At 55.0% G+C, this 57,671-nt stretch carries 46 protein-coding genes (1 of these 46 cut by a window edge); 19 read left to right on the top strand and 27 right to left on the bottom strand.

The genetic code is table 11. The features are described 5' to 3' along the window. Positions 1-123: 123 nt before the first annotated feature. The 5 genes from FAP39_RS00500 to FAP39_RS00480 all read right to left on the bottom strand — a co-directional run bounded on the left by FAP39_RS00500 (position 124) and on the right by FAP39_RS00480 (position 7,953). A complete protein-coding gene (locus FAP39_RS00500) occupies positions 124-3,507 on the bottom strand; it encodes an error-prone DNA polymerase (protein WP_138014403.1) in 3,384 nt (1,127 codons plus the stop codon). Continuing rightward, positions 3,504-4,982, bottom strand: a complete 1,479-nt coding sequence (locus tag FAP39_RS00495) for a Y-family DNA polymerase (RefSeq protein WP_138014675.1) — start codon at positions 4,980-4,982, stop codon at positions 3,504-3,506. The genes FAP39_RS00500 and FAP39_RS00495 overlap by 4 nt, the downstream gene beginning before the upstream one ends. Further along, entirely contained in the window at positions 4,924-5,403 is a 480-nt protein-coding gene (locus FAP39_RS00490) for an ImuA family protein (protein WP_246058890.1), read from the bottom strand. Before FAP39_RS00490 ends, FAP39_RS00495 begins: the two co-directional genes overlap by 59 nt. A gap of 349 nt (positions 5,404-5,752) precedes the next feature. After that, on the bottom strand, positions 5,753-6,661 hold the full coding sequence (locus FAP39_RS00485) for a DUF2950 family protein (protein WP_171006751.1): 909 nt from the start codon (positions 6,659-6,661) through the stop codon (positions 5,753-5,755). An 8-nt stretch (positions 6,662-6,669) separates the two neighbouring features. Next, positions 6,670-7,953: a DUF3300 domain-containing protein gene (locus tag FAP39_RS00480; protein WP_138014400.1), complete on the bottom strand. Its 1,284-nt coding sequence runs from the start codon at positions 7,951-7,953 to the stop codon at positions 6,670-6,672. A gap of 220 nt (positions 7,954-8,173) precedes the next feature. Here FAP39_RS00480 and FAP39_RS00475 point away from each other — a divergent pair, with 220 nt between their 5' ends. Beyond that, the gene (locus FAP39_RS00475; protein WP_138014399.1) at positions 8,174-8,839 is read left to right on the top strand and encodes a GntR family transcriptional regulator; all 666 of its coding nucleotides are present in this window, start codon (positions 8,174-8,176) and stop codon (positions 8,837-8,839) included. Between the two features lie 13 nt (positions 8,840-8,852). On the opposite strand, the gene FAP39_RS00470 is transcribed toward FAP39_RS00475, so the two are convergent. The 6 genes from FAP39_RS00470 to FAP39_RS00445 form a co-directional block, all read right to left on the bottom strand. Further along, positions 8,853-9,806 carry an ABC transporter ATP-binding protein gene (locus FAP39_RS00470; RefSeq protein WP_138014398.1) on the bottom strand — a complete coding sequence of 318 codons (954 nt, stop codon included), beginning with the start codon at positions 9,804-9,806 and terminating at the stop codon, positions 8,853-8,855. Beyond that, positions 9,803-10,780, bottom strand: coding sequence for an ABC transporter ATP-binding protein (locus FAP39_RS00465; protein WP_138014397.1), 978 nt, complete (start codon positions 10,778-10,780; stop codon positions 9,803-9,805). Before FAP39_RS00465 ends, FAP39_RS00470 begins: the two co-directional genes overlap by 4 nt. Positions 10,781-10,785: 5 nt before the next feature. After that, positions 10,786-11,679, bottom strand: a complete 894-nt coding sequence (locus FAP39_RS00460) for an ABC transporter permease subunit (RefSeq protein WP_138014396.1) — start codon at positions 11,677-11,679, stop codon at positions 10,786-10,788. After that, positions 11,679-12,686, bottom strand: a complete 1,008-nt coding sequence (locus FAP39_RS00455) for an ABC transporter permease subunit (RefSeq protein WP_138014395.1) — start codon at positions 12,684-12,686, stop codon at positions 11,679-11,681. The genes FAP39_RS00460 and FAP39_RS00455 overlap by 1 nt, the downstream gene beginning before the upstream one ends. Next, a complete protein-coding gene (locus tag FAP39_RS00450) occupies positions 12,686-13,783 on the bottom strand; it encodes a M24 family metallopeptidase (RefSeq protein ID WP_138014394.1) in 1,098 nt (365 codons plus the stop codon). The genes FAP39_RS00455 and FAP39_RS00450 overlap by 1 nt, the downstream gene beginning before the upstream one ends. A gap of 65 nt (positions 13,784-13,848) precedes the next feature. Then, positions 13,849-15,432, bottom strand: coding sequence for an ABC transporter substrate-binding protein (locus FAP39_RS00445; protein ID WP_138014393.1), 1,584 nt, complete (start codon positions 15,430-15,432; stop codon positions 13,849-13,851). A gap of 398 nt (positions 15,433-15,830) precedes the next feature. Between FAP39_RS00445 and FAP39_RS00440 the strand changes: the two genes are divergently transcribed. Genes FAP39_RS00440 through FAP39_RS00430 form a run of 3 tightly spaced genes read left to right on the top strand, consistent with a single transcriptional unit; the run spans position 15,831 to position 20,405 of the window. Further along, positions 15,831-16,328: a MarR family winged helix-turn-helix transcriptional regulator gene (locus FAP39_RS00440; protein WP_246058889.1), complete on the top strand. Its 498-nt coding sequence runs from the start codon at positions 15,831-15,833 to the stop codon at positions 16,326-16,328. Continuing rightward, positions 16,325-17,362: an efflux RND transporter periplasmic adaptor subunit gene (locus FAP39_RS00435; protein ID WP_138014392.1), complete on the top strand. Its 1,038-nt coding sequence runs from the start codon at positions 16,325-16,327 to the stop codon at positions 17,360-17,362. The genes FAP39_RS00440 and FAP39_RS00435 overlap by 4 nt, the downstream gene beginning before the upstream one ends. Before the next feature lie 10 nt (positions 17,363-17,372). Beyond that, positions 17,373-20,405: an efflux RND transporter permease subunit gene (locus tag FAP39_RS00430; protein ID WP_138014391.1), complete on the top strand. Its 3,033-nt coding sequence runs from the start codon at positions 17,373-17,375 to the stop codon at positions 20,403-20,405. Positions 20,406-20,504: 99 nt separating this feature from the next. Here FAP39_RS00430 and FAP39_RS00425 read toward each other — a convergent pair whose 3' ends face one another. After that, the gene (locus FAP39_RS00425) at positions 20,505-21,410 is read right to left on the bottom strand and encodes a LysR family transcriptional regulator (protein WP_171006750.1); all 906 of its coding nucleotides are present in this window, start codon (positions 21,408-21,410) and stop codon (positions 20,505-20,507) included. Between the two features lie 130 nt (positions 21,411-21,540). Between FAP39_RS00425 and FAP39_RS00420 the strand changes: the two genes are divergently transcribed. Further along, positions 21,541-22,782, top strand: coding sequence for an acyl-CoA dehydrogenase family protein (locus FAP39_RS00420; protein WP_138014389.1), 1,242 nt, complete (start codon positions 21,541-21,543; stop codon positions 22,780-22,782). Between the two features lie 113 nt (positions 22,783-22,895). Here FAP39_RS00420 and FAP39_RS00415 read toward each other — a convergent pair whose 3' ends face one another. The 4 genes from FAP39_RS00415 to nadA form a co-directional block, all read right to left on the bottom strand. Further along, positions 22,896-23,297 carry a DUF4345 domain-containing protein gene (locus FAP39_RS00415; protein WP_138014388.1) on the bottom strand — a complete coding sequence of 134 codons (402 nt, stop codon included), beginning with the start codon at positions 23,295-23,297 and terminating at the stop codon, positions 22,896-22,898. A gap of 120 nt (positions 23,298-23,417) precedes the next feature. After that, complete coding sequence (nadC, locus tag FAP39_RS00410) at positions 23,418-24,266, bottom strand: carboxylating nicotinate-nucleotide diphosphorylase (protein WP_138014387.1); 849 nt, start codon at positions 24,264-24,266, stop codon at positions 23,418-23,420. Further along, positions 24,263-25,831, bottom strand: a complete 1,569-nt coding sequence (locus tag FAP39_RS00405; protein WP_138014386.1) for an L-aspartate oxidase — start codon at positions 25,829-25,831, stop codon at positions 24,263-24,265. Before FAP39_RS00405 ends, nadC begins: the two co-directional genes overlap by 4 nt. A 10-nt stretch (positions 25,832-25,841) precedes the next feature. Further along, positions 25,842-26,891, bottom strand: coding sequence for a quinolinate synthase NadA (gene nadA / locus FAP39_RS00400; RefSeq protein ID WP_138014385.1), 1,050 nt, complete (start codon positions 26,889-26,891; stop codon positions 25,842-25,844). Positions 26,892-27,165: 274 nt separating this feature from the next. Between nadA and FAP39_RS00395 the strand changes: the two genes are divergently transcribed. Next, complete coding sequence (locus FAP39_RS00395) at positions 27,166-28,098, top strand: helix-turn-helix domain-containing protein (RefSeq protein WP_138014384.1); 933 nt, start codon at positions 27,166-27,168, stop codon at positions 28,096-28,098. Between the two features lie 10 nt (positions 28,099-28,108). Here the strand turns inward: FAP39_RS00395 and FAP39_RS00390 are convergent, their stop codons facing one another. Next, positions 28,109-29,041, bottom strand: a complete 933-nt coding sequence (locus FAP39_RS00390) for a hydrogen peroxide-inducible genes activator (RefSeq protein WP_138014383.1) — start codon at positions 29,039-29,041, stop codon at positions 28,109-28,111. Positions 29,042-29,133: 92 nt separating this feature from the next. On the opposite strand from FAP39_RS00390, the gene katG reads away from it, so the two are divergent. Next, entirely contained in the window at positions 29,134-31,308 is a 2,175-nt protein-coding gene (katG, locus tag FAP39_RS00385) for a catalase/peroxidase HPI (RefSeq protein WP_138014382.1), read from the top strand. A gap of 53 nt (positions 31,309-31,361) precedes the next feature. Here the strand turns inward: katG and FAP39_RS00380 are convergent, their stop codons facing one another. The 3 genes from FAP39_RS00380 to FAP39_RS00370 form a co-directional block, all read right to left on the bottom strand. Then, positions 31,362-34,583, bottom strand: coding sequence for a reductive dehalogenase (locus tag FAP39_RS00380; RefSeq protein ID WP_138014381.1), 3,222 nt, complete (start codon positions 34,581-34,583; stop codon positions 31,362-31,364). Between the two features lie 196 nt (positions 34,584-34,779). Then, positions 34,780-37,020 carry a xanthine dehydrogenase family protein molybdopterin-binding subunit gene (locus FAP39_RS00375; protein ID WP_138014380.1) on the bottom strand — a complete coding sequence of 747 codons (2,241 nt, stop codon included), beginning with the start codon at positions 37,018-37,020 and terminating at the stop codon, positions 34,780-34,782. 3 nt (positions 37,021-37,023) lie between these two features. Beyond that, positions 37,024-37,488: a (2Fe-2S)-binding protein gene (locus FAP39_RS00370; protein ID WP_171006749.1), complete on the bottom strand. Its 465-nt coding sequence runs from the start codon at positions 37,486-37,488 to the stop codon at positions 37,024-37,026. A 167-nt stretch (positions 37,489-37,655) separates the two neighbouring features. Here FAP39_RS00370 and FAP39_RS00365 point away from each other — a divergent pair, with 167 nt between their 5' ends. Beyond that, on the top strand, positions 37,656-38,660 hold the full coding sequence (locus FAP39_RS00365) for a helix-turn-helix domain-containing protein (RefSeq protein WP_171006748.1): 1,005 nt from the start codon (positions 37,656-37,658) through the stop codon (positions 38,658-38,660). A gap of 102 nt (positions 38,661-38,762) precedes the next feature. Here FAP39_RS00365 and FAP39_RS00360 read toward each other — a convergent pair whose 3' ends face one another. Beyond that, a complete protein-coding gene (locus tag FAP39_RS00360) occupies positions 38,763-40,412 on the bottom strand; it encodes a hypothetical protein (protein WP_138014377.1) in 1,650 nt (549 codons plus the stop codon). A 282-nt stretch (positions 40,413-40,694) separates the two neighbouring features. Between FAP39_RS00360 and FAP39_RS00355 the strand changes: the two genes are divergently transcribed. From FAP39_RS00355 to FAP39_RS17450, 4 genes are all read left to right on the top strand, one after another. Then, positions 40,695-43,154, top strand: coding sequence for a heavy metal translocating P-type ATPase (locus FAP39_RS00355; RefSeq protein WP_138014376.1), 2,460 nt, complete (start codon positions 40,695-40,697; stop codon positions 43,152-43,154). Next, positions 43,154-43,546 carry a Cu(I)-responsive transcriptional regulator gene (gene cueR / locus FAP39_RS00350; RefSeq protein ID WP_138014375.1) on the top strand — a complete coding sequence of 131 codons (393 nt, stop codon included), beginning with the start codon at positions 43,154-43,156 and terminating at the stop codon, positions 43,544-43,546. Before FAP39_RS00355 ends, cueR begins: the two co-directional genes overlap by 1 nt. A gap of 171 nt (positions 43,547-43,717) precedes the next feature. Further along, positions 43,718-44,716 (top strand): type I glyceraldehyde-3-phosphate dehydrogenase, encoded by a 999-nt coding sequence (gap, locus tag FAP39_RS00345; RefSeq protein WP_138014374.1) that lies wholly within the window; start codon positions 43,718-43,720, stop codon positions 44,714-44,716. A gap of 86 nt (positions 44,717-44,802) precedes the next feature. After that, complete coding sequence (locus FAP39_RS17450; protein WP_171006747.1) at positions 44,803-44,946, top strand: hypothetical protein; 144 nt, start codon at positions 44,803-44,805, stop codon at positions 44,944-44,946. Here FAP39_RS17450 and FAP39_RS00340 read toward each other — a convergent pair. Further along, positions 44,943-47,228: a glycosyl hydrolase family 28-related protein gene (locus FAP39_RS00340; protein WP_138014373.1), complete on the bottom strand. Its 2,286-nt coding sequence runs from the start codon at positions 47,226-47,228 to the stop codon at positions 44,943-44,945. The genes FAP39_RS17450 and FAP39_RS00340 overlap by 4 nt on opposite strands. Before the next feature lie 190 nt (positions 47,229-47,418). Further along, entirely contained in the window at positions 47,419-49,062 is a 1,644-nt protein-coding gene (locus FAP39_RS00335; protein WP_138014372.1) for a lysine--tRNA ligase, read from the bottom strand. A gap of 385 nt (positions 49,063-49,447) precedes the next feature. On the opposite strand from FAP39_RS00335, the gene FAP39_RS00330 reads away from it, so the two are divergent. Next, positions 49,448-49,816, top strand: coding sequence for a tellurite resistance TerB family protein (locus FAP39_RS00330; RefSeq protein WP_425471386.1), 369 nt, complete (start codon positions 49,448-49,450; stop codon positions 49,814-49,816). A 63-nt stretch (positions 49,817-49,879) separates the two neighbouring features. Here FAP39_RS00330 and FAP39_RS00325 read toward each other — a convergent pair whose 3' ends face one another. After that, a complete protein-coding gene (locus tag FAP39_RS00325; RefSeq protein ID WP_138014370.1) occupies positions 49,880-50,491 on the bottom strand; it encodes a DNA-3-methyladenine glycosylase I in 612 nt (203 codons plus the stop codon). A 98-nt stretch (positions 50,492-50,589) separates the two neighbouring features. Here FAP39_RS00325 and FAP39_RS00320 point away from each other — a divergent pair, with 98 nt between their 5' ends. The 5 genes from FAP39_RS00320 to yddG all read left to right on the top strand — a co-directional run bounded on the left by FAP39_RS00320 (position 50,590) and on the right by yddG (position 55,819). Further along, the gene (locus tag FAP39_RS00320) at positions 50,590-51,435 is read left to right on the top strand and encodes an EAL domain-containing protein (RefSeq protein WP_138014369.1); all 846 of its coding nucleotides are present in this window, start codon (positions 50,590-50,592) and stop codon (positions 51,433-51,435) included. A 151-nt stretch (positions 51,436-51,586) separates the two neighbouring features. Further along, complete coding sequence (locus FAP39_RS00315; RefSeq protein WP_138014368.1) at positions 51,587-52,762, top strand: acetyl-CoA C-acetyltransferase; 1,176 nt, start codon at positions 51,587-51,589, stop codon at positions 52,760-52,762. A 187-nt stretch (positions 52,763-52,949) separates the two neighbouring features. Further along, positions 52,950-53,672, top strand: a complete 723-nt coding sequence (gene phbB / locus FAP39_RS00310) for an acetoacetyl-CoA reductase (protein WP_138014367.1) — start codon at positions 52,950-52,952, stop codon at positions 53,670-53,672. A gap of 336 nt (positions 53,673-54,008) precedes the next feature. Beyond that, entirely contained in the window at positions 54,009-54,956 is a 948-nt protein-coding gene (locus FAP39_RS00305; protein WP_138014366.1) for a transcriptional regulator GcvA, read from the top strand. After that, entirely contained in the window at positions 54,953-55,819 is an 867-nt protein-coding gene (gene yddG / locus FAP39_RS00300) for an aromatic amino acid exporter YddG (protein WP_138014365.1), read from the top strand. Before FAP39_RS00305 ends, yddG begins: the two co-directional genes overlap by 4 nt. Here the strand turns inward: yddG and FAP39_RS00295 are convergent. The 3 genes from FAP39_RS00295 to FAP39_RS00285 all read right to left on the bottom strand — a co-directional run bounded on the left by FAP39_RS00295 (position 55,816) and on the right by FAP39_RS00285 (position 57,129). Beyond that, positions 55,816-55,986, bottom strand: a complete 171-nt coding sequence (locus tag FAP39_RS00295) for a YdcH family protein (RefSeq protein ID WP_138014364.1) — start codon at positions 55,984-55,986, stop codon at positions 55,816-55,818. The two genes, yddG and FAP39_RS00295, sit on opposite strands and share 4 nt — an antisense overlap. Before the next feature lie 172 nt (positions 55,987-56,158). Beyond that, positions 56,159-56,911, bottom strand: a complete 753-nt coding sequence (locus FAP39_RS00290) for a tRNA1(Val) (adenine(37)-N6)-methyltransferase (RefSeq protein WP_138014363.1) — start codon at positions 56,909-56,911, stop codon at positions 56,159-56,161. A 2-nt stretch (positions 56,912-56,913) separates the two neighbouring features. After that, on the bottom strand, positions 56,914-57,129 hold the full coding sequence (locus FAP39_RS00285; RefSeq protein WP_138014672.1) for a putative signal transducing protein: 216 nt from the start codon (positions 57,127-57,129) through the stop codon (positions 56,914-56,916). A gap of 55 nt (positions 57,130-57,184) precedes the next feature. On the opposite strand from FAP39_RS00285, the gene FAP39_RS00280 reads away from it, so the two are divergent. Further along, positions 57,185-57,671, top strand: partial view of a polyprenyl synthetase family protein gene (locus tag FAP39_RS00280; protein ID WP_138014673.1) — the start only. Its footprint extends 515 nt past the window's final position; only the first 487 of its 1,002 coding nucleotides appear in the window; the start codon lies at positions 57,185-57,187; the stop codon falls past the right edge of the window.

Below are 57,671 nucleotides of genomic sequence, written 5' to 3'. Positions count from 1 at the left end.
GGGCCCCACAATCGCTTAGCCATCGGCTCCCGTGATTTTGGAAAATGGGTATCAGGCGTTTTTTGTCAGATGTCAGTTTTGAGCCCCTTTTACCTAATGCTACGCATTGCGCAAATGACCGCTTCAATGAAAATCCCGACTTGGGAAAAGCCGTTTTGCTTGATCACGCGGATGCATGGCTCGGGTGGGGTGCCGTGCGGTTTTTGGGGTGTCATCGGTGCGCAGGCCTTCAACATTTAGCGCTTCCGGTTGTGGATGGCCGAGTTCGGACAGTTTATGGGATATGTCCTCCACATTTTGCGCAATCAGGTGAACGACAATACCTTCGCGTTGCAGATGGCCCGTAATGCGCAAAAGCCGCCCGCCCATGACGATGCGCCGAAAGCGTTCATAGATCTTCGGCCAGACCACAACATTGCTGACACCGGTTTCATCTTCAAGCGTCAGGAAGATCACCCCCGACGCCGTCCCGGGCCGTTGGCGCGTAATGACAAGGCCGCAAACGTCGTAACGTCCCAGAGGAATCTGGGACAAAGAGGCATGGGTAACCAACCCCAGAAGCGATGGGCGCAGAAGCTCCATCGGATGGGCGCGCAGGGACAGGCGGGTGGCGACATAATCCTCGACCACCTGTTCGCCCAGCTGCATTACCGGTAAATCTATCTGCGGCTCATGGATGTTTTCCCCATCAATTGGATCGTTGAAAAGCGGCAAGGGTTTGTCGCTGCGGATGGCTTTGACCTGCCACAACGCATCGCGCCGGGTCAGCCCCATATCGGAAAACGCGTCAGCCTCGGCCAGACGTGTCAACACATCCGGACCCAGCCCTGCCCGCAGCCATAGGGAATGGGGGTCGGGATAGCCGTTGCCACGGGCCGCCACGATCCAGCCCGCATTCTCTTCCTTGAAGCCTTTAATCTGACGAAACCCCAGACGCAGGGCCAAAGCCCCATCAGGGCGGCGTTCCAGCCTGTTATCCCATTCAGAATGATTGACGCAAATGGGCCGGATCTCGACGCCATGTTCGCGGGTGTCACGCACGATTTGGGCAGGCGCGTAAAACCCCATTGGCTGAGAATTCAGCAGCGCGCAGGCGAAAATGGCCGGGTGGTGGCATTTCAGCCAAGCCGATACATAGGCCAGCATGGCAAAAGCGGCGGCGTGGCTTTCGGGGAAACCGTAATCGGCAAAGCCCTCGATCTGACCAAAACAACGCTCGGCCACATCCGGTTCATATCCGTTTTGCAACATACCGTTGATGAATTTATCCCGATAGGTGCCGATGGTGCCCATGCGTCGAAACGATGCGAGCGATCGGCGCAGGTGATCAGCCTCTTCAGCGGAAAATCCCGCACCGACGACGGCGATTTGCAGGGCTTGTTCCTGAAAAAGCGGCACACCCAGCGTACGTTTTGTCACCTCTTCCAATGCCGGGCCAAAGGGGGCTGCTTTTTCCAAACCGTTTCGTCGCCGAATGTAAGGCTGCACCATATCCCCCTGAATAGGGCCGGGCCGGACGATGGCGACCTCAATCACCAGATCGTAAAATTCACGCGGTTTCATCCGGGGCAGGAAATTCATCTGCGCGCGACTTTCCACCTGAAAAACGCCAATCGCATCGGCGCGGCACAGCATGTCATAGGTCGGGATATCACCTTGGGGAACCGAGGCGATATTATGGGGGATGTTGTCGTGCCGCAGCATCAGTTCAAACGCTTTGCGAATGCAGCTGAGCATGCCCAACCCCAGCACATCCACCTTGAGGATACCCAATGCATCGATGTCATCTTTGTCCCAACAAATAACCGTGCGATCGACCATCGCGGCATTTTCAATGGGGGCAAGTTCGTCCAACCGTCCACGTGTGATGACAAAACCGCCGACATGCTGGGACAGATGGCGAGGAAAGCCAATGATCTCACCGATCAGGCGAATGGTCTGCATTAGCCGCCGATCCTCGGGGTCAAGGCCAAGTTCACGAATGCGGTCCAAGTCCACACCCCCGTTGGTCATCCCCCAAATTTGGCCGGATAATCCCGCAGTTACATCTTGACTAAGCCCCATGACCTTGCCCACTTCGCGAATAGCAGCGCGGGTGCGGAAATGGATGACGGTGGCGCAAAGCCCTGCGCGTTCACGGCCGTACTTTTTGTAAATCCACTGGATCACCTCTTCGCGCCGCTCGTGTTCAAAATCGACGTCAATGTCAGGTGGTTCCCCCCGGTGTCTGGACACAAAGCGTTCAAACACCATGGCGATCATATCGGGGCTGACATCGGTGATCCCCAGCAGATAACACAGGATAGAATTGGCGGCTGATCCGCGTCCTTGGCACAGGATCCCCTGTGATTTGGCGAATTGCACAATGTCATGCACGGTCAGGAAATAGGCGGGAAAGTTCAACTCGCTTACCACAGCCAGCTCTTTGTCCATCAGTTGAAGCGCCCGGTCCGGCGGACCGTTTGGATAGCGGCGTTTAAGGCCCTCTTTTGCCAGCCGTTCCAGACGTTGTTGTGGGGTTTCACCTTCCGTCTCTTCATGCGGATATTCATAGGACAGTTCGCCCAGATCAAAGCTGCATTTGTCCGCAATTTCCAATGTACGGCGCAGGGCCGCCGGGTAATCGCGAAACACCCGAGCCATGTCCGCACCCGCTTTTAGGCGACGTTCACCATTTGGCAGCGCGCGGGTGCCAATCTGATCTATCGTGATATGTTCGCGCATACAGGTCAGCACATCGGCCAGCTGGCGACGGCCCGCGCGGTGCATCAACACATCGCCCACAGCCACCATCGGACTTGATGCCCGCCCCGCCACCTGAGCACAGCTGGCCAGATAGGCCTGATCGCTGCCGTCATAACGGGGGGCGGCCCCCAAGAAGACGTGATTGGGGAAATGCCGCCCCACGGCCCGGATGTCAGGGATGCTTTTAGACAAGGAACCTTGCGGCAAAGCGATCAGGATCATCCCCTTACAGGCCGAGATCATATCCTTGGTGTATAGAATACACTGCCCCTTTTGCGTGCGGCGCTTTCCCAAGGTCAGCAGGCGTGTCAGTCGTTGATACGCGACTTTGTCGCGGGGTAAAGCAAGCCAATCCACCGTGCTATCTTGCAAGACAAGCCGACAGCCCACGATTAGCTTAGGAAGAGATACGACAATGGGCCGTTCAATCAGATCACTGTGGCCGATGCCTTGCCGGGACGATGCATCCATCCGGTGATGAGAGCGAATGTGCAACGCTCCATGTGTCTCGCGTTTCATCTCTTTCAAGGCGCTCCATGCGCGCACCACACCCGCCAGAGAGTTCTGGTCTGTGATGGCAATGGCAGACAGGCCCAATTCAGCCGCACGCACCACCAGTTCCTCTGGGTGCGATGCCCCGGTCAGAAAGGTGAAATTCGTGGTGACGCAAAGCTCGGCATAATCTTGTGCCTGCATGCGGGTGTCCAGCAAATCCCGCTGGAATGCCTCGACCGGACGATGGGTGCGGTTCACCTTGATCATGCGAATTCCCCTTGCACAAACCAGCCTGGGTTTTGGGGGGTATAAAACAGCCAAAGCCGCCGTCCTTGCGTGGTTTCCACCTGCCAGTAATCGCGCAGGCCAGAGCGCCAGTTTTCGTCATCCAGCCACCATTCCGGGGCAATACGTTCCGGGCCAGTGGCGCGACCGGTGGTCAGGGGGATACGCCGCCAGCGAAACCGTTCAGGTGGACGCGCACCTGACCCGGCAATGGGTTCAGGTGGAAACAGGGTGATCGGGCGCAGATTGGCCCGGATCCACGCGTCCGAAGGTTCAGAATATGCCGCCGCAGCAATGATAAAACTGCGTTCCGGGATATGGCTTTCGGCTGGTAAAAAACGCTGAATGTTTTCCAACCCGACCCGTGTGCCAAGTCGGCTGATCAGGTCCTCTAAGCTGTTTTTGTCTCCGTCCGTGACATGACAGATCTGTTGAACTGGAACGCTTTCAACCTGCGTGGCCTCCAGCCTCAACTGGTCAATACCAAACCCGGCATCCACCTCGGCCAGCCTGCGTTCAAAAAGGGATAAAATACGCTGTGGGTCTCGTAAGGCGCGCGCCAGGCGCAGTTCGACCTGCTGATAGCCCTGATCGACACGACGCAAGGTCATGCATAATTTCCGCACCCCCATTTCCTGCATTTTCAATTTCTTGCAAAGCTGAACAAGAAGCCGTTCCGCCCCAGCCATCACATCCGTCACAAGGCCGATGGGGTCGGGCAAGGTCAACCGCACCGCATAATGGGGTGGCTCGGCCTGTGGTGTGATTGCTTCGGGTTGTGCCTCCAACGCCTGATCCAGCCGCAACAAAAGATCGGGGCCAAAACGGCGAGAGAGCGGCGCGCGCGGGGCCTGAGCCAGATCGCCAATGTGGCGCAGCCCCAACCGCTGCAAAGCAACGGACATGCTGTCCTCTATACGCAAAGCGGCAACGGGTAGGGATTTCAACGCGGTCAATGCCGCCCCGTTTGGGGCAATGCCCTCAGCATAATGTGCCAAGGCCCAGGCCGCCCCGCGTGTATCCGCGCACCCAACTTGCACAGACAGCCCGGCGCGCAGAAGGCGGGTGCGCATGTCGTTCAGCATGGCCTCTTCGCCGCCAAACAGATGCGCCGCCCCGGTGATGTCCATCACCAGCCCATCGTTGTCTTCCTGCCCGACCCAAGGGCAATAACGGGTGGCCCAGCGGCGCAGCATAGAAAGAAATCTTTGATCCTGCTCAGGCTTGGCCTTATGGCTTTGCAGGTCCGGACAGAATGCACGGGCATCTGCATAAGGCATGCCCAGCCGCAGGCCTTGCCGGGCGGCGTCAGTATTCAGGCAGTAGATCCGATTGGCATTGCGCTGCTTAAGTGTCAGAACAAACGGCCCGTCTATCGGGCGCTGGCGCAAAACCCGGTCACTTGCCAGCCGGGGAAACCATAAAGAGACGACGCGACGCTGCATCCCATCTAGCATGCCAAACACCTAATGTTCCTGATTTGTTCTTAATAAGCTCCCACATCTGTAGAGTCGAGTCTTTGGGGTCAAACACAGGGGCGCAACGCCACCGGGTTTCGGCGGCATTACTGCCCATCCCTTCTGGAATGATCGCAAGTCCGGTCGTTTGCCCATCCCGCGCCGCAAGTTGTAAGCGCCGCCCTTCGGTCAGCCCGATGGGTTTATTCAATTGCAGCACAACCAGTGAAACCGCCCCCGACCGTAGGGCTTCTTCGGCCACGGCAAGCGTTTCGGTCTGATCTTCAGTGTTACAGATCGTTAACGCTGAGGGCGAAATGAAGTCTAAAAACCCCGTTGGATTGACCTGTCGGGTATCCCAACCTTCACGCACCCAAATCACGGGGTCAGCCAGTTGCGCCGCAAGTGTAAAGGCGAACATATATGCCCCCGCCCCGCATACCTCATGCGTGCGGGCCTTGGTCGGGGGGAAGAAAGCTAAATCCTGCATATCCAAAATCTAGCACGCTACGGCCCCGCTGAAAATATTTGTATATTGTTCATAGCGGACATTGGCGTATATGCAGCAAAAGTCGGTTTTGTCCGCATAGCGGTCATTGATCCGCTTTCAAGAAAATCAGGCTTCTCTCAACGAGATCTTCGGGAGGAGCCATGCGGTAAAGACCGTCAGAAACACGACGGGATCGCGTCACTTCAACAGTGACAACAGGGGGCTAGACTGCACCAACCCCCTTTTTATGTCGTACACAATGATCGCTTGCCTTAGTGTCTTAGGGCACAGGCACCCAATCGTTGGTCGGATCAAAGCTCTCCATCGCGAGACTCGCCTCAAGGCCCTGCTCGCCCAGATCGAATTCCAGGATCGTCCCGTTTTCCGCGACCATAAAGCTCATGATCCCAGTGACACCATATTCCGCGGGTACGGCGATCGCGGCATGACCTGCGATCTGATTTCCATTCACCACGTAATCCAACGCCCCACCCGGTGCGTGTTCACCCTGTTTGTTAAACAGACGATACACATAGCCAGCATAGGGTTCGGGCGCGGCATCTTCACCGTCGACCACATGCCCTTCTGCTGCGGCGCGCGCAAAGAACTCTCCGGCAGGGCTTGCAGAGCCAGACCAATACAGCCCGTCGCGGGTACCTTCACTAGAGATAATGCGCGGGGCAAACTCGAGAACGCCGTCTTCGTCCCAATCTGTCTGGCGATACTCTGCCTGAACATCGACATAGCTTTCTAGAATGCTGATGGTCTCTAACTCGTTGCGCCCGATCCGCCGACGCGCCATTTCTTCACGGCCTTCGGCGACATCAAACACCCAGTATCCGCTCTCGTCGCGATACATGGGCATAGGAAAGGCCCAGTTGTCCTCTCCGACCAAGAGCACGGCATATTTCCCATAGATTTCCTGAACAAAATACTCGTCATCGAACGCCGCGACAAAGCTTGTCCAGATGGCGCGATCCTGCGCGGCATTGCCCGTGGTAAACGTGCCCTCGGCGTCGGTGCCGAACAACCCGACCATGTCTTCGACAGAATGGGTGCGCACAGCTTCGGCCAAAGCATTGGCCAGATCATCCGCCGACGTGAACCCTTTTTCAATCTTCTGGTATCCGGCAGTCGCAGAAGTTGCGACCAATACCGCGCCAGCAATCACGAGACTCTTTGCAAACATAGGACTTCTCATCTTCTTCCTCCTCTGGCGTGCGCGGCACCCCCTCGAGATCCGGATTTACGGGCACCTGCGCCACTTTGATGACGCTGCATTGACGATGGTTTGGCTTTGCGTGCCTGAGGTTTGGCGCGGGGCTTGGCCGCAGGTTTTGCGGCTGGTTTCTTACGTGCCGGTGTCACCGATTTTGACGGTGTCGCGGGACGTTTGGACGCGCCTTTGTTTCCAGGACGTGTGGCATTGGCCTTGGGTCGATCCCCGCCGCCAACTTTTGATGCCGCAGGACGGTTTTCCGGACGCGTAATGTCCTTGGCACCAGTTTTCTTACCCAGATCCTTGCGCATTGCATCGCCACGGCTTGGTTTATCCGTCAAAGACGGCACCCCCCCTGCCTTGGCACCGGGCCGTTTGTTGCCTGCGCCATTGCTTGGGCGGTCCCGCAACTGGTCTTTGGCGCGTGCTTCGCGGCGTGGCTCTGGCTTCCAGCCGCCGCCCACATTGATGTCATTGCCAATGTTGACGTTGCCATTGACGTTGATTCCACCAGGACGGTGATGAATGGGGCGACCATTCCAACCGCCACAATTGCGACAGCCCCAATATCCGCCCCAATAGTTGTTGCTGCGGAAAATTGTGGTCATCAAGATGGCCGCGCCAAAGAAGATCAGCGCATCGTTATTCTGGTGATACACAGTTGTCGTGTCATAGGTCGGGACGTAAACCACCTCTGGGTCAGACGGCAAAATCACCACCGCGTCTGTTTCGTCGCGCGAGACTTCCTGTTCTTCACTGTCCACAAGGCTGCCGGCGTCAATTGCGGCTTCGCGCATGCGTTGAACCGACGCCATGACATCGTCAGATTGGGCCAGCATCGCCGTGCCCATCAGTTCGGTCCAATCGATATTCTGTGCCATCCGGTCCAGGACATCGGGAAAAGCTGTGGCAAGAACGCCCACGCTTGGGTCCCAAGTTTCCTTTTCTACAGCGGCAGTAATTTCATCCTGCGTCAAACCTTCGTTTTCCGAAAGCCATCGATCCGCTTTGACCACTTCTAAGGGGTAGGTTGACGCCACAAGGACCTGAATGAGCAGGGTATCCGGATACAAGGCAACTGGGGCAACAAGCTCATCCAGTTCTTGATCGGTCAAGCCAGCATCGGCTTCAGTTTGGTCGTCGGCGCTGACCGCAGCAGTCGACGCACCCCCACTTGCGGTGGCCTCTTGCAAAAACACAGATGTCGTTGGATATGTCGACATCGCAAATATCAACAATGTCGGCGTCACAAAATCACGCATTACTATACTCCCTCTCTATCCAACCAGACTACTACGAACACGTCCTGTCGCAACTGGCTATATTTGTTTCCCGCCTATCTTGTTGCGGCAGGGGTGTTGATCCGTAATCTCATCAAGATGACATCCTTGTGACACTAACCTTGAACACGATAGAATTTCTTTTCAGAATTGCATTTTGTATATAATGTCCAATCATGTCACTAGGCGCGGGATGTTGAAAGTGAAGCTACAAACTGTGGACATCGGCAAAACGGCTTCTGCCGCAAGTTTGATCTTCGAAGCGGTGCGCAAAGCCATCATCGAAGGAGATCTAAACGAGGGCGAGGCCCTGCGCCAAGATGAATTGGCGCGCATGTTCAACACCAGCCGCATCCCTGTGCGCGAAGCTCTGACGATGTTAGAGCAACAGGGGCTTGTGAAAATCGAACGCTACAAAGGCGCCATCGTTGCGGGGCTTTCGTTGGACGAAACCAATGAAATTTTCGATTTTCGCGCTCTTGTCGAACCTGAAGTTATTCGGTCTGCGGTTCCACAAATGACACAATCCCAACTGCGCAAGGCGCGCGGGTATATTGACAAGTTCGCACGCGCTGATGATCCGATGGCGTACGGTGATCTGAACCGGAAATTCCACGCCACGCTGTATCAGGCCAGCAAGATGACCTATCACATGAACGCCATCAACAATTCCATTGATCGGATTGACCGCTATGTGCGTGCGCAGCTGGTGCAACTTGGCGGGATGGAGCGTGCCAACCAAGAGCATCGCAAAATCCTCGAGGCCTGTGAAAAGGGCGACGCCAACCTGGCCGCCCAGCTCACTGCAGATCACATCATCGGTGCCAAGACCGCGCTAAACGCCCATTTCCAAAACGCAGCTTCCTGAACCCTCCCAACCGTTACAGCGGGAAGAAACATGCAACTCTGTGGTCAGTGCCTGACAATTCGGGGCGCTGTGTTTTGCAACCCTCTTTGGCCAGCCAACACCGCGGTGCAAAGGCACATCCGGGCAGATCATCCAGCGGTGACGGCAATTCGCCCTCAAGCTTAATCCGGTCTTTCTTGGCCGTGGGATCAGCGCGGGGCGTTGTGGACAGCAAGGCCTTTGAATACGGGTGCTTTGGCGCCGCAAACAGGTCTTCCTTGGATGCCCGCTCCACGGCGCGGCCCAGATACATCACAATCACCTCATCAGCAAAATGCCGAACAACCGACAAATCATGCGAGATAAACAAATACGCCAGCCCCAAGCGATCCTGAAGTTCAACCAACAGGTTCAAAATCTGGCTTTGAATGGACACATCAAGCGCCGATACTGGTTCATCCAAAACCAACACTTTCGGATCAAGCATCAATGCACGGGCAATCGAAATGCGCTGGCGCTGACCGCCAGAAAACATATGCGGATAGCGGTCGTAGTGCTCTTCGCGCAATCCAACCAATGCGATCATCTCGCGAGCGCGGGTTTCACGCTCGGCTGCCGATAACTCTGGGCGATTGATCTTGAGCGGCTCTTCCAGAATTTGTCCGATACGCTGGCGCGGATTGAGCGAGCCATAAGGGTCCTGAAACACAATCTGCACCGATTTGCGCAATCCGGCCCAATCTTTGGGCGTGACATTTTCACCGGCAATTTCCAACGTGCCGTCTGTGGGTTCTTCGATCATTGTGATCAACCGCGCCAGAGTGGATTTCCCACACCCAGACTCGCCCACGATGGCCAATGTCTTGCCAGCATCCAGTTCGAAATCGATGCCCGCAAGCGCACGCACTGTTTTTACAGGGCTCAAAAAACCATCTTTGACATCATAAAATCGTGCCAAGTTCTGGGCTTTTACAACAGGTCCGCTCATTGCTGCGCTCCTTGTTCAGCGACCAATGGATAGTGGCAACGCGCCTGCCCCTGCTCTGTGCCACAGGCCACAGGTGGCGTGGATTTGCATTTTTCATCCGCATAGCGGCATCGTGGAGAAAACAGGCAGCCTGCGGGGCGGTCGAATTGCCCCGGTACCACCCCCGGAATGGTCGGCAGCAATTTTGACGTCGCGCGCTCTGGCAACGCATCCAGCAACGCCGACGTATACGGATGGAACGGATGCTCGAACAGATCCCGAACTGGTTGTTCTTCGGCCTTTTGACCCGCGTATTGAACGCTGACCCGCTCTGCTGTTTCCGCGACCACCCCCATGTCATGCGTGATCAGAACCAGCGCCATATCGTTTTCTTCGCGCAGGCCCACCAACAGGTCAAGAATCTGCGCCTGAATGGTCACGTCCAACGCCGTTGTGGGTTCGTCCGCAATCAACAACTTGGGTTTACAGGCGATCGCCATGGCGATCATCACCCGCTGGTTCATCCCCCCCGACATCTGATGCGGAAAGTTGCTTAACCGCGTCTCGGGTGCTGGAATGCCAACTTGATCGAACAGTTCAATCGCACGCTTATGACGTGCCGCCCGATCCAACCCAAGATGGATGCGCAGGGCCTCTTTGATTTGATATCCAACCGTAAAGCAGGGATTAAGCGATGACATCGGCTCTTGAAAGATCATCGCCATATCTTTGCCGATAATCTGACGGCGTTCGCGGGGCGAGATGCTCTTGAGATCACGGCCTTCAAACGTCAGCTCGTCCGCCGTGATGGTTGCTGTCCATGGCAAAAGCCCCATAAGTGCAAGCATCGACACCGACTTGCCGGACCCACTTTCACCGACAACGGCAAGGACCTCACCTTTGTCAACGGACATATCAACACCATCCACAGCGCGAAACTTGCCGGATGCTGTGGCGAAATCCACGGAAAGATTGCGAATACGTAATAGGCTCATATCACTTAACTCCGCTTCAGCTTGGGATCGAGCGCGTCGCGCAGACCGTCGCCCATCAGGTTAATCGCCAAAACAGTGACCAGAATGGCCAGCCCTGGGAAGGTCACAACCCACCAAGCGCGCAAAATGAACTCGCGAGATTCAGCAAGCATCGTGCCCCATTCCGGTGTGGGCGGTTGCGCCCCCATACCAAGGAACCCAAGCGCCGCCGCATCCAAAATCGCCGTCGAGAACGATAGTGCGGCCTGCACGATCAGTGGCCCCAAACAATTCGGCAACACAGTGATAAACATCAGGCGCCACAACCCTGCACCAGCCACACGGGCCGACGTGACATAGTCTTTTTGACGCTCTGACAGAACCGATGCGCGCGTCAGGCGCACGTAATGCGGCTGGAATACAATTGCGATCGCGATCATCGCATTTGTCAGGGACGGCCCAAGAATGGCCACAAGCACCAACGCCAGCAAAAGCGATGGAAACGCCAGAATGATGTCCATCACCCGCATGATCACGGTATCGACGATCTTGGGGGCAAAGCCCGACAGCAGGCCAATCAAAATGCCCCCGGATGCGGCGATAGACACAACAACGATGCCGACAAAGAACGAATACCGAGATCCCGAAATCAGGCGCGATAACATATCACGGCCCAAGGGGTCAGTGCCCAAAGGAAACGCCCAGTCGCCACCTTCCTGCCACGCAGGGGGGAGCAAGATGTGTTCGCGGAACTGTTCGGCCGCATCATACGGCGCGAGCAAGGGGGCAAACGCAGCACAAAGCACAAAGGCGACAAACACCCAAAAGCCAAAGACCGCGCCGCGATTTTCACTAAAGTAATACCAGAATTCCCGAAGCGCACTGGGCCGTTCTGCGGAGGTGGTGGTTTGATCTGTCATCACCGTTTCCTGATCTTGGGGTTGATAACGCCATACAGCACATCAACAGTGAGATTTACGATCATCACGATCACAGCGATCATCAACAGGCCACCCTGCACAACAGGATAGTCACGACGGAAAATGCTATCGACCATCCATTTGCCAATGCCGGGCCAGCTAAAGATGGTTTCGGTCAAAATCGCCCCCGCCAGCAATGTCCCAACTGACAGGCCGATCACAGTCACAACCGGAATAAGCGCGTTGCGCAGCGCATGCACCCCGTTGATCCGCGCAGGCGACATGCCTTTGGCACGTGCCGTCCGGATATAGTCTTCGCCCAGAACCTCGAGCATGGCCGAGCGCGTCTGGCGCGCAATCACCGCAAGCGGGATGGTCCCCAATACGATGGTGGGCAGGATCAGGTGACGTGCTGCGGACTTAAAGGCACCTTCCTGACCAGACAGCACGCTGTCGATCAACATAAAACCGGTGACATCATCGAAATAGTATAGCAGGTCAATGCGTCCGGACACCGGGGTCCAACCCAAATTCCCCGAGAAGACGATGATCAAAAGCAAAGCCCACCAAAAGATCGGCATGGAATATCCGATAAGCGCCGAGGACATGAGCGCACGATCAAAGAATTTGCCCCTGTTGACCGCTGCGATGACCCCTGCGGGTAAGCCCAATGCCATGGCAAAAATCATCGCGCATATCGATAATTCAAGCGTGGCTGGGAAAAGGGCGAAAAATTCATCCCACACAGGTTTCTTGGTCACAAAGCTTGTGCCCAGATCCCCCTGAACGACGCCGCCCAGATAGTCCCAATACTGTGCGAGCACGGGCTTGTCATACCCAAGCTTCACAACCAGTTCCTGATACCGTTCTTCTGAAATACCGCGTTCACCAGCCATCACGATAATCGGATCGCCGGGAAGAACGCGGATAAACATGAACGAGATCAGCGTCACGCCAATAAAGGTCGGAAGGAAAGTGGCCAATCTGGCCAAGAGATAGCGAAACATCAGCGCCCCACAATCATGAGTTCTTTGGGGAAGCTGGTCAAAGACCGGCATCCGGTTTCAGTCACAAGCACATCATCTTCGATCCTGACACCAAAATTGCCAAGATCATAGAGGCCCGGTTCGTTCGTATAGACCATTCCGGCCTGCATCACCTGCGCGTTGCCCCGCATAATATAGGGGGCTTCGTGCACATCACGGCCAAGACCATGACCGGTCTTGGTGCGGATACGATCTGCATAAGGAGATGCCTCGAGCACCCCTGTGACAGCATCGTCAATATCGTGGGCGGTCACGCCTGCGCGCGTTACCTCGAACCCCTTCAGGTTCGCATTCAGCACAGTTTGATACACGTCGCGCCCTTCGTCTGACACATCTGCGACAAACACGGTGCGGGTGATATCGGCCGCAAAACCATGCTTGCGCGCCCCAAAATCAAACAACAACGCATCGCCGCGTTTCACATGGTAATCTGCGCGGGCTTTCGCATGGGGACGGGCGGAATTGTCGCCGGCGGCCACAATTGGCGCAAAGGCTTGATCTTCTGCCCCTTCGGCAAAAAGCGACTGGATCAGCGCCTGTTCAATCTGTTTTTCGGTCTGTCCGACGCGGACACCATCCAAGACCCGCTTCAGCGCGCGTTCCGAGACGTCGATCGCCGCTTGCAGCGCGTCAATATCTTGTGGTGTCTTCACGATACGCAGGCCCGAGATTGCCTTTTCGCCATCCACAATCTTTAGCTCTGGCATCGCCTGCTTTAGAGCGTGGTGCACAAAAACCCGCATCACTTGGCCTTCTACGGCGAGGGATGAAAGCGGCATATGCTGCGCCAAGGCATCAAAAGCGGCGGCATAGCCGTCCTGATCACGCCAGTCGAAAACAGCGCCATCAAAATCAACCAATGCCCAACTGCCCAGTTCAAGATTGGGCACAATTGCAGCGGGGGCGCCTTGCGCGGGGATCACAGCCACAAACGGGCGCTCGTGGCTCATAAATGGTTTCTGGAATGCGCGATTAAAGTTTGGGCCAGGCACCAAGGCAACGGCATCTACTGCCAAGTCGCGGGCCACTTGCCGATATTCGGCCAGAGGGTCGGTCATGCGATGTCTCCGGGAAAAAGAAACCGGAGCCACGCACGCGCAGCTCCGGTTCAAGGATGTGACTATTATTCTACGCTTACGCCATAGAAGATGTGGCTTCCCAATGGGTGAACCTTATAGCCTTTAACTTTTTCGCTCATCGGCATGTAGACAACCGAGTGTGCGATCGTGGCCCAAGGAGCCTGATCCTTGAAGATTGTTTGTGCTTCTTCATAAAGCTTGGCGCGCTCACCTTGATCGGTGATGACTTTGGCTTTCTGAATCGCATCTTCGAAGGGCTGGTGGCACCATTGTGCGCGGTTAGACGCTTCACGACCTTCACAGCCCAACAGAACGGCCAAGAAGTTGTCGGGATCACCGTTGTCACCAGTCCAACCCAAGAGAACAGCACCGTCACGGTTCAGATCTTTTGAGCGCGACAGATACTCGCCCCATTCATAGGACACGATCTCGACATTGACACCCACTTTGGCAAAGTCGGACTGAAGAAGTTCAGCCATACGACGCGCATTCGGGTTGTAAGGACGCTGTACTGGCATCGCCCAGATTTTCATGTCCAGACCGGAAACGCCTTCGGCTTCCAAAGCGGCCTTGGCAGCTGCAGGATCATATTTGTCATCTACGATGGCATCGTTATAGCCCCACATTGTCGGCGGGATCGGGTTTTTGGCAATTTCGCCAGACCCTTGGAAAACCACGTCGATGATCGCTTGTTTGTCGATCGCCATGTTCAGCGCTTTACGCACTTTGGGGTTATCGAACGGAGCAACGGTCGTGTTGTACGCAAGATAGCCAACGTTCAGGCCTTCTTGCTCCATCATGACGATGCCGTCTTCGACTTTGATGGCATCAATATCCGCAGGGTTCGGATATGGCATCACGTGACATTCACCCGCCTTCAGCTTTTGATACCGTACAGACGCGTCTGGCGTGATCGCAAAGATCAGGTTGTCGATGTCTGCAGGTGCTTTCCAATACTCAGCATTCGCCTTGTAGCGAATGACCGCATCTTTTTGATAAGCCACAAACGAGAACGGACCTGTGCCGACAGGCGCAGTGTTCATCATTTCAGGTGTCCCAGCCGCGATCATGGCGTCGCCATATTCCGCGCTAAGGATCGATGCAAAGTCCATCGCCATGTTTGCAACGAACGGGGCTTCGGGCTTGGACAGCACGAATTTCACCGTGTGGTCGTCAATTTTTTCGATCGACTTGACCAAGTCACCCATGCCCATACCTTGGAAATATTCCCAAGTACCGCCGGAGACCTTGTTATAGGGGTGATCTTCTTTTTGCTGACGCTCAAAGCTAAAGATGACGTCATCCGCATTGAAGTCACGGCTTGGCGTAAAGTTGTCGCTGGAATGGAACTTCACACCTTTGCGCAGGTGGAACGTGTATTCCATCCCATCGTCGCTGGCTTCATAGCTTTCGGCCAAACCAGGAATAACATTGGTGGTGCCTGTCTCGAATTCGACCAAACGGTTGTAAACCGGATGCGAAGACGCGTCAAAAGTCGTACCGGCTGTGAACAGCGCAGGATCGAAACCTTCTGGCGAACCTTCAGAACAATACACTAGCGTGCTGGCAAAAGCAGTCGACGCAGTAAGCGCAAATGCAGTTGTTGCCACGAATAGCTTTGATTTCATTATAACCTCCCAAGGTTGTTTGAGCCAACGCTACCCATGGCGGGGTTTTTTCCCGTCGAATCAAAGCAACAGATGAGGGCAGCACGGCTTTTGGTTTCATATTGTATCCAATTGAGGACACCATAAGTCAACGCACAAATTCCCGACCATGCCCTGAGCCTATGCGGCCAGCGGCCCATCAGACGTCATCACAGTCGTGCATTGCCGCGACTTTGGATGCAAACTTGGTGCCCCCGCCCCCTTGCGCCGGTGCGTCTGAATACCGGTCATGCATGCGCTTTCAGGTCGCTACGCACAAGATTTCAGCAAGAAACGAATATAATTCGATTTGCCAATGGTCTAAAAATTGAATAGTTCATAATTCAAACTAAAATCACCTTCCGAACTGTGAGTCTCACTTGGACACAAACTGCGATCTAAACAAAACTGTCGCCAGCCAGATTTGCGACCATGGCTTGCCCGCCGAAATTTTGGCAATGAAGGGTATATTCATTCTATTCTGGAAGCTGGAAGAGTGCTTGGACGCCACGGATTTCACACCGCTGATGACCAAACAGGAACAGCATCTCTTGGTTCATCTCGACACGCCAAAACGTATGGGTGTCCTTGCCAAGGAAATGGCCAGCCTGCCGTCCACAATTACCGGGGCTGCGGACAACCTTGAGAAAAAGAACTTTCTTGAGCGCCAGCGCGACCCCGACGACAGGCGGGCGTGGCTTTTGTCACTCACACAGTCTGGCATGGAAACACGCAGCAAAATGCTGACTCAGGGCGCAGAAATGTTTCGGGAAATATCCGGCCTTTCTGCAGACGAAACAGAGCGCTTTGCCGAACTGGCAACCAAAGCGCGCACTACAATTCTCCAACACGGTATTCCCGAAGGAATGATGAAATGACGTGGCTCAAACCTTTCTCTATTGCTCTTGCTCTATCTGCGTCTCCTATTTGGGCGCAAGATGCACCAAAGCCTGTCAAACTCAGCACGGTCAACGCGCAACCGATTGTAATGGAACGCCAATTTTTCGGTCAGGTCGCGGCCAGACAATCTGTCGACCTCGCCTTTCAGGTCAGCGGCCAGATTGTCGACTTTCCGGTCATCGAGGGATTTTCCATCGCCCAAGATGGCGTGATTGCCCAGTTGGACCAAGAACAGTTTCAGCTCAAATTAGATCAGGCGCGGCTCCAGAAAGATCAAGCAGATCGCACCGTCGCGCGACTTGGAAAACTTAAGGGAAACACCGTCAGCCAAGTCTCGCTGGACGATGCTGAAACACAGGCCGCATTGTCGGCGATCGCGTTGCGCAACGCTGAATGGGCGCTGGAGCATACGACGCTCTTGGCCCCGTTCGAAGGCTTGATCTCCAGCAGAAACCTTGCGCTCTATTCCACGGTGTCTGCCGGAACGCCCGTCGTGCGCATCCATGACATGTCCGAGCTTCGGATCGAAGTTGACGTGCCGGAAATCTTGTTCCAGCGCGCGGGGCACGAGACCAACGTCAAAATCAGCGCCAAATTCCCCAGCCACCCCGAAACCTTCCCGTTGGAAATTCGCGAATTTGACGCCGAAACCTCGCGGGTGGGTCAGACGTTTCGGATCACCTTTGGTATGGCTCCACCCGAAGGGCTTAGTATCCTGCCTGGTTCTTCGGTCACTGTCACCATTCAGGCCCAAGGCGAAGACGTTGGTCTGATCGTGCCTGCAACGGCGCTGGTGGTAAAAGAACAAGGCGAAATTGGCGTCATGGTCTTTTCACCGAGTGAACCCGACATTGGGACGGTCACATGGGTTGCCGTCGACGTGACACCTACACAGTCAGGCGATGTGCGCATCTTGTCGGGCCTGAAAGATGGCGACGAATTTGTCACCACTGGCGGCACCGTACTAGCGGACGGTCAACCCGTTCGCCGGTTCACCGGCTTTGCGAACTGAGGCGGGCCAGATGGACATTGCACGCACCTCAATCGACAAGCCGCTGTATACGTGGCTGATCATACTCATCTTCCTGTTTGGCGGCATTTGGGGGTTTATGTCCCTTGGCCGTCTGGAAGATCCGGCCTTTACCATCAAACAGGCCGTGATCGTGACCCAGTATCCGGGGGCAACCGCCGAGCAGGTGGCACTGGAGGTTTCGGAACCTCTGGAATCTGCCATTCAAAAAATGCCCGAACTGGACAAGATCACCTCAATCAATCGCCCGGGCGAATCCCTGATCGAGGTCGAGATCAAATCTACCTTTGATGGCACAGAGCTGCCTGCGATCTGGACCAAACTGCGTGCACGCATCCGTGACACGGCGCGCGGGCTGCCAACGGGCGTAAGCCAGCCTTATGTCAACGACTCCTTCGGCGATGTGTTCGGGATTTATTTCGCCGTCACCGCCGAGGGCTTTAGTGACGCGGAAAAACACGAACTGGCCACGTTCTTGCGGCGTGAAATCCTGACGGTGGACGGGGTCGCCGATGTGAATGTAACGGGTTTGCCCTCCGAAGCCATATTTGTCGAACCCGACCTGTCTCTGTCGGTCAACCAAAACGTGCCGATCAATGCGATTGTCGGGGCCATCGCGACCGCCGACTCGGTGTCGCCTGCCGGCTCGGTTTCGGCCGGCCCATCAAAGACCACCATTCTGGCCCCCGAAGGGTCCGACAGCGTGTCGGCCATTTCTGGCCTATCGGTGGGGCTATCCGGCAACGTCATCAACCTCGTGGATATGTCTCACGTCCATCGAGGACGCCAAACAGACCCAAGTTTGATTGTCCGGTTTAACGGCATTGATGCGTTTACGCTTGGCGTTGCAGGTCTTGCGACCGAGAACATTGTCGAGGTCGGCAAACGTGTGGACGCCAAGCTTGCGGAACTGGCGCCGGATATTCCCGTGGGCATAGACCTGCACCCGATTTACGAGCAGCACATTGTCGTCGAAGAGGCCTCGAACGCGTTCTTGATAAATCTGGCGATGTCCGTGGCGATTGTTGTGGCTGTCTTGGCGATATTCATGGGGGTTCGTGCGTCGGTTGTCGTCGGTGTCACCCTGTTGTTGACGGTTGTCGGCACGTTGTTGTTCATGAACCTGCTGTCGATCGAGATGGAGCGTATTTCACTTGGTGCGTTGATCATTGCCATGGGCATGTTGGTCGACAATGCCATTGTGGTCGCAGAAGGCATGCAGATATCCATGCTCAAGGGCAAGACCTCTCGCGATGCCGCAGAAGAAGCCGCCAGCAAGACGCAAATTCCGCTTTTGGGGGCGACGGTGATCGGGATCATGGCCTTTGCGGGCATTGGGCTTAGTCCGGACGCGACCGGAGAGTTTCTGTTTTCCCTGTTTGCGGTGATTGCCATTTCGCTGCTGCTGTCTTGGATACTGGCGCTCACGGCGACGCCGTTGCTGGGGCACTATCTGTTCCAGCAAGGCAGCGGTGACGAGGCCGACGCCTATGGCGGCTGGCTGTTTCGGACCTATGGGGCGACGTTGCGACTGGCGCTCAAGCTGAGATGGCTGGTTATCATCGGGCTCGTGGCTGTGACTGCGGTGTGTTTTGCCGGCTTTGGCGTCATGAAACAACAGTTCTTCCCGAATTCAAACACACCCTTGTTCTTTGCGCATTACAAACTGCCACAAGGGACATCCATCGCGACGACATCTGAGCACCTGAAAGAGGTCGAAGCATGGCTGTCAAACCGTGACGACGTCGTATCTGTCGCAACGTTTGTTGGCCAAGGTGCGACCCGCTTTATGCTGACCTATGCTGCTGAAAAACCCAACCCGAGCTATGGCCACCTGATCATCCGAACCGAGTCGATTGACAAAATCCCAGCGCTTCAGGCCGACCTAGAGGCCTTTGGCCGAGCGCGGTTCCCCGAAGGCGAGTTCCGCACCAAGCGGCTTGTCTTTGGCCCGGGCGGCGGAGACCCGATCGAGGTGCGTTTCTCGGGCAGCGATCCGGTGGTCTTGCGCCAACTGGCCACCCAAGCCAAAGGGGTCTTGGAACAGGCATCAGACAATGTTCTGGATGTGCGCCACAACTGGCGCGAACAAGAGATTGCGGTGCGGCCGATCTATGCCACCAACCGTGCTCAAACTGCGGGCGTCAATCGTGACGACATCGCCGATATGTTCCTGTTCTCAACGGACGGAATCACGGGCGGGGTGTTTCGCGAACGGGATCGCCTGATCCCGATCATTTTGCGACGCTCACCGGACTCGACCTATAACTTTATGGATCAGGTGGTCTATTCTGCGACAGCGCAAGGCTTCGTACCTGTAGAGCAAATGGTCGACGGGTTTAAATACGAACACCAGAATACACTTGTGCATCGGCGCGACCGCTTGCCGACAATCACGGTGGCCGCAGATATCCCGACGGACGTAACAGCTGCCACGGTCATGGCGGAAATAAAAGACGCCGTGGAAGCCATGGACATTCCCCTTGGATACAAGATGGAATGGGGCGGTGAGTTCGAAAGTTCGAGCGACGCCCAAGCCAGTCTTGGCAAACAGCTTCCTCTCAGTGCGCTGATTATGGTGCTGATTTCTGTGCTGTTGTTTAACGCGGTACGCCAGCCTGTGATTATCTGGCTCTTGGTGCCGATGTCGGTCAACGGCGTGGTCATCGGTCTGTTGGGAACGGGCTTGCCGTTTACCTTCACCGCATTGCTGGGCCTGCTAAGCCTATCGGGGATGCTGATCAAGAACGGGATTGTTCTGGTCGAGGAAATTGACCTCGTGCGCGAAGAAGGCCTGCCGTTGCAAGACGCCATTGTCACGGCCAGTGTCTCGCGTTTGCGCCCTGTGATGCTGGCGGCTGTGACCACAATTCTGGGCATGTTACCATTGTTGACAGATGCGTTCTTTGTGTCGATGGCGGTGACAATTATGGGCGGTCTGGCCTTTGCAACCGTGCTTACATTGATCGCGGCGCCAGTGTTCTATTTGGTGTTTTTCTCCAAAGACGACGCCAAGACAGCCTAAGCCCGATCGCAGCACTCGCAAAATCAAATGCGCCGCCCAAATAAGGCGGCGCGTTTGCCATTCAATACCTTAGCTGGCCATGCACCGTCCCCACCGAGGTCAGACCCGCGATGCGGACCCTGCCCCAAGGTTTTTGATTTGATCATACAACCACAACACCGCCGCATCCCCGTCTGAACGCACATGTCGATACAACCGGAGTTCAAGCGGTTGGATATCAAAAGGCACGGGGAAAACCGCCAAACCAAGCGCACGCGCCCGGCTTTGCGTCAGGGTCACAGCCATGTCAGATTGGCGAATGATATCTGCCAACGCCAAGTGGCTTTGTAAGCGCGCACGAATAATACGCCGTTTTCCAATCCGCCTGAGTGCTGCATCCTCGGCCCCAACGCCACGCGGGCGGCCAGACACATGGATATGTTCAAGATCAAGATACCGGTCCAAGGTCATGTCATGACCAACCATGGGATGATCTGGCCGCACCGCACAGACATAACTTTCATGCAAGATGGTTTCGAAGATCAGGTTGCGCGTATCTGCCAGCGGTATTTCCACCGCAAGATCAACCGCCCCCCGTTCCAGAGCCCCGGCCAACTCCCCCCGCGACACCCGATAGCTGTGCAGCTCCACATGTGGTGCCAAACGCGCAAGCGTGGGGATCAATACAGGCAAAGCCATGGCATCAAATAACTCAAGCATGCTGGTGCGAAACACCCGCGTGCTATGGGCAGGATCAAATTGCGCAGGTCCCTGTGCCGACGTCGTCAGCAACCGCAACGCATCGCTGACATGCCCTGCGATACTCTGGGCAAACGCGGTGGGCTGCATGCCTTGGCTGGTTTTCACAAACAACGGATCGCCATACGTGCGCCGCAAGCGCGCCAGCGCGTTCGATACGGTGGGCTGGGTCACAGACAACCTTTCAGCCGCGCGCGTTAAATTCCGTTCGGAATAGATCATGTCGAACACGACAAAGAGGTTTAGGTCAATTTGGGTCAGTTTCATGTCGGATGCCATTACCACTGTGAATACTTAACATAGCTAAAATAAATTTCATAAATGTTCAATCGAACAGCTATGATCAGGTCAATCGGACCTTTCGGGTCCCGCCCCTTCTCAGTTAACGAGGATTTTCATGGATTTTAGTTATTCCGCCCGTACCGAAGAGATGCGCCAAAAGTTGTTGACCTTTATGGACGCGCACGTGCATCCACGCATTCGCCAACACCATGAAGAAATTCACGCGGGCAAGTTCCCTGTATCCTTCATGGAAGACCTCAAGGCGTTGGCCAAAGAAGAGGGGCTTTGGAATATGTTCCTGCCCCACCTCAAAGACGGCGAGCCGGGCACCCCTCTTAGCAATCTGGAATATGCCCCTCTCGCTGAAATCATGGGGCGCGTCCCGTGGTCAGCAGAGGTCTTTAACTGCAATGCGCCAGATACGGGCAACATGGAATTGCTGCATATGTTTGCGACGCCAGACCAACGCGCCCAATGGCTTATGCCGCTGTTGAATGGCGAAATCCGGTCTGCGTTTGCGATGACCGAACCGGATGTTGCGTCTTCTGATGCCACCAATATCACCACAATGATGCGCCGCGAAGGTGACGAGTACGTGATCAACGGGCGCAAGTGGTTCATCTCGAATGCCTGCCATCCCAACACAACGGTGTTCATTGTCATGGGCAAAACCGATGTGAACGCCGATCCACACAAGCAACAAAGCATGATCATTGTGCCCAAAGATACGCCGGGTCTTGAGATCGTGCGCAACCCCACGGTGTTGAACCACCACGCCCCCGAAGGTCACGCAGAAATACTGTTTACCAATGTGCGCGTCCCTGTCAGCAATCTGTTGGGCGAAGAAGGCAGCGGTTTTGCCTTGGCTCAGGCCCGCCTTGGACCAGGCCGCATTCACCACTGCATGCGATCCATCGGTGCCGCGGAACTTGCGCTTGAGTTGATGGTCGAACGCGCCCAAGAACGCAAAACATTTGGCAAATACCTTGCTGATCAAGGCGTGGTGCGCGAATGGATTGCCCGATCTCGTATCGAAATCGAACAGGTCCGGTTGCTTGTCCTCAAGGCCGCATGGATGATTGATAACGTCGGCGCCAAAGCAGCCCGCAAGGAAATCTCGATGATTAAGGTCGTCGCGCCAACCCTGCATACCACGGTCGTCGATCGCGCCATTCAATTGTTCGGCGCAATGGGGCTGACGCCGGATACCCCGCTGGCCGATCACTATACATGGGGACGCGCCTTGCGGTTTGCCGATGGCCCTGACGAGGTCCACCTGCAGTCCATCGCCAAGCTGGAACTGCGCGAGTCCAATATGGGCAACAGCGCAACCTATCTGACCTCACCCAAACGCTAGGATCAATGTCATCCCCCAAAATGGCCGGGCCGAAACCGTCGCGCTATTTTGGGTCTCACACATAAGACGTACACCTGTCGTGGCACATCCACGGTAGGTGATACGTCTTCGATCTAGGGTTTCGAGGTCGGCGCCCCATCCGAGACACTGTCGCTGTAGAGTTTCAGCGCCGTAAAGCCGAGCACACCTTCAAGAACCGCATATACAACAAGCAGCCAGTGCGGCAGGCCGTCCATCGCGAAGCTTAACACGCGCCCCGCCGCCAATCCGAGCATGAACACAGAACAGGCGATCAATGCGGGGCCTTCTATACGCTTGTTAAACGCCCCCAACACCCACAGCACGATCATCCCAAGGTACAGCCCCATAACCGCGCGCATAATATGCGTGAGATTTACCGTATCCACCGAGATATCAAAAAGGGTGCCCAAAGTGAGCGACGGTTTAGCCCCATAGCTCAGCGCAATAGGCACCAAGCCAACCGAACAGAAGATCAAAAAAATACGATTTTTCATGAGGCGACCCTATCCCAAGTCAACGTTAACTCACTCACCGAAATTGCGCAGCTAGATCCCGAAAATCCGAGAGGGGTACAAAATCATGGCACCCTATGTTGTTGACTGCGCAATCAGCGCCTAAAAGTCCAGCCCCAGATCAACGGTACGGGCCGAATGGGTCAATGCCCCTGAAGAAATGTAATCCACGCCGGTTTGTGCAATCTCTGCAATACGGTCCAACGTGACATTCCCCGAGGCCTCGGTCGCCATGCGTCCATCCACCATCTGAACTGCCTCGCGCAGCATCGCATTGTCCATGTTGTCCAAAAGCACCACGCTGGCCCCGCCAACGTTCAAGACCTCGGCCAGCTGATCCAATGTGTCGACTTCGATTTCCACGGCCATCATATGTGACGCGTGGGCCTTGGTCGCCTCCAGCACGGATTGGACACCGCCAGCTGCCGCGATGTGGTTGTCTTTGATCAAGATGGCGTCCGATAGGGAATAGCGATGATTGAACCCACCGCCATGCAACACCGCCAGTTTTTCCACAATCCGTAAACCCGGCGTGGTTTTGCGGGTGCAGGTAATACGGGCTTTGGTGCCCTTGGCACGCGCCACAAATCCGGCTGTTTTGGTGGCAATCCCTGTCAGCCGACCAGCAAAATTCAACGCCACGCGTTCCCCCGACAGAATTGACGCTGCGGATCCAGATATCTCCATCAACGTGTCACCTTTGCGGCAGGTTTGGCCATCCGCGATGATGGTTTTGATGCTCAACGACGGATCAACAAGACGAAATGCGAGGGCCGCAATTTGCATCCCCGAGACATGGGCATCTTCGCGCGCATTCAGTGTGGCCCGATAGGTCGTGTCAGCAGGGATCACCGCGCGTGTGGTGACATCGCCGTAACTGCCCAGATCTTCCATAAGCGCGTTGCGCACAAGCGGTTCAAGCACCAAATCGGGGAGGGTTGCATAGCTCATCGGGCGTCCTTTGTGATGTCATTGCGAATACGCAGTGCCTGCGCCAGTGTCATCCGAGACCGCTTGGCCGGGCCAGCGGACACATCGGGAAAATCCGAGCGTTCATGCGCACCGCGGCTTTCCTCGCGGACCAGCGCGCAGGCGGCAATCAAGGTGGCTGTGGCTGTCATATTCAAGAAACTCTCGCAACTGGCGTTCGCCTGTTCAAGATCGGATATCCGTCTTAGGGCCGTCGTAAGCCCCGCGGCATCGCGCACCACACCAACATATTCCGTCATTGTTTGGCGCAATTCTGCGACAGCTTGGCCGTCAGCTACAGGCCCGACCCCCGTGAACACAATATCAAGCGGTGCGGTGCCAAGGGGTGCGGCCAAGGTTTTCGAAATGCCCAGCGCACATATGCGCGCATATACAAGGGCTTCGAGCAAACCGTTTGACGCCAATCGGTTTGCACCATGCAACCCGGTTGACGATGCCTCGCCACACACCCAGAGGTTTGCGAGCGTGCTGCGCCCATCTATGTCAGTTGCCACACCCCCCATATGATAATGCGCAGCAGCGGCAACCGGTATCAGGTCGTGCGCAGGGTTTAGCCCATTGCGCGCACAGGCCTCTGCCACAGCGGGAAACTGTGTATTTACAGTGTCGCCAAGAGCTGCGCGAGTATCAAGCATCGGACGATTTCCGGCCTGCCATTGGGCAAAAATCTCGCGGGCGACAACATCGCGCGGGGCCAATTCTGCGTCCGGGTGCACATCGCGCATAAACCGTTCGCCATGCATGTTGACCAGAATCGCGCCTTCTCCGCGCAGGGCCTCGGTGGCCAACGGGGCTGGATCTTCGCCCACATCAATCGCGGTGGGGTGAAATTGGACAAACTCGGCATCGGCAATGATGGCCCCTGCCCGTGCAGCCATCCCGATCACTTGTCCGCGAATGCGCGGAGGGTTGGTGGTCAGCGCATACAACCCGCCAGACCCGCCACCCGCCAGTAAATAGGCAGAGCCCCGTACCATCACCGGCGCAGAGGCGTCTGTATCGGCCTCTTGAATCGCAACACCCGTGACGCCGCCTTCGTTGTGATCAAGCGCAATCGCCAGAACGCCCTCGAGCACTTGAATAGATGGCGTTTTACGTACCTGCTCAATGAGCGCGCGCATAATTTCAGCGCCAGCCTGATCCCCTTTAACCCGCACCACCCGCGCAAAGCTGTGCGCCGCTTCACGCGACAGCACATATCCGCCATCTTTGGTGCGATCAAACGGCGTACCCATGGTGGTCAAATCAAGAATATAGTCGCGCGCTTCTCGCGTCACGAGATCAGCCACTGCCGGATCGACGGTGCCAGCACCGGCGCGTTCGGTATCCGACGCATGAGATCGCGGACTGTCGGCAATATCCATCGCAGCGGCAACCCCGCCCTGGGCCCAAGCCGAACTTGCGCCCTCACCCAGCTTTTCGGGCGAAATCATCAGGACTGGATGCGGCGCCAGCTTGAGCGCGGCATACAGCGCCCCAAGTCCGGCTCCGACAATCACGACCCTGTCTGTAGAGACTTCGCGCATGCGCACGTCCTTAGATGCCCAGCTTGCGCGAAAGATCAATCATCGCTTCGACCGAGAGGCGCGCCTTGTCTGCAACCGCAGCGTCGACTTCGACCTGACCCGTCATAGTATCGAGCGCATACAGGATTTTTTCCAATGTGATTTTCTTCATGAACGGGCACATATTGCAGGGCTTGGCGAATTCCACATCGGGCAATTCATCCGAAATATTTGATGCCATCGAACATTCGGTGACCAACATCGCAGATTTTGGATTGTTGTCCTTAACCCACTTCACAATCCCGCTGGTCGAGCCGGTAAAGTCAGCTTCGGCCACAACTTCGGGGGTGCATTCAGGGTGTGCAATGATCTTTACGTCCGGATCAAATTCACGATAGGCGCGCAGATCTTCTGGCCTATAGAGTTCATGCACGATGCAGGACCCGGGCCAGTAAACTACCTTTTTCTTGGACTCATTGGCCACGTTTTGCGCCAAATATTGATCCGGTGTCATAATGACTGTGTCAGACTCCATCGCGTCCACGATCTGGACAGCATTGGAGGATGTACAGCAAATATCAGAGGCGGCTTTGACCTCGGCAGTAGTGTTCACATACGACACGACAGGCGCACCTGGATACTTGGCGCGCATCTCTTCAACGCCTTCTGCGGTAATGCTTTCCGCCAGCGAACACCCTGCCTCCATGTCCGGCATCAAAACGATCTTGTCCGGACTTAAAATCTTGGACGTTTCAGCCATAAAGTGCACGCCACCTTGCACGATCACGTCGGCTTCGACCTCTGTGGCCTTGATCGCCAATTGCAAGCTATCGCCGACAAAATCTGCAACGCCGTGATAGATTTCGGGCGTCATATAGTTATGGCCAAGGATCACCGCGTTGCGTTTTACCTTGAGATCATTGATCGCTTTGACATAGGGCGCATAAATCGCCCAGTCTGCGGGTGACACCACGCGGTTCATCTTTTCATAGATGTCCGACATGGACTCAGCGAGTTCGGGGGACGGCGCAAGGTCATATTTCTCGGCCAGAGCGGTCCGGACGGTGGGTAAATCTAGCAACGTATTCTTCCTGCCTCAAAAGGTGGGGCCATTCTTTAGTCGACTGCGCCCTATTTTGCCAGAGATAAACACCCCCGATCATGCGCATTCCTTTGACTGAACAATCAAATTTCCACCAAAAGCACAATTCGTTTCCTGTACGCTCCCATGGTTTCCAGGCCAGACCACTGGACATCATCGCGAAAAACAGGCACGCAAGTATGCACCCGCAGGTACGCATTTGCGATGCGTCCCGGTCTGTGGGAATTGAAACTCTGGTCACAAGCGGGTCCAAATGTCCGGCAAAAGCAAGAGCTGCGTCATCATATGTCAAAGCGATCACGAGACCGCTGCGGCGCAGGTTTTGTCGAGCATCCTGACAGCGGCGAACACCCTGACCGAAACCAATATGTACAACATGTCCATTCTGTCGATGGCACGGTTGCACACGATGGAAAGCGCCGATTGGCGCGACCGTACGGCCATTTTTCTTGGAAGCATGCACGACCGATGGTCTGTCCCGCGCCCGCAAGCGTCTCGTGTCAAAACCATTCTGGCGATGGCCAACCGGACCCTGTTGATCGGCGGCGCAGTGTTTTTGCCGCTCGAAACCAGCTTTGCCTTGGGTCATACGCTGGCGGTACACCCCAATTTTCAAACATCCCTGCGCGAAGAGCATCTTGATCTCACCATTTCCGAAGGGGCGACCGCTTCCTCTGGCCCTTTTCATAGCGCAATCAGCGCATTAGCAGCCCAAATGATGCTGATCGAATTGATTTCGCAAGACTACGGAGAGTTCACCGCGCGGTCCGTTTCCGAATATGTCGGTCTCAGCCAGAAGAACCAACAAAATGACACTGGGCTGATCTGGAGCCTGGTGCAAACGGCCCAAGGCGACAAATTGATTTGCGATGTCCTAGAGTTGATGGGGCAACACATAGAAGAACCTTTGCAAACAGCCGAAATTTCGGAAATTGTCGGGGTATCGACCCGCAATATCGAACGGCGTTTCAAACAAAAGACAGAAATATCACCCCAGATTGCCTATCGTAAAATCCGACTTCACCATGCCAAACAGTTGGTTTCACAGACCAATATGGCCATGATCGAAGTCGCCTTGGCATCGGGGTATCAGACCTATGGCACCCTGACCGAGCATTACAAAAAAGAATTTGGCTGCACCCCGAAACAAATGCGCAATGCCGAATACTACGGGCTTAAACCCTAGCGTTTTAAAATCACACTTGGCCTGCACTCGCTGTTTCATGCTCAGGCTCCGACACCTCGCGGGACGGCGGCAGGACCAGTTTGGAAATATACGAAAGCTGATCAGAAAGGGGGTTTGTCTTGCGCCAGACGAATCCGATGCTGCGTGTGGGCCGTGGATTGGCCAAGCGCGCCACTGAAACTGGTGCAGAGCGCGTCTCGATCGGGATCGCCATTTCGGGTATCAGGGTCACACCAATACCGGCCCCGACCATCTGAACCAGTGTCGTCAAAGAGCTGCCTTCCATCACATCGCGTGGTAGCGGAGACGACATTTTACAAAACGACAGCGCCTGATCCCGAAAACAATGCCCTTCCTCCAAGAGCAGCAGACGCATTTCACGCAGCATATCAGAATCCGGCACGGGCTTTTGGGCATCTTTAAGCGCACGCACCAAGACAAATTCTTCGTCAAACAGAGCCTGCTCGTGCAACGTTGGTTCCGACACAGGCAGGGCGACCACAGCCATGTCCAGACGCCCCTCGAGCAAATCTGTGATCAAGCTGCTTGTCACTGCCTCGCGTGGGCGCAAGTCAAGATTTGGAAAATGATGGGTCAGCGTTCCAATAAATCCAGGTAAGAAATATGGCGCTATTGTGGGGATCACCCCAAATCTGAGCCGCCCCAACAAAGGGTTTTGCGAGGCCCGCGCCAAGTCACCCAATTCTTCCACGGATCGCAATATTTTGCGCGCTCTAAGTGCAAGCTCTTCACCCAGACTGGTCAGGCGGACGCGCTTTGGTCCCCGTTCGACAAGGGGCGCACCCAGAGTTTCCTCTAAATCTTTGATCTGGACAGACAAAGCAGGTTGGGAAATTGCGCAATCCTCGGCAGCGCGCCCAAAATGCCCGTGCCGCGCGAGCGCCTCGAAATATCGCAGCTGCTTAATAGAGATATTTATCATTAGATTTACCTATCGCCGCCATAAAAAAATGCGAATTTATCTAATGATAGACCGGTTCTATGGTGGTCTCAATGACTATCAGGAGAGAGCAAATGACCGGACATGATGCAAACGCCACAGGAAAATGCCCTGTGATGCACGGGGCGATGACAACGACGGAAACAACCGTCATGGATTGGTGGCCCAAGGCGCTGAACCTAGACATCCTGCATCAGCATGACACGAAAACAAACCCTCTGGGGCCTGACTTCAACTACCGAGAAGAGCTTAAGACACTTGATGTCGAGGCGCTCAAAGATGATATGCGCGCCTTGATGACAGACAGTCAAAGTTGGTGGCCCGCAGATTGGGGGCATTATGGCGGCCTGATGGTGCGTCTGGCTTGGCACTCGGCCGGATCATATCGGCTGGCCGACGGGCGTGGCGGCGGTGGCGCCGGAAACATGCGCTTTGCGCCACTGAATTCATGGCCAGATAACGTGAGCCTTGATAAGGCACGCCGCCTGTTGTGGCCCATCAAAAAGAAATACGGCAACAAATTGAGCTGGGCCGACCTGATCATTCTGGCAGGTACCATGGCGTATGATTCAATGGGGCTAAAGCCATTTGGGTTTTCTTTTGGCCGCGAAGATATCTGGCACCCCGAGATCGACACCTATTGGGGGGCGGAAAAGGAATGGCTGGCCGACAGCGACGGACGGTATGACGACCTTGGCAACCCCGCAACGATGGAGAACCCGCTTGCCGCAGTTCAAATGGGTCTGATATATGTGAACCCAGAGGGCGTGAACGGCCAGCCTGACCCCCTAAGAACAGCCCAACATGTGCGGGAAACCTTTGCGCGTATGGCGATGGATGACGAAGAAACCGCCGCGCTGACGGCTGGTGGGCACACCGTCGGCAAGGCGCACGGCAATGGCGATGCCAGTCAGGTCGGGCCAGAACCCGAAGCAGCAGGCCTTGAGGAACAAGGTCTTGGCTGGAGCAACCCGAACGGCAAAGGCGTCGGGCGTGACACCGTCAGCAGCGGAATCGAGGGCGCATGGACAACCCACCCGACACAATGGGACATGGGATTTTTCAAACTGCTGTTCGGATATGAATGGGAGCTCAAGAAAAGCCCGGCAGGTGCATGGCAATGGGAACCGATCGACATCAAGGAAGAAGACAAACCTGTCGACGTCGAAGACCCGTCCATCCGCTATAACCCGATCATGACAGACGCGGACATGGCCATGAAAATGGACCCGACCTATCGCGCTATTAGTGAACGCTTCATGGCCGACCCTGAGTATTTTGCTGATACGTTTGCGCGTGCGTGGTTCAAACTGACCCACCGGGATATGGGGCCAAATGTGCGTTATGTCGGGCCAGACGCCCCTGCAGAGACCTTGATCTGGCAAGATCCGGTTCCCGCAGGCAACAGCACCTATGATGTCAACGCCCTCAAGGCGCGGATTGCGCAAAGCGGCCTAAGCCAAAGCGATATGATTGCAACCGCTTGGGACAGTGCACGCACTTATCGTGGGTCTGACATGCGCGGCGGAGCCAATGGTGCACGCATTCGCCTTGCTCCACAAAAAGACTGGGCCGGAAACGAACCTCACCGCCTTGCCAAGGTGCTGGATGTCTTGGAAGGCCTTGCCGCAGAAAGCGGTGCCAGCATTGCTGACACGATTGTGCTAGCCGGAAACATGGGCATCGAGGCGGCGGCCAAGGCCGCTGGATTTGATGTGGCTGTGCCCTTTGCACCTGGCCGCGGCGACGCCACCGATGACATGACAGATGCCGCATCCTTTGAGGTTCTCGAACCATTGGCAGACGGGTTCCGCAATTGGCTGAAACAGGACTATGCCGTCACGCCAGAAGAACTGATGCTGGATCGGGCACAACTTATGGGGCTGACTGCGCATGAGATGACCGTTCTGGTCGGGGGCATGCGTGTTCTGGGCACCAACCACGGCGGCACCGCCCATGGCGTCTTTACCAACCGTGTGGGCGCACTGACCACGGACTTTTTCGTGGCTCTGACGGACATGGCGTATTCGTGGCATCCGACACAGGACGGAACTTATGAAATCCGAGACCGGATGTCGGGCGATGTGATCTGGAGCGCAACCCGCATTGATCTGGTGTTTGGGTCAAACTCAATCCTGCGGGCCTATGCCGAAGTCTATGCACAGGACGACAGCGCCGAGCGTTTTGTGACAGATTTTGTGGCCGCGTGGGTCAAGGTCATGAACGCAGATCGCTTTGATCTCGGCTAACCATACAAACTTCCTGTGCGGTGGTCCCCATCGCACAGGAGCCCCCTTACCCTCTAGAGATCAAGCTCGATCACACCATCAGGTTCTGCCGCGCGGGATTGACACAGAATGATTGTGTTTTCGCGCTGTTTGTTTGACAGCACAAAATCACGGTGTTCCACATCCCCGTCAATCAACCCGCATTTGCAGACGCCGCAAATCCCGTCAGAACATTTCACATCCACATGATATCCATTGGCATTTAACACATCCGCAGCGGTTTGATCATGCGGCACCAGCAATTCCTTGCCAGAGCGCGCCAACCGCAAGACAAAATCATGGTTTTCATATTCAGGCTGTTCGGGCACGCTAAAGTATTCAAGGTGACATGCGCTGTCAGGAAAGCCCTGACGCGTGGCTGCGTTTAGCACCCCATCCATGAACCGATCTGGACCACAGGTGTACACATGCCAGTTGTCTTGATACCCCGCCAGCACCTGATCCAGATCGGCGCGTGTCCCTTGATCGGAAAAATGAAAGTGCACATGATCTGCCCATGGCACCGCCTTCAGATCCTCTAAAAATCCGGCCTGTTGTTTCACGCTGGCACAATAATGCATCTCGAAATCAGCACCCAAAGCATGCAATCGATGAGCAAAGGCAATCATCGGCGTAATCCCGATACCACCCCCCATCAAAAAGGTTTTGGCGGCATCTTCGACCAACTCAAAATGGTTGATGGGCTTTGACACAAACACTGTGCGCCCTTCGCTAAAGATACGGTGCATCAACGCCGATCCGCCGCGCCCCTCATCCTCTCTGAGCACCCCAATCTGATAGGTGGAGCGGTCGCGCGGATTGCCCGACATCGAATACTGACGCAGGAACTCTGGCGCGATCAACACATCAAGATGCGCCCCGGCTGTCCATTCCGGCAGTGGGGCCCCATCAAGTGCGGAGAATTCGTATTTGGTGACATCCGTCGTCATTGCGTCGACTTTGCTCAGCGCTACGCGGATCACCGGAGCCTCTTCTTGGCTTGGTACCTGATATCGGTGCACGACACTTGTATCCCCTTGCGCAAGCCGCGCCTGATACTCGGCGGCAGAAATCATTGCGTCATAGGCGGCAATGCCTGCCTCGCGATCCATAGGGAACGGATAGGGCCAAGGGTGCGGTGCGGTCGGCGCGGGATAGACCGCAAGGGTTTGATCCTGATACTTGAGGTCCAGATCGGTCTGAAGATCGCGTTGATTAACCGCCGTCGAGGTTGCGCGATACCCGCCGCTCTCATCCAGTTCGAGATCCCACCACCATTTCTTAACTTCATTTATGCGGCCATGTCCGACCATATCATCCAGCTTGGCCAGCACAGGTGCTGCCGACGGAATATTCGTGGCCGCCCATCGAAACGGTTTTTGCACAAACAACCCCTCGAGGTTCCAAGGACAGGTTTTCATACAGCGCCCACACATCGCCCCGCCGGCCTGAGTGATGCGATAGGTCGTGCATTTCTGGCTGTCCGACTTCCAGATTTCATACCCGTTGAACATCAATTTCGGGCCTGCCGTGATCGCCCCCGACGGGCATTCTCGCGCACATTTGTTGCAGTTCTCGCAAAAATTCTGCAGGCCAAAATCGATCGGCTTGTCATGGGCGACAGGCATATCCGTGGTGACAGCACCAGATTTCAGTCTTGGCCCCAAATAGGGATTCAGGATCACCTCGCCGATGCGACTGACTTCGCCCAATCCGGCCAACAGCAGCAAAGGCGGTTGCAAGACCTCACCATCCATCACCGTATGGGCCTTGGCCTTGTAGCCCAAATTGCGAATGTGCTGGGCGATCACGCCCCCCAACAGGGAAAACCGCAGATAGGCGCGCATGGATTGGGTCACTGCGATCCAATCATCGCCGCTGGCCCCCTCCATGGTTTCAAAACCCTGATCAATAATAATGCTCAACGCTTGGTCGTGCGGCGGGTCTATGGGCGTGCCAGTGGCATCATGACTGTACCAACTCCAATCCGGGCAACGGCTGAGACCCGCGGCATCCACCCCAAGAAAATAGGACGCGGCCTTGAGATTGGCCGCATTGCGCGCGGCATCACTTGGCCGGGCTCCTGCCGTATTTGTGGCGCCATCCTGAAGCAACACAAAAGCACCCAACGCGCGACGTTGCGCAAAACTCGGGGCTGACTTGCGGACATAATGCCCCCCCTTGGCAGCATCCTGGTTGGTTTTTCCCATATCGCCAAACTGGGCGCGCGCGAACATATCGGCACGTTTTGGCACGCGGGCGACGTTGGCTTCGTCGATATATGTCGTGGGCGTGTCTTTCCGCTTCAGCCGCTCAAACGGGTGTGCCCCGTCTACAAATCGGCGCTTGGCATAGGGATCCCTGTTCAGGGCAGACTTGGCGAAACCCGCCCCCAGCCACCACGCAGGGCCCCGCGTTTTGAACCATGGTTGATCGGACATCGCCGCCAGCGGGGCGTCATGCGCAAGCGGCATCTGGGTTGTGACCACAGCCACCCCGAACCTGTCCCCGATCCACGGTGCCACCAACGTGCCCTGTTCCATGGTAGCAAGCCCGGACGCCACGGCCAACTTGTTCAAATCAACGTCGCTGGACGTTGCGGTATGCGCGCGCGCATCATACCCCAAAAGCCGAATATAGTTGGCAATCACCACAGCCGTTTCGGTCGCCCGCAAACAGGCCCGATGATCCTGCGCATTTTTGATCCAGTCGCTGCCGACCTCGTCGTCATCAGGTTCACGCGTGTGTTCATACAAAAAGACGATGGCGTGCCCGTGATTTTGCAACGGTGTCGCCGGGGCTTCCATACTGTCCTTAAGATCCGCCATGATCACGTCGATACCGGATGCCAAGGTTTTGGTTTGGCGCGTACGCAACGCCTCGGCCAAGCGATCAATATCAGGATTGCACAGCGGACTGTCCAATAGGGCCGCATCAGGAACTGGCCCGATACCCACCATTGAGGCATCGTTAAAATACCCGAACGCCTTGAGGTGATGTGCGCGTGCCGTCAAATCCGCAGGGATATCCGCCAGTTGTGTATTCACAAACCCATCGCGAATGGCATCCATCATTGCCTGAAACTCGCCCATGGCATTCACGATGCTGGCAGGATCCTCGGGGCGATGGAATTCAAGCGCCGCTTGCGCAGGCGTTTGTGTAAGATCAGCCGCACCCGTGAGACGCTTGAGACGTTCCAGAGGATACGGTCCAAGATGAACCGGGCGATCTTTATCCGAAAAAAAACGCGTTCCCATGCTCGCCCCTCAACAGCTCCGCCCACGCAGGCAAATTTCCTTTTGGCACCAAAGCAGAGTTAATTAACCTGTGCAAGAATTTTGGATACAATATGCAATATATTGACCAATTTGAAACGTGCAGCGATCTCGCAAAAAATAAACCCGCCAATTTGGCGGGTTTATTCAATGGCTTTCAGATCACGAAATTTGACGATCAGGTAAAATCAATATGTTTGTCAAAGGGCATTTCCCGAATCCTCTGCCCGGTTGCCGCAAAAATCGCATTCGCCAAGGCTGGCGCAGCTGGCGGGACCGGAGGCTCGCCAATACCACGCACTTTGGTGCCATTCTCAAGCGCGCGCACGATAATCTCGGGGCATTGCGACATCCGCATTCCCTCATAGCTATCGTAATTTGTCTGTTCGACCGCCCCGTCTGAAAACGTGATCTCGCAATTCATCGCATGACCCAATGCAAAGACCACGCCGCCTTTGACAAGGTTGTCAAAGTTCACCGGATCCACAACCGTGCCGACCTCGGCCGCGACATAGACCTTGTCGATGCGAATGCCGTCTTCGGTGTTGGTGACCTCAATCACCTCGGCCACCGGCGCGCCAAACGACGTGGTAAACGCAACCCCACGCCCACGATTCGGGCCAAGATCACTGCTCCAGTTTGACATCTCGCCCACGGTTTCGAGCACCTTGCGCGACACATCATCCGAGCACAGACGTATGCGTTCGGCCAAAGGGTCAGCTCCGGCGGCGTGGATCAATTCATCAAGGAAACTTTCGTGAAAGAACCCATTCGAAGACGCGCCCACAGATCGCCACGAACTGATCGGTGCCAATTCCGGAGTCCGATATCCGGTCACCCGATAGTTTGGAATAGCAAAGGGTTGCTCCCACGCGCCTTGGACAATCGTCGCGTCAGGCCCCGGCACGGATATCCCTTGCCGTCCCATTTGCGAGGAAATGATAGATGGCATTGCAATCCCAAGATCAAAGGTCTCCACTTGACCCTCTTTCACAACACCTTGGCCGCGCGCCATCGCAATTTGGCGGCGATAGTCATGCGTCATGTCTTCTTCCCGAGAATAGGTCAGTTTGACAGGCGTCCCTTTGACCTGCATCGCCATTTCGACCGCAAGCCGCACATTGTCGTCCTCCAGACGATGCCCGAAACTGCCCCCCATCATCAGAACATGCACGTGCACGTTTTTCACATCAACACCCGTCATATCCGCGACCGTGGCTTGCACAAAGCGTGGGATTTGGGTGCCTGTCCAGACATCGACGCGATCGTCGGTGACGCGCACCGTCGCATTCACCGGCTCTAGCGGCGCGTGCGCCAAATAGGGCACACGGTATTCGGCAGAGACCACGTCGGCACCGATTAGCGCCGCATCGGTATCACCGTCATCGCGTTGGCGGTTGTCAAAATGTGCGTCGGTAAAGCTGTTTTCCAAGGCCGACCAATGCTCTGCTTGCTCGGCGGGGAAAGGTGCCGCGCCCCATTCACAGGTCACAGCCTCGGCGGCTTGGAACGCCCGCCAAGTATTATCTGCCAGCACGCCAATCCCACCGGTGACAGCCATCACTTTGTGCACGCCGCGCATCTTCATCGCTTCGGTCGCATCAAAGCCATGCACCGCCCCACCCGCTTGCGGGTTCAGCTTGATCGCTGCATGCACCATTCCGTCGATTTCAAAATCGATGCCATAGCGTTGCATTCCGGTGGACTTTGGAACCACATCAATGCGTTGCATAGGCTTACCGATCAGGCGCCACTGGCTTGGGTCACGCAATGTGACATCGTTCACGGGCGCAATCTTGGCCGCCAGAGGGGCCAGAGACTCATAGCTAAGCGCCTGACCATCGGGCAGGATCACCATCCCCTTGGCCGTCTTCAAAGACGCCGCATTAATGCCGGTTTGCTCAGAAGCGGCCGCCTTGAGCGTTTCACGAGCGACGGCGCCTGCATAGCGCAGCTTCTCGAATCCGTCAGGCACAGTCGTGGATCCCCCCGTGACCTGCATGCCCAAGAATTTCATGATCGCATCAACGACACCGCGCGAAGTTTCGGCGGCAAACCCCTGATCGGTTGGCGCAAAGGGTACGGATTCTTCTGCGAGGGCCGTGTTGTAATAGGCTTTGCTTGGCGGGCCGGGATCTGCCTTGATCTGATCAAGCTCCACGTCCAGCTCTTCGGCAATCAGCGCCGCCTGAACCGAATAGGCCCCCTGCCCTTTGTCTGCACGTGGCGTAATCAAAGTGATGCCGGAGGCATCAATGCGCACATAGGGCGTCAGGGCTGCTTGGCCCTCTTTGAGATCGTCCAACAATGGATTGTCCGCAGGCGTCTTATAGGCGTAATACCCAAACGCAACACCGCCGACCACGGCTGCCGAGCCTATCAAAAATGTCCGGCGGGCGATTGTACCAATTTTGCTCATTGTTCAGGCCTCCGGCATTTTCAAAACAGCCAGCTTTACAGCTTCGCGAATACGGGGATAGGTGCCGCAACGGCACAAATTTCCAGACATGGCCTCGTCGATTTCCGCGTCTGTCGGGTCAGGCGTTTCCATAAGGAAGGCCACAGCTTGCATGATTTGCCCCGATTGGCAGTATCCACATTGGGCCACCTGTTTTTCGATCCAAGCCTCTTGCACCACATGCAAGATATCGGGTGTTCCCAAGCCCTGAATGGTCGTCACTGGCCCATCCACATCAGAGATTGATGTCTGGCAGGATCGCACGGCTTCGCCATTAATATGCACAGTACATGCGCCACACGCCGCGATACCACAGCCGTACTTTACGCCTTTGATACCAATTTCGTCCCGCAAGACCCACAGCAAGGGCATGTCCTCTTCGACGTCGACGTCATGAGTTTTTCCATCTACCGTTAAACGCACATGCATTCCCCTCTGTTGCGCAGCACTTATAGAGAGATTAGCATTTTTCAAAAATATTCAACTTGCAGATCGCGCCAAATCACATTCATATCATGCCAACCTGCGATTTTTGGCTTGAAACACCGGACTGCACCCGGAAACCTGCGGACACGGCCCAACAAGGCACAGACACAATGCAAAAAAACCACTACTTGATCGGTCAATCCGTGGTGCAGCTCTGCTCCATCCTGGATATCTCATCGGCGCGTGTGTTGCGCAGACTCGGGCTTGCGTCTGATTACCTGACCCACGAAGGAAAAGGGTGCTCAGCGGCCACCTATTTTGCTCTGTTTGATGCCGTGCAAGCGGAATGCGGACGCGATGACCTGCCGCTGTTTCTTGGGAAAACTTTTGCGCACGGGCCTTTTGTACCGGCAATTCTTGCCTTTTCGTGCAGCCCAAACATTGAAATTGGCATGGCACGGCTGGCAGTCTTCAAACCCCTCATTGCGCCTTGCGCCATTTCAGTAGAGCGCCAAGAGACATCGGTCTCGCTTTCCTTTGGGTCTTCGGTGCCTCAGATGGAGATGCCCGTCGGCATGGGCCTGTTTGAGCTGGTGTATTTTTTGGAATGCTCACGGCTGTTTACGGCGCATCCAATCATTCCGACCGCCATTGATGTCCCCATGGGAGCATCCCTCAACAAAGATTTGATCGAGTTTTTCGGCGTCACCCCAACCCACAGCGCCACGACCGCCTTGCACCTTTCAATAGAAGACGCGACGCGACCGCTTATTTCTGAAAACGCTGCTGTACTCGAAGGGCTTGAACAAGACTTGAACCGCCAATTGGTACAACAGCACAAGGATGCAGCACTGGAAACAAGGGTACGCCACAGCCTGATCGAGATGTTGCCAGCCGGTCAGGCATCAGTTGATGCAGTGTGCCAGCGTCTGAACATGTCCAAACGCAGCCTACAGAGACACCTCAGGAACGAAGCCACCAGCTTTCAAAATGTTTTGGATTCTTTGCGCCGCGAGCTTTCGCTGTACTACCTGCATCAGAACACGATGAGCATCGAGGAAATCTCTTACTTGCTGGCATACCAAGACCCAAATTCGTTCTATCGCGCATTTCAAAGCTGGACCGGAATGACACCTGCACAAGCGCGCGCGACCCAATCCCGGCAAACGGCCTAGACCGCCGAACTTGCGCGGACGAGCCCAACACAAATCGGGCGCGCCATTCACCATGACGCGCCCGAAATCTCAGATGAGAATGTCAGATCCCCGATGCGGCCCTTAGCGTCTAAGCCAGTCAAATGCCATCGTGGCACCCAATGTGATCTTGACGTCGTCTTGGCCGATCATTGACTTGAGCGCGTGGCGACCGATGGCGTTGCTTGCATGCAAGTCAACGCTCAGGCCGCTGCCACGTACGTGATAGCGCAAGCCTGCCGCCCAAACGACATCTTCACCACCGCTAACCGGTGTAATTTCACCGATCGCATCCAATTCAGGTGTCACAGCATAGTTCACACCGAACCCAAGACCGAACCGCTCTGTGTTGCCCCAGATTGCGCCTTTGGGGTTCAGGTTCAGCGCCATGCGGCTGTTGGCTTTATAGGTCATTGGCATGCCGAGATAGAACGTTCCGTTCCCAGCCGCATTGGTGTCGCGTCCTGCAAGCAGGTGAACGGCCAGTGAGAATGGGCTTCCATTGTTTTGATCCAAGAAGCGCATTTTGCCGCCGATGGAATAATTTGGATCGTTGCTCGGGATCGACGGTGCGCCCACGCTGCCATCAATCGAATGCTGTTCATAGGCGACTTCGATTTCAAGATCGTAATCGGGGCTAAACTTTAGAGAGCCCGCATAGCTATCCCCGGAGCCGGCACTGGCGAGGAACGCAAACCGTCCTGGGCCAAGCGTATCAGCAGAGGCCAGCGTGAAGCCATCCAATTGCAAGTTTTTCTGGCGCGTATTCAATGGCTCAGCCGACGTGCCGCGATAGTTCGGGCGGTATCCAGCGCGGCGACCCGGTGTATAGGTAATCATACCCCCGATCATCACTGTATCGCCGTCTGGTACGGTGCTCAGGATGCCTGTTGCAGGACTTACGCCCCCGCCATTTGTTGCGAACAAATCCAAGGCCGCCAAAGGCGTCACGTTATACCGCGCGCCCACTGTCCAGATTGGTGTTTTTTCGATCGCCAATGTGTTGGAAATCGTATTTCCACCAGACACAGGCATATTCACCGACCCATAAGTCAACCAACGCAGGCTGGGTTTCCAGCTAAAGCCGGCACCGACACTTGCCACGGTTCCGAAAAAGGCATTACCGTTGATCGTACTTGGTAACACCGACACACCAGGTGTCACATGCAATTGCAGAGCGTCGGACGCTTTGTACGTAATTGGTAGATGCAATGATCCAATGGTGTGCGTGTCATCCACAGCCCCGCCATATGGTTGGAACCGGAACAAAAGCTGTTCAACCGACGCCTGAGCCGCAACACCCCATTGGGCATTATCAATCAGTTTATATTTTCCGTGAAAGCTTGTGGTTTCCATACGCAATCTTGCGCTGGCGCCCAAGACCGGCTTGGTCACCGGATCATTGAAGACATTATAGGCAAACCCAAGCTGGACGCGGTCGCTTACGCCCCATTCGCCGCCGCCCCAATAGTATTGCTCTGCGGTTCCTGTGCTTTGTTGACCGGGGACAGTTTGGTGGCTTCCGATCCACAGTTTGACACCGCCGCGCTGAAGCTGGTTGGCCGTTTCAAAATTGAACTGGCGATCCGCATGTTTTTCAAGCGGTGATGCCACGGTTTGCGAGGTTTCCTGTGCAATTGCGGCCCCAGAAAATGCCATGGCTGCCACCGCCGCAGTTGCAGTGCGCAGGGGCGTGAAGTCCAAAGTTCCAAAGCGTTTCTCAATCAAATTCATCAATCTGTCCCGTAATTCAATTAGCCAGACATAGAGCCACAGCCGAAAATACAATGATTGGCGTTCCAATACCACCAAAGCCACGTTGACCATAGGGAAAACATGGCTTGCCCAAATAATCCTCGCGCGCGCGGCGTGCAGGTAACAATCAGCGATCTAATTAGGGCATCAGGTCGCGAAACTTTCCGAGCACCTTCCAGTCGAAGGAAGGATTGCAGCCTATTGACCTTCCCATTACAGGAAGGGTTATCTTGTGAGTCGACACACATAAACGAGGATCAAATGTCAGATATCGCCCCCCTGCGTTTTGAGATTGATGGCATGTCCTGTGCAGGATGTGCGGGGCGTGCTGAACGTGCACTTTTGGCGATGCCCGGTCAAAGCTTTGCAAGTGTAAATCTTGCGACCAAAACCGGACAGGTTGTCCTGACCGATGCCCATGCGAGGGATATTCGTGACACGCTCAAGGGGGCAGGATATCCCGCGCTCGAAGACACCGTGACCCTCGACATTGCCGATATGAGCTGTGCGTCTTGCGCGGCACGCGTCGAGCAAGCCCTTTTGGCGCAATCGGCGGTATTGTCGGCACATGTGAACCTTGCCAATGAAACAGCACAAATTCAGATTTTGCGTGGCGCCATCGCGGCCACTGATCTGGCCCAAGTCGCAACCCAAACAGGATATGCATCGACCATACGAGACACTCAACGCATTGACCCGACCCAACAGGAATCCGCCAAAATCCACCAAGCGCGCAACACGTTCCTACTTGCGTTGGTGATGGCCGTCCCTGTGTTTGTGCTTGAAATGGGGGGGCATATTTTCCCTGCTTTTCATCACTGGGTGGCCCGCACGATTGGTCTGGACACCAGTTGGACGGTGCAATTTGTATTGACCACCTTGCTGTTACTAGGCCCCGGCCGTGTCTTTTGGATCAAAGGCATTCCACTTCTGATGCGCCGTACCCCCGACATGAACAGTCTTGTTGCATTGGGGTCTCTGGCAGCGTGGGGATATTCGACGACCTCGTTGTTTGCACCCGATGCGCTGCCCGCTGGGGCGCGGAATGTATACTTCGAAGCCGCCGCAGTGATTGTAACGCTTATTCTTTTGGGCCGCTGGCTTGAGGCGCGCGCAAAAGGCCGCACAGGTGCCGCCATCCGTAAACTGGTTGGACTTCAGCCCGCCACCGCGCGGGTCATACGTGACGGTCAACCTCGGGATATTCCCGTCGAACACGTCATCTTGGGCGACGTGCTCAGCCTGCGCCCAGGTGAGCGATTGGCAGTGGATGGCCGCGTGGAAAGCGGACAGTCCTATATTGACGAGAGCATGATCACGGGTGAACCCATGCCCGTGCTCAAAAGCATCGGATCTGACGTGTTTGGCGGCACGGTGAATGGCGATGGGGCACTGACCTATTGTGCCACAAAAATTGGTCGAGATACCATGTTGGCACGCATTATCGCCATGGTCGAACAGGCACAGGGTGCCAAACTTCCGGTGCAGGCGCTGGCCGATCGGGTTGTGTTGATCTTTGTGCCCGTGGTCATGGCAATTGCTGCGCTGGCGTTTGTAGGCTGGTTTGTTTTTGGCCCAGACCCCAAAGCATCTCATGCCCTTGTCGCGGCTGTCTCGGTGCTTATCATCGCCTGCCCTTGTGCGATGGGGCTTGCGACGCCAACGTCAATTATGGTGGGAACCGGACGCGCGGCGGAAATGGGCGTCTTGTTCCGAAAAGGCGATGCGCTTCAACGGTTAAGTGATGCCCGCGTTGTCGCCTTTGACAAAACCGGAACCCTGACCGAAGGCCGGCCGGAGCTGACGGAAATCCACGTCTTGCCGGACTTTGACGAGATCGATATTCTTGGCTTGGCGGCTGCGGTGGAAACCCAGTCAGAACACCCTATCGGCCGCGCCATTGAACGCGCCGCACAAGAACGAAATGCCCCTCGGCCCGATGTCTCTGACTTTGTCGCACATGCGGGGTTTGGCATCGAAGCCACGGTCAACGGCCAAACAGTCAGGATCGGAGCACGTCGGTTCATGGAACGCGAGGCCATCGCGGTCGATGCATTGGCTCAGCCTGCCGACACCATAGAAGCCAAAGGGCAAACCCCGTTCTATGTGGCGATTGACTCGCAAGTCACAGCAATTTTTGCTGTTGCCGATCGCCCCAGAAATTCCGCGCGGCAAACCGTAAATCACCTGCATGAGATGGGTATCAAGGTGGCCATGATCACTGGCGACGCTGCTGGTGCGGCGCACGCAATCGCGCAAGAGCTTGGCATTGATCATGTTCAGGCCAATGTCTTGCCCGAAGGCAAAGCCGAGGCGGTCCGCACGTTGCGCAATACATATGGTGATGTCGCCTTTGTGGGGGATGGCATCAACGATGCCCCAGCCTTGGCAACTGCGGATGTCGGCATTGCCATTGGCACCGGCACAGATATCGCCATCGAAAGCGCCGACGTTGTGTTAATGTCTGATAATCTTGACGGTGTCTTGAATGCGCTGGACGTGTCCCGCCACACGCTCCGCAACATACGGCAAAACCTGTTCTGGGCGTTTGCCTATAATGCCGCGCTTATTCCCGTGGCTGCCGGAGTGTTTTACCCACTGCTGGGATGGCAATTGTCCCCCATGCTGGGGGCCGGTGCTATGGCGTTGTCCTCTGTGTTTGTATTGTCGAACGCTTTGCGTTTGCGGCACCTGTCTCCGACCACTGAAAGGATGTCATGATGAATATCGGAGAGATTTCTGAACGATCCGGCCTCCCTGCAAAAACGATCCGATATTATGAAGATATCGGCCTTATTACACCGGATCGGTCTGAAAACGGATACCGGCTTTTTGGGGCGCAGGATTTGCATAAATTGACGTTCCTTGCACGCGCACGGGCGCTTGGATTTTCGATCGAAGACTGCCGGACATTGATGGCCCTGTACGAAGACGACACACGTGCCAGCGCCGACGTCAAACACGTCGCGATCCAGCACCTTCACCGGATCGAGGAAAAGATTGAACAGTTGCAATCCATGCGCCAAACCCTGTCACACCTCGTGTCGACCTGTGCAGGAGATAATCGTCCAGACTGTCCAATCCTCAAAGACCTTGCCACGGCCAAGCTCTAACACATCGCAACGACGGCATGGGTACATGTCATTTTGCGCCACAAGTTAGCGCAATCAGAGGCAACGACGTCACATTTACCGCTAACAGACACCCCATCGGGCGGTTTCCGGCTTTCCCATAGGAAACAAGCCTTCTATACCCCGCGCAAATTCTGCGAAAAGGGATAAGACATGACTGTCACTGTTGGTATTAACGGATTTGGCCGTATTGGTCGCTGCACTCTCATGCACATCGCCGAAACTGCGCGCGACGACGTCAAAGTCGTAAAGGTGAATGCAACCGGCCCGCTGGACACAGCCGCCCATTTGATCCGCTATGACTCGGTGCATGGCCGCTTCCGCAACGAGGTAAAAATTGGTGAAGGCACCATGGACCTTGGCGTCGGCGAAATGGAAATGTTTTCGACCTATAACATGGACGAGTTGGACTGGTCCGGCGTTGACGTGGTCATGGAATGCACGGGCAAATTCAACGACGGTGAAAAAGCCAAAGCTCACCTTGATCGCGGCGCAAAGAAAGTTCTGCTTTCAGCGCCGGGTAAAAACGTAGATCGCACAGTTGTGTTTGGTGTAAACGACGCGGAATTACTGGCGTCTGACACGATGATCTCGAACGGGTCTTGCACAACCAACTGTCTTGCCCCTGTTGCCAAGGTTCTGAACAACGCGTTCGGCATTGAATCAGGCATCATGACGACAATTCACGCCTATACCGGCGACCAACCGACATTGGACAGACGCCACAAAGATCTGTACCGCGCGCGGGCTGCAGCGATGTCGATGATCCCGACATCTACAGGTGCAGCCAAAGCCCTTGGCGAAGTTCTTCCCGAGCTCAAAGGCAAGCTCGACGGTTCCGCTATTCGTGTCCCAACACCAAATGTGTCTGCCGTGGACCTGACGTTTGTTGCCAAGAAAGACGTCACCGAAGCCGATGTGAACGCCGCCATGGCCGAAGCCGCCGCTGGCCCCATGAAAGGTGTTCTTGGATACAGCGAAGAGAAACTGGTTTCGATCGACTATAACCACTCGACCGAAAGCTCGATCTTTGCAGCAGAACAAACCAAAGTGATCGGCGGCCGTCTGGTGCGGGTTCTGGCGTGGTATGACAACGAATGGGGTTTCTCCTGCCGGATGGCAGATGTTGCTGCCAAGATGGGTAGCTTCTAAACAATCCTAGGTTTGTGAAATCTTGCGCCTCCGGTCGCTGTCAGGCATACCCAAGTATGTCGACAGCTTCCGGAGGCGCTTTCAGTATGACAAACCCGATCGCGGTATTTCTCGCAGTCGTGATTCTCACCGGTCTTGGGTATGATCTGGTGTTTATGGATGGGCAAAGCACGCTCATTCTGGCCAAAAAGTTTTTTGACCTTGTCGAATGGATTGCTTTCTGGCGCTAGTCCATACGCAGCCTGACTACCACGTCCCCAGACACACTTTTTTGCCAGTGCAGATAGACCTGATCCCCCGAGCCACCTTCTTCTGTTGTGACATAGGGCATCGTGTATTCGGCAGTATTGTTCGCGTTTTTAATTTTGCTGGTCATGACCACAGATTCTACGCTGCGGGCACGTCCCCCGAATGGGAGCTTCCCTGCACTATCTATAACCCACGTTTGATTGACCGAATTCTCTGAATGTTCAACGACCAGTGGGTTAAAGACCGGTGTTTCGACGGCATGGTATGTATTGCCCTCAAAAAGCACGTTCTTGCCTTTACGCATATCAAGATTAGCAAAGCTGGTATCCACATGATCGACCCGATCAATTGTCGTGCCTTTGATGCTGCGGAATTTGTTGCCGGTCACTGTCATGCCCGAGATATAGTGACCCGAACCATGGGGCTTGATCACCAGATAAGAAAACCACGGCGCGACATCTCCTGACAGAAACACATTGTCGGTGATACTGAGGGCGCTAAAGGAATATCCACCATTGAAATCGGGCGAACTTTCGTACTCGTTCGTCCATTCAATCGAACAATTGTCGACATAATTCCCGACAATTGTTGTCGAACAATGAGACTGTGTCAGCACGATACCTGCGGTGCGTACCCCGGCGGATTGGCCATCCCCCTGAAAAAAGTGATTGCCCGAGATCACAGCATTTGCCCCTCCCAACACGGCAAAATGGCGAAACTGACTGGCGCGATTGTTGCGAAGCTTGACGTCATTTGCGTTGGTGTTCAACACAACGGTTGTCCGGTCCTGTGCCGCCGTTCCCCCTTCTCGCGTGATAAACTGGCAGCGGTCAATCAACATGCCCTGACACCCTTCACCTGTCGACGTGATTCCGCGATCCCTTGGGCGCGTGATGAAACAATCCTTTAGGTGAAAAATCACGCCCGACGGCGCAAGCATGATGCCACTGGCCAAGGAATTGCACTGGAACTCGATATCCGACATCGAGAAGACACTCAGCTTTCGAAAGCCGCCAAAATCCATGAGGTACTTGAACCGCGTAAACGTATAGGTCTGCGTACCCTCAGCATCATACAGCGCATGGGTCAGCGTGACCTCTTGGGTCGCTTCATTTTTGGCATGCACATAGATTTCCCGACCAACGCCATTACCCGTAACCAGCGACCCGACCGCAATGTTCGCGACGTTCGCCACATTGCGCAGCAACCGCCCATCCGATGAATTATAGCTGGCAATGGATGTAGCAACATCGGGCTCCCAAGCGGAATCCCCCGTCACATAAAACTGGCCATTCCTGATATGGCGCCGCTGGGCATACTCATCCCGATTTGCCACAGCCGCCTGCATATCAATGGGTTCGGTGACTGTGATCCTGCGGCCACCCAAATCCAAAGACTCGTGATCCGCATTATTTAGCAGCGACTGGAACGCCTTTTTAAAGGCGAGTTCTTCATTTCCGAACGCGTCGATATAGGATGGCAGATCAAAATTTCGTGTCAAAGAAAGATACTTGTCGGTCGGCATAACCACCGTGCCTTCAAAACGTACCCGCGTCGAGAATGTAACGTTTTCCGCCAACCAATACTGACCAGCCGAGACAACGACTTCTCGGCCATTCGCAGCATCATTCGCCGCATCAAATGCGGCAGAGTCATCCGTGACACCATCCCCCACAGCACCAAAATCCCGCACATCAACCCAATCCATCATGTCGCGCAGATAGGCACTGGTGATGTCTTCGATCTGGATATCATCGATCCGTACCACGCCGCCCGAAGACCCGGTCAAATCCAAACCAAAGTGGCCGTAAACTGGGGTGCTCCCCCACACCATATCAACACCGCCGCGACCACCGCTGCCAATAATAGCGCTGACTTCAACAATTTCTCCATAAGATGTCAGCGTGACCGATGGGCCGGTTTCCGCTAGGCCGCTCACGTGAGAATGGCCGCCATTCCCCGCCCATGCCGCGATGCGCACCGACGGCAAATTGCCACTGATTGCCTTGATCCGCACCTTGACCCGCAAGTAGCACCCCGGAAGAAACGGCGTCTCTCCCATATACCGCAACTGTTGCACAGACGTGGTTTTCACCAGCTCCAGACACCCGCCAAAATCCTGATCGGACGGCACATAGGCTGCATTGACAGCATTGTCATATGTGTCTGATCCGGGTGTCCCGTCGCCACTTGACCACTGCGCCAGCCCCGCCGAAAACGCAGGTGGCATCAACAGCACTCCGTCGGTAATTGCCTTGTTCATGTGATCCCTTTCAACGTTACCCAAAGTGCCCTTGCGAAAACGGGCACCCACTTGTTGAAAAGGTCATACCAAGTCGGAATTAACGGGCGTTCACCCCACCGTAACGGTGGCGTTGCAGACATATGCGCAAAAGAAAAGCGCGCACCACAACTGGCACGCGCTTGATTTTCAACGTCAGGTCAATACCAGCTTAGAGCAGATCACCTGCCAACGCTTTGTCGATCAACGCGGCGGTTTCCTCGACACCATAAAGCGCTGCGAACCCGCCAAACCTTGGCCCCTGTGACGCCCCCAACAAAACCTCGTAGAGCGCCTTGAACCAATCGCGCAGGTTCTCAAACCCGTGTATTTTTCCCACTGCAAATACAATTGACTGGAGGAATTCGTCAGAGCCAAAATCGACCGCAGGCAACGCATCTTCATTCCCCATCTGGGCATTTTTGCGGGCAATCACATCCAATGCCTTGTCGCCGTCACGGAACGCTGCTGCCAATTCTTCGAGCGCGGCGCGCTCTTGATCGCTTGGCAGACGGAAAGTTTTTTCCGGTTCTACAAAGTCTTCATAGTACTTCAGTGCATATCCTGCGGCAGCATCCAAATCAGGGTGTGTTTCCGGCGATGCCTCGGGCGCATACCGCTGAATAAAGCCCCACAAGCCTTCTTTGTTCTTTGCCGAAGCCACCGACGCAAGGTTCAACAGCATTGAAAACGGTACCACCATATTCGACTGGGGCACATCGCCACCGTGAATATGCCAAACAGGGTTGTTCAATTGTGCCTTGATATCCTGTCCATGATACGCGCGCAGCTGCTGATGATATTCATCCATAGCTTTTGGGATCACGTCAAAATGCATCCGCTTGGCCGTCTTCGGCTTGAGATACATAAAATACGCGAGGCTCTCGGTCGAGGCATAGGTCAGCCATTCATCAATCGAAATACCATTTCCCGACGTTTTCGAAATCTTCTGGCCACCGGCATCCAAAAACAGCTCATAGGTGAAATGCTCTGGCGCACGCCAGCCAAGTATTCGACAGATACTGTCATAGATCGGCGTGTTGGTGCTGTGGTCCTTACCGTACATCTCGAAGTCGACTTGCAGCGCGGCCCAGCGCGCACCAAAATCCGGTTTCCACTGTAACTTAACATTCCCACCAGTGACCGGCAGCGTCCATTCTTTGCCATCTTCGTCGTCAAAGGTGATGGTGTATGTCTCGGCGCAAACTTTCTTCATCGGCACGTATAAAACACGCCCCGTCTCAGGATGGATCGGAAGGAAAATCGAATAGGTTTGGCGGCGCTCTTCGCGCAAACTTTTCAACATGACAGCCATCACGTCATCATATTTGTCTACTGCGCGCTTGAGCACCTCGTCAAACCGACCCGAATTGTAAAACTCCTGAGCCGAGTAAAATTCGTATTTAAACCCAAACGTGTCCAAGAACCGACGCAGCATTGCGTTATTATGGTGGCCAAAACTCTCGTGCGTGCCAAATGGATCTGGCACGGACGTCAGCGGCTTTTGCAGGTGTTCGTGCAGGCCTTCAGAATTGGGCACATTGCCGGGTACCTTCCGCATGCCATCCAGATCGTCGGAAAAACAAATCAGCTTGGTCGGAATGTCCGAGATCACCTCGAACGCGGTTTGGATCATGGTCGTGCGGGCAACCTCGCCGAAGGTCCCGATATGCGGCAGACCTGAAGGACCATAGCCAGTCTCAAACAGCACAAAGCCCTTTTCAGGGGGCTGCTTTGCATAGCGTTTGAGCACCCGGCGTGCTTCTTCAAAGGGCCAGGCTTTCGAAACGAGTGCAGCATCGCGCAGTTCAGACATGTCTCTCTCCAGAAATTAAGTTCACGCGCCTCTATAAACGCATGACCTTGGCTACCTATTGTGCTGTCGCAGCATGGTCAACAATTTCACCAAGTATCTCGCAAAATTCACCACAGAAACAGCTCAACTTTGGAAAAGCCCATTCATTTACGGGCCCCAGAGTAAATCGCGTGACCAACAGCCCCACGCACGGTAATGAAGAAGGCCCCGACACCGCCCCTGCTTGATGCAATATGCGGGCGGGATTGCGCCGGAATGTCAATATTCTATTGCCGCCCCCATGCGGTCCCCATAGGCTGGAATAAACCTTCTTAGAATAAGGACGCCAGCCGTGGCTCAAGACTCATCAAACCCGCTCACTCCTCAAGATTGCCTTGTGGCGGTGATGGTCGCCATTTCCGCATCGGATGAAAACATCCGCACCGCAGAGCTGGTCAAAATTCAATCTGCCGTGAACAATCTTCCAATTTTTGCAGAATATGACATCGACCGCATGAAACCCGTGTCTCAAACTGTATTTGACCTTTTTGAACAAGAAGACGGCTTGGCTGCGTTGTTTGGGCTTATCAGAGAAAGCCTACCTCAGAGGTTGACTGAGACAGCTTACGCTCTTGCGTGCGACGTTGCAGCGGCTGACGGAAAAATCCACGAGGATGAATTGCGTCTTCTCGAAGAAATTCGGTATGAGCTGGACATTGATCGCCTGCACGCTGCGGGTATCGAACGTGGCGCACGTGCGCGTCACATGCTCTAGGCATCCAGGACGCGGGCAAGACCGCTCCCCAGTCAAATAATTTGGCAAACCAAGGCTGCTAAGTCAGCGCGCCTTGGTTTGTTCGAACTTCTTACGCATTTCAGACTTGGGCATCTGAGCCACCTCGGCATGACGCGCACACCCCACAACGTGATTGTTGACCATACCCACCGCCTCCATAAAAGCGTACACGATCGTCGGGCCACAAAACCGAAACCCTTCTTTCTTCAAATCTTTCGAAATTTGTAGCGACAAAGGCGTCTGGGTCGGGACCTCGGATTGTGACCGCCACGTGTTCTGGCATGGTTGAAAATCAACATACTTCCACAAGAAATTGTCAAAGCCTTCGGCCTGCTGAATGCGCTGCCAGGCTTTCGCATTTCCGATCGTGGCCTCGATCTTGCCACGATGGCGCACGATACCCGGATTGTCGAGCAGCCGCGTGACATCATCTTCGGTCCATTCGGCAATATTATTGGGGTCAAACCCTTGAAATGCCTCGCGGAAATTATCTCGTTTTTTCAAGATCGTCAGCCAGCTTAGCCCGGCTTGAAACCCATCAAGAACAAGCTTTTCCCAAAGGGCGCGACTGTCATATTCCGGCACGCCCCATTCCAAATCATGATAGTCCACGTAAATGTCTTCTAGGCCAACCCAGCCACATCTTTCGCTCATAATTGCCCCAACGGTTAAGGTTTGCCTCAAACTGTCGATTTAAGAGATTGTTGATAAGTTTGGCGACATTCTGGCGCGGATTGCAATAGGAGCCAGAGATGGGCCGCCGTACTAAGAAAAGAGATCTTGCCGACATACCGCCCGGGCACCACACGCCACTGGACTATGCGCTCGCCTCCCGCGACACCAAAACGCTTGATATGGTCAAGGCGGCCATCATGCACAAACAAGTGCTCCTAGCCTATCAACCCATTGTGAATGCCGCAGATTTGAAAACCCCTGCGTTTTACGAGGGCCTTATTCGCGTGCTCGATGACACGGGGCGGATCATCCCCGCCAAGGATTTTATGGATACAATCGAGGACACGGAAATTGGCCGCCAGATGGACTGTCTCGCCCTAGAAACCGGGCTTGAAGCTTTGGCCAGATATCCGGCTCTGCGGCTTTCCATTAACATGTCTGCACGATCCATTGGATACCGGCGCTGGACCAAAAGTCTCGAGCGCGCGCTGGATGATCATCCGCATATTGCGGAGCGCCTCATTTTGGAAATTTCTGAAAAATCAGCGATGCATGTCCCCGAACTCGTGATCGACTTTATGGACGACCTTCAGGCCAAAGGCATTTCATTTGCATTGGATGATTTTGGATCAGGGTTTACGTCGTTCAAGTACTTCAAGGACTTCTTTTTTGACATCATCAAGTTCGATGGGCAGCTCACGCGCGATATTCACTTGGACCAGGAAAATCAGATCATAGCCGGCGGAATTTCAAATATCGCACGTAATTTGGATATGCTGACCATCGCCAGCCGTGTCGAGAGGCGCGAAGACGCTACAGTGCTTTCTGATCTTGGTTTCAACTGCTTGCAAGGTTTTCTATTCGGGGCTCCAACGGTCAAACCACCTTGGGAAAACCGCAAATCCAAGCGTTCAGCCGCATAACGGAATCCACATCGCCCAGACATGAGACACCCTGTCTGTTGTCGCAGTGCAGCAAATCCTCTATTTACCAATTGCAAGGCAGGAGGAGACACTTGCAATCTCCGACATTTATGAACACTTTTTGCCGGAATCTTTGGTAGAGGAAAAACATATGACTAACGTAGTGATTGCTTCGGCAGCCCGCACCGCCGTCGGCAGCTTTGGCGGTTCGTTCGCCAACACGCCCGCACATGATCTAGGCGCGACAATGCTGTCTGCACTGGTAGAGCGCGCTGGTATCGAAAAATCTGATGTGTCTGAAACCATCTTGGGTCAAGTTCTTACGGGGGGCCAAGGCCAAAACCCTGCGCGCCAAGCCCACGTCAACGCTGGCCTCCCGATCGAGAGCGCCGCATGGGGTATCAACCAAGTTTGTGGCTCTGGGCTTCGGGCCGTTGCCTTGGCCGCTCAGCACATCCAGTTGGGTGATGCCGCAATCGTGGCCGCAGGTGGTCAAGAAAACATGACTTTGTCTCCCCACGTTGCACATCTTCGGGCCGGTCACAAAATGGGCGATGTGAAATACATTGATTCCATGATCCGCGATGGTCTTTGGGATGCCTTCAACGGGTATCATATGGGCCAAACTGCTGAAAACGTCGCAAATCAGTGGCAGATCAGCCGCGACATGCAGGACGAATTCGCTGTTGCGTCGCAAAACAAAGCCGAAGCGGCTCAAAAAGCGGGCAAGTTCGTGGACGAGATTGTGCCATTCACTGTGAAAACCCGTAAGGGCGAGATCATTGTGGATGCAGACGAATACATCCGCCACGGGGCAACTATGGCTGCAATGCAAAAACTGCGACCAGCTTTCGCCAAAGACGGCTCGGTGACCGCTGCCAACGCCTCTGGCTTGAATGACGGTGCCGCTGGTGCATTGCTGATGACCGCCGAAGAAGCCGAAAAACGCGGTATCGAGCCGTTGGCCCGCATCGCGTCTTATGCAACCGCCGGTCTTGACCCGTCGATCATGGGCGTTGGCCCGATCTATGCATCCCGCAAGGCCCTCGACAAAGCGGGCTGGTCTGCATCTGATCTTGATTTGGTCGAAGCCAACGAGGCATTCGCTGCGCAAGCCTGCGCCGTGAACAAAGACATGGGCTGGGATCCAGCAATTGTGAACGTGAATGGCGGCGCCATTGCAATCGGCCACCCAATCGGCGCATCCGGGGCACGCATTTTGAACACCCTGTTGTTTGAAATGAAGCGTCGCGACGCGAAAAAAGGTCTCGCAACACTTTGCATCGGTGGCGGCATGGGTGTCGCTATGTGTCTTGAGCGCCCATAATTGGATGCATCAAAAAATTTCAAGAAGGGCGCCTTTTCGGTGCCCTTTTTTCATCTTTGATATCAAAAATTTACATGGATACCGGATAAAAGCTGCATTGCGGCAAATTGCGCACGCAACAATGTTGCACATTCCGGTAAACTTTCGTAACAGAATTACCAAGTACTAGGCCACACTGGAGGAAATCATGGCAAGAGTAGCACTCGTAACCGGCGGTTCACGCGGCATCGGTGAAGCAATTTCGAAACGTCTCAAAGCAGAGGGTTACACCGTAGCAGCAACATATGCGGGGAATGACGAAGCTGCAGCCAAATTTACCGAAGAAACCGGCATCAAGACGTACAAATGGAACGTCGCAAACTATGAAGACAGCGCTGCTGGCATTGCCAAGGTTGAAGCCGATCTTGGCCCCATCGAAGTAGTTGTCGCCAATGCTGGCATCACGCGCGATGCACCGTTCCACAAAATGACCCCTGAGCAGTGGCATCAAGTGATCGACACCAATCTGACAGGCGTGTTCAATACAGTACACCCGATTTGGCCTGGCATGCGGGAACGCAAGTTCGGACGCATTATCGTGATCAGCTCGGTGAACGGTCAAAAAGGTCAATTTGCTCAAGTGAACTATGCCGCGACCAAAGCTGGCGATCTTGGCATTGTAAAATCACTGGCCCAAGAAGGTGCGCGTGCAGGCATCACTGCAAACGCGGTTTGCCCGGGTTACATCGCGACAGAGATGGTCATGGCAGTCCCAGAAAAGGTCCGCGAGTCGATCATCAGCCAAATCCCAACCGGACGTTTGGGCGAGCCAGAAGAAATCGCGCGCTGCGTAGCGTTCTTGGCCTCTGATGACGCGAGCTTTGTAAACGGCTCGACCATTTCTGCAAATGGCGGTCAGTTCTTCTCATAAGCAGTCGCTTAGACGATCAATACCAAAGGCCGGCCACACATGTGGCCGGCCTTTTTGCCTCGTAAGAACTGTTGTTCAGCGGGGCGTCTCCGTAAGGACGCGCACGCCCAGCGGAAAAGAAATCATTTTTTTGATCCAGCGTCCCAAATTGACCAAAACCATCCCTCGCTCTTTGTGGGCATCTTGATAGGCTTGGCGAACGCGTACGCTGGAGGCTACTTCGATCATTGGGAACCCTTTCAGTTAACAAATCTAAACTGTTACCAAGATGCGCTTTTACTTTCATAAGGACAAACGAGACTTTTCATCACTTCAGTTAAGATATACTAATGTGAAATGACAGATCGACTGCCCCCCCTTACCGCGTTACGCGCTTTTGAAGTTGCCGCACGGCACATGTCCTTTGCACTCGCAGCCAGCGAGCTCAACGTGACCCCCGCGGCGCTGTCCTTTCAGATAAAATCGCTTGAAGAGCACCTTGGGAAACCTCTCTTTGTACGCCTAAACCGAGCGGTAAAGCTGACTGAAGCTGGGCGAATGTTGGCACCCGGCGCATCAGCCGGATTTACCGAACTCACAAAGGCATGGCGCATGACGCGCAGGCTGCAGGATAACGCAACGCTTACCGTCACTGCGGGCCCGGCGTTCACCGCCAAATGGCTTGCCCCGCGGCTCTACGAGTTTGCCCGAGCGCAACCTGACATCGATCTCAGATTTACGGCCAGCCTGCGGCTGATGGATTTTGTACAGGATGAAATTGACGTCGCGATTCGATTCGGAAATGGTCCCGATCCCGGGCTGTATTCCCGCCCCTTACGACAAGAATGGGTCACACCTGTGATGTCCCCTGAGATGGCGGCACAGTATCCAACACCATCAAGCTTGCGCAACGCGCCCTTGATGTTTGATAATTCCATCAACTTCTTGGACCCACCTTGCGATTGGACCACATGGTTTCGCGCTGTGGGCATGGACTACACGCCCACACATGGTGCGCATTTCTCACAAGCGGATCACGCAGTAGACGCCGCATTGGCAGGGGCCGGAATTGTCTTAGGTCGGCGCGCGATGGTGATCAAGGATCTGCACGAAGGGCGGCTTGTTGCACCATACAAGGTTGCACTTGGCCTTAAGGCCCACTTTCGCTTTCTGTGCCCTTTGGGGGCCGAAACCCGACCTCAGATAGCAGCATTCGAAAAGTGGATACTTGACGAAATTGACAAAACCGCATCAGTGTCAGACACCCTGCAGATCATTCCCATCGAAAACGTGAGTACCCCATGACGCGATCCTCAGCAACGCTTGTCGGTTTTTGCGCCGTATTACTGTGGTCGCTGCTCGCGCTGTTCACCGTTGGCACTGCCCCAACGCCCCCCCTTTTGCTGAATACGATCTGCTTTACGATTGGCGGCACCATTGGCCTGATCTGGACGATCCGCACAGGTCAGTTCTCAAAACTTAAGAACGTGAGCTGGAAAGTATATGCGTTCGGCACGGTTGGACTGTTTGGCTATCACGCCCTTTACTTTAGCGCCTTGCGTCTTGCGCCCGCCGCCGAGGCTGGCCTGATTGCATATCTCTGGCCGCTGCTCATTGTCTTGATGTCCGGCCTGCTGCCCGGTGAAACTTTACGCAAAGGACATCTTATGGGCGCCTGTCTCGGGTTTCTTGGCGCAGCCCTAATCATCCAAGGCGGCACAAGCACATTTAACCCCGACGCAATTCCTGGATACTTGCTGGCCATCGCCTGTGCGCTGACGTGGTCCGGTTATTCGGTGATCTCGCGCACCCTTGGTGCCATCCCAACCGAAACTGTCGCCGTGTTTTGTGTCGCAACAGCGATCTTGTCTGCGGGAATGCATCTGGCATTCGAAGACACCGTCTGGCCCATCGGCTTTGTTGGCTGGGCCTCAGCAATCGCACTCGGCCTTGGCCCAGTCGGACTGGCATTTTATGTCTGGGATATCGGTGTAAAACGGGGTGACATTCAACTTCTGGGGACTGCATCTTATGCAGCACCTTTACTGTCCACTCTCGTCCTTGTTGGGGTTGGTGTCGCTGAACCAAGCTGGACCTTGGCATTTGCAACCATATTCATTACTGGCGGCGCGATAATTGCCGCGCGCGCCAGCCTTAAAACAAATTAGGCAGTTACCGAAAGGCGCTCGATTTCTTCCTTGAGCTTGAGTTTCTGCTTTTTCAATTCCGCAATATCAAAATCGCTCGAACCAGGGGAACGCTGCTCGGTTTCGACTTGCGTCGAAAGGGCGTCGTGTTTCCGTTTCAGTTCTTCCAAATGCGAGCTCACGCTCATGGCAGTCCTCCTCAGAATGAAATTACCTCTGTAGTGCACCATACTTTTTGCGATCTGTCACGCGGCAACCGCATCAAATTTGTAACAGGTCGGTTTTCTGCCGATTGGTCGCAGGATTTGTCATAAATACGTTATCAACTGCCAGAGTCATCATTGGTGAGCCGCCCTGATTCTAATCGGGAAAGTTCAACGCAACACCGTCACGCAATATGGCCCGTAGCTGCGCGGTATAGCTCTCTTTGTCGCCATCATGATGCGTGCCTTCATGCATGCACACAGGAGCGTGCAACCGAAACGCCGCCCGCCCTTCTTTGCGCCCACGCACCAAAACCAACCCCGGATCACGCCCATGTCGGGATTGAAGCGGCATCACCTGAAGAGATCCAAGCCGCGATCCCATGGCCTCAAGCAGATCAGGCAACCTTTCGGCACGATGAATAAATGTGGCGTACCCACGCGGTTGTAATCGCTTGGCCGCAACCGCAACCCATTGATCCAACGAAGTGCGCTCGCCCATTGCCGTTTCACGCCCTTGGTCCGCCGCAGAAACACTTGCCGCGCGATCAAAATACGGTGGGTTCGCAATCACATGATCAAACCTCTTTTGACGTAGCTCTGTTGGTAAGCGCGCGAGGTCAGCAACATGCACATCCAATACCACATTGTTTTTCTGGGCATTTTCTTTGGCGAGCTGCGCATATTCCGATTGCAGTTCGACTGCGGCCACAGACAATCCGGGTACGCGGTGCGCCAAACACAGGACTGCAGTACCGACACCGCACCCAAGCTCAAGCACGGATTGACCGCACTTGGCAGGAATCGATGCCGCCAGCAAAACCGGATCCACCCCCGCGCGATACCCCTTGGCCGGTTGGCGGATCATCAACGCGCCATCCAGATAGGCATTCACCGTCGTGTCAGACATGTTCAACGCCCCAATGGAATGTCGTTGTCCACCATTACGATTTTGGCGCGGTCAATCAGGTCTTCATGCACCATCAAGCGCCGCGGAAAAATTCCGATAGAGCCTTCTAACACGCTCATATTTACGTCCATTTCAAAGCAGTCTATACCCTCCCCTCGAAGAAGGGCTGTGGCAAAGGCGATGATCGTCGGGTCGTTGCTACGCAAAAGTTCTTTCATGTTGGGGATGTAAAGGCAGGTCATGACAAATGTCGAGACCTGTGACGGGAGTGTGATGGGTCTGGATAAGTCAGCAACCAAGCCACATGAGGCGCTCAGCGCCGTGTTGGCAGAAGATATGGCCGCAGTGAACACATTGATCACTCAGCGGATGGCCAGCAAACATGCCCCCCGTATCCCCGAGGTTACGGCCCATTTGGTCGATGCCGGCGGCAAGAGATTGCGCCCGATGCTGACTTTGGCGGCGGCCAAACTCTGCGGCTATACGGGGCCTTTCCACATCCATTTGGCAGCTACGGTTGAATTCATTCACACCGCGACCTTGCTACATGACGACGTTGTTGACGAAAGCGGCCAGCGCCGCGGACGCCCCACCGCAAATCTATTGTGGGATAACAAAAGCTCCGTTCTGGTGGGGGATTACCTGTTTTCGCGCTCGTTCCAACTGATGGTAGAAACCGGAAGTCTGCGGGTTTTGGATATTCTCGCAAATGCCTCGGCCACGATCGCCGAAGGCGAAGTGCTTCAGTTGACCGCAGCGC

The organism is Shimia litoralis, assembly GCF_005518135.1.
In the GTDB taxonomy this organism is placed as follows: Bacteria; Pseudomonadota; Alphaproteobacteria; order Rhodobacterales; family Rhodobacteraceae; genus Shimia_E; species Shimia_E litoralis.
Note: the sequence above shows the minus strand (reverse complement) of the source record. Positions and strands in the feature narration are given on the sequence as shown.

Excerpts from the sequence above, each read along its gene's own strand:
- FAP39_RS00500 (WP_138014403.1), bottom strand. The coding sequence starts at position 3,507 with ATGATCAAGGTGAACCGCACCCATCGTCCGGTCGAGGCATTCCAGCGG.
- FAP39_RS00495 (WP_138014675.1), bottom strand. The coding sequence starts at position 4,982 with ATGCTAGATGGGATGCAGCGTCGCGTCGTCTCTTTATGGTTTCCCCGG.
- FAP39_RS00490 (WP_246058890.1), bottom strand. The coding sequence starts at position 5,403 with ATGTTCGCCTTTACACTTGCGGCGCAACTGGCTGACCCCGTGATTTGG.
- FAP39_RS00485 (WP_171006751.1), bottom strand. The coding sequence starts at position 6,661 with ATGTTTGCAAAGAGTCTCGTGATTGCTGGCGCGGTATTGGTCGCAACT.
- FAP39_RS00480 (WP_138014400.1), bottom strand. The coding sequence starts at position 7,953 with ATGCGTGATTTTGTGACGCCGACATTGTTGATATTTGCGATGTCGACA.
- FAP39_RS00470 (WP_138014398.1), bottom strand. The coding sequence starts at position 9,806 with ATGAGCGGACCTGTTGTAAAAGCCCAGAACTTGGCACGATTTTATGAT.
- FAP39_RS00465 (WP_138014397.1), bottom strand. The coding sequence starts at position 10,780 with ATGAGCCTATTACGTATTCGCAATCTTTCCGTGGATTTCGCCACAGCA.
- FAP39_RS00460 (WP_138014396.1), bottom strand. The coding sequence starts at position 11,679 with ATGACAGATCAAACCACCACCTCCGCAGAACGGCCCAGTGCGCTTCGG.
- FAP39_RS00455 (WP_138014395.1), bottom strand. The coding sequence starts at position 12,686 with ATGTTTCGCTATCTCTTGGCCAGATTGGCCACTTTCCTTCCGACCTTT.
- FAP39_RS00450 (WP_138014394.1), bottom strand. The coding sequence starts at position 13,783 with ATGACCGACCCTCTGGCCGAATATCGGCAAGTGGCCCGCGACTTGGCA.
- FAP39_RS00445 (WP_138014393.1), bottom strand. The coding sequence starts at position 15,432 with ATGAAATCAAAGCTATTCGTGGCAACAACTGCATTTGCGCTTACTGCG.
- FAP39_RS00435 (WP_138014392.1), top strand. The coding sequence starts at position 16,325 with ATGACGTGGCTCAAACCTTTCTCTATTGCTCTTGCTCTATCTGCGTCT.
- FAP39_RS00430 (WP_138014391.1), top strand. The coding sequence starts at position 17,373 with ATGGACATTGCACGCACCTCAATCGACAAGCCGCTGTATACGTGGCTG.
- FAP39_RS00425 (WP_171006750.1), bottom strand. The coding sequence starts at position 21,410 with ATGAAACTGACCCAAATTGACCTAAACCTCTTTGTCGTGTTCGACATG.
- FAP39_RS00420 (WP_138014389.1), top strand. The coding sequence starts at position 21,541 with ATGGATTTTAGTTATTCCGCCCGTACCGAAGAGATGCGCCAAAAGTTG.
- FAP39_RS00415 (WP_138014388.1), bottom strand. The coding sequence starts at position 23,297 with ATGAAAAATCGTATTTTTTTGATCTTCTGTTCGGTTGGCTTGGTGCCT.
- nadC (WP_138014387.1), bottom strand. The coding sequence starts at position 24,266 with ATGAGCTATGCAACCCTCCCCGATTTGGTGCTTGAACCGCTTGTGCGC.
- FAP39_RS00405 (WP_138014386.1), bottom strand. The coding sequence starts at position 25,831 with ATGCGCGAAGTCTCTACAGACAGGGTCGTGATTGTCGGAGCCGGACTT.
- FAP39_RS00395 (WP_138014384.1), top strand. The coding sequence starts at position 27,166 with ATGTCCGGCAAAAGCAAGAGCTGCGTCATCATATGTCAAAGCGATCAC.
- FAP39_RS00390 (WP_138014383.1), bottom strand. The coding sequence starts at position 29,041 with ATGATAAATATCTCTATTAAGCAGCTGCGATATTTCGAGGCGCTCGCG.
- katG (WP_138014382.1), top strand. The coding sequence starts at position 29,134 with ATGACCGGACATGATGCAAACGCCACAGGAAAATGCCCTGTGATGCAC.
- FAP39_RS00380 (WP_138014381.1), bottom strand. The coding sequence starts at position 34,583 with ATGGGAACGCGTTTTTTTTCGGATAAAGATCGCCCGGTTCATCTTGGA.
- FAP39_RS00375 (WP_138014380.1), bottom strand. The coding sequence starts at position 37,020 with ATGAGCAAAATTGGTACAATCGCCCGCCGGACATTTTTGATAGGCTCG.
- FAP39_RS00370 (WP_171006749.1), bottom strand. The coding sequence starts at position 37,488 with ATGCATGTGCGTTTAACGGTAGATGGAAAAACTCATGACGTCGACGTC.
- FAP39_RS00365 (WP_171006748.1), top strand. The coding sequence starts at position 37,656 with ATGCAAAAAAACCACTACTTGATCGGTCAATCCGTGGTGCAGCTCTGC.
- FAP39_RS00360 (WP_138014377.1), bottom strand. The coding sequence starts at position 40,412 with ATGAATTTGATTGAGAAACGCTTTGGAACTTTGGACTTCACGCCCCTG.
- FAP39_RS00355 (WP_138014376.1), top strand. The coding sequence starts at position 40,695 with ATGTCAGATATCGCCCCCCTGCGTTTTGAGATTGATGGCATGTCCTGT.
- cueR (WP_138014375.1), top strand. The coding sequence starts at position 43,154 with ATGAATATCGGAGAGATTTCTGAACGATCCGGCCTCCCTGCAAAAACG.
- gap (WP_138014374.1), top strand. The coding sequence starts at position 43,718 with ATGACTGTCACTGTTGGTATTAACGGATTTGGCCGTATTGGTCGCTGC.
- FAP39_RS17450 (WP_171006747.1), top strand. The coding sequence starts at position 44,803 with ATGACAAACCCGATCGCGGTATTTCTCGCAGTCGTGATTCTCACCGGT.
- FAP39_RS00340 (WP_138014373.1), bottom strand. The coding sequence starts at position 47,228 with ATGAACAAGGCAATTACCGACGGAGTGCTGTTGATGCCACCTGCGTTT.
- FAP39_RS00335 (WP_138014372.1), bottom strand. The coding sequence starts at position 49,062 with ATGTCTGAACTGCGCGATGCTGCACTCGTTTCGAAAGCCTGGCCCTTT.
- FAP39_RS00330 (WP_425471386.1), top strand. The coding sequence starts at position 49,448 with ATGGTCGCCATTTCCGCATCGGATGAAAACATCCGCACCGCAGAGCTG.
- FAP39_RS00325 (WP_138014370.1), bottom strand. The coding sequence starts at position 50,491 with ATGAGCGAAAGATGTGGCTGGGTTGGCCTAGAAGACATTTACGTGGAC.
- FAP39_RS00320 (WP_138014369.1), top strand. The coding sequence starts at position 50,590 with ATGGGCCGCCGTACTAAGAAAAGAGATCTTGCCGACATACCGCCCGGG.
- FAP39_RS00315 (WP_138014368.1), top strand. The coding sequence starts at position 51,587 with ATGACTAACGTAGTGATTGCTTCGGCAGCCCGCACCGCCGTCGGCAGC.
- phbB (WP_138014367.1), top strand. The coding sequence starts at position 52,950 with ATGGCAAGAGTAGCACTCGTAACCGGCGGTTCACGCGGCATCGGTGAA.
- FAP39_RS00305 (WP_138014366.1), top strand. The coding sequence starts at position 54,009 with ATGACAGATCGACTGCCCCCCCTTACCGCGTTACGCGCTTTTGAAGTT.
- yddG (WP_138014365.1), top strand. The coding sequence starts at position 54,953 with ATGACGCGATCCTCAGCAACGCTTGTCGGTTTTTGCGCCGTATTACTG.
- FAP39_RS00295 (WP_138014364.1), bottom strand. The coding sequence starts at position 55,986 with ATGAGCGTGAGCTCGCATTTGGAAGAACTGAAACGGAAACACGACGCC.
- FAP39_RS00290 (WP_138014363.1), bottom strand. The coding sequence starts at position 56,911 with ATGTCTGACACGACGGTGAATGCCTATCTGGATGGCGCGTTGATGATC.
- FAP39_RS00285 (WP_138014672.1), bottom strand. The coding sequence starts at position 57,129 with ATGAAAGAACTTTTGCGTAGCAACGACCCGACGATCATCGCCTTTGCC.